Source organism: Sporosarcina sp. P12(2017), from assembly GCF_002743035.1.
GTDB classification, from domain to species: Bacteria; Bacillota; Bacilli; order Bacillales_A; family Planococcaceae; genus Sporosarcina; species Sporosarcina ureae.
Window position 1 is genome coordinate 1 of the sequence record NZ_PDYL01000010.1, and the last position, 57671, is coordinate 57671.

Annotated in this window: 55 protein-coding genes (1 of these 55 running past the window's edge); 41 read left to right on the top strand and 14 right to left on the bottom strand. The window is 40.9% G+C overall.

The window, feature by feature from the left end; genetic code table 11:
* Positions 1 to 485: 485 nt before the first annotated feature.
* The 7 genes from CSV80_RS09370 to dnaA form a co-directional block, all read right to left on the bottom strand.
* Positions 486 to 1598, bottom strand: coding sequence for an HD-GYP domain-containing protein (locus CSV80_RS09370; RefSeq protein ID WP_143560477.1), 1113 nt, complete (start codon positions 1596 to 1598; stop codon positions 486 to 488).
* Positions 1599 to 1740: 142 nt separating this feature from the next.
* A complete protein-coding gene (gyrA, locus tag CSV80_RS09375; RefSeq protein ID WP_099670628.1) occupies positions 1741 to 4275 on the bottom strand; it encodes a DNA gyrase subunit A in 2535 nt (844 codons plus the stop codon).
* A gap of 68 nt (positions 4276 to 4343) precedes the next feature.
* Positions 4344 to 6266 (bottom strand): DNA topoisomerase (ATP-hydrolyzing) subunit B, encoded by a 1923-nt coding sequence (gyrB, locus tag CSV80_RS09380; RefSeq protein WP_211225432.1) that lies wholly within the window; start codon positions 6264 to 6266, stop codon positions 4344 to 4346.
* Positions 6267 to 6314: 48 nt separating this feature from the next.
* Positions 6315 to 7433, bottom strand: coding sequence for a DNA replication/repair protein RecF (gene recF, locus CSV80_RS09385; protein ID WP_029054392.1), 1119 nt, complete (start codon positions 7431 to 7433; stop codon positions 6315 to 6317).
* Positions 7423 to 7662, bottom strand: a complete 240-nt coding sequence (gene yaaA, locus CSV80_RS09390) for a S4 domain-containing protein YaaA (RefSeq protein WP_099670629.1) — start codon at positions 7660 to 7662, stop codon at positions 7423 to 7425. Before yaaA ends, recF begins: the two co-directional genes overlap by 11 nt.
* 119 nt (positions 7663 to 7781) lie before the next feature.
* Positions 7782 to 8918, bottom strand: a complete 1137-nt coding sequence (gene dnaN / locus CSV80_RS09395) for a DNA polymerase III subunit beta (protein ID WP_029054390.1) — start codon at positions 8916 to 8918, stop codon at positions 7782 to 7784.
* 171 nt (positions 8919 to 9089) lie between these two features.
* Positions 9090 to 10439: a chromosomal replication initiator protein DnaA gene (gene dnaA, locus CSV80_RS09400; RefSeq protein ID WP_099670630.1), complete on the bottom strand. Its 1350-nt coding sequence runs from the start codon at positions 10437 to 10439 to the stop codon at positions 9090 to 9092.
* A 505-nt stretch (positions 10440 to 10944) separates the two neighbouring features.
* Between dnaA and rpmH the strand changes: the two genes are divergently transcribed.
* The 11 genes from rpmH (at position 10945) to CSV80_RS09455 (ending at position 21358) form a co-directional block, all read left to right on the top strand.
* Positions 10945 to 11079 carry a 50S ribosomal protein L34 gene (rpmH, locus tag CSV80_RS09405; RefSeq protein WP_029054388.1) on the top strand — a complete coding sequence of 45 codons (135 nt, stop codon included), beginning with the start codon at positions 10945 to 10947 and terminating at the stop codon, positions 11077 to 11079.
* A gap of 119 nt (positions 11080 to 11198) precedes the next feature.
* Complete coding sequence (rnpA, locus tag CSV80_RS09410) at positions 11199 to 11537, top strand: ribonuclease P protein component (RefSeq protein WP_029054387.1); 339 nt, start codon at positions 11199 to 11201, stop codon at positions 11535 to 11537.
* 92 nt (positions 11538 to 11629) lie between these two features.
* The gene (gene yidC / locus CSV80_RS09415) at positions 11630 to 12406 is read left to right on the top strand and encodes a membrane protein insertase YidC (RefSeq protein WP_199083959.1); all 777 of its coding nucleotides are present in this window, start codon (positions 11630 to 11632) and stop codon (positions 12404 to 12406) included.
* On the top strand, positions 12403 to 13227 hold the full coding sequence (gene jag, locus CSV80_RS09420; RefSeq protein ID WP_099670631.1) for an RNA-binding cell elongation regulator Jag/EloR: 825 nt from the start codon (positions 12403 to 12405) through the stop codon (positions 13225 to 13227). The genes yidC and jag overlap by 4 nt, the downstream gene beginning before the upstream one ends.
* Positions 13228 to 13771: 544 nt before the next feature.
* Complete coding sequence (gene mnmE / locus CSV80_RS09425; protein WP_099670632.1) at positions 13772 to 15157, top strand: tRNA uridine-5-carboxymethylaminomethyl(34) synthesis GTPase MnmE; 1386 nt, start codon at positions 13772 to 13774, stop codon at positions 15155 to 15157.
* A 30-nt stretch (positions 15158 to 15187) separates the two neighbouring features.
* On the top strand, positions 15188 to 17077 hold the full coding sequence (gene mnmG / locus CSV80_RS09430) for a tRNA uridine-5-carboxymethylaminomethyl(34) synthesis enzyme MnmG (protein ID WP_099670633.1): 1890 nt from the start codon (positions 15188 to 15190) through the stop codon (positions 17075 to 17077).
* Positions 17078 to 17128: 51 nt separating this feature from the next.
* Positions 17129 to 17851, top strand: coding sequence for a 16S rRNA (guanine(527)-N(7))-methyltransferase RsmG (rsmG, locus tag CSV80_RS09435; RefSeq protein ID WP_099670634.1), 723 nt, complete (start codon positions 17129 to 17131; stop codon positions 17849 to 17851).
* Between the two features lie 76 nt (positions 17852 to 17927).
* Complete coding sequence (gene noc, locus CSV80_RS09440) at positions 17928 to 18800, top strand: nucleoid occlusion protein (RefSeq protein WP_029054381.1); 873 nt, start codon at positions 17928 to 17930, stop codon at positions 18798 to 18800.
* A gap of 194 nt (positions 18801 to 18994) precedes the next feature.
* On the top strand, positions 18995 to 19756 hold the full coding sequence (locus CSV80_RS09445; RefSeq protein WP_029054380.1) for a ParA family protein: 762 nt from the start codon (positions 18995 to 18997) through the stop codon (positions 19754 to 19756).
* The gene (locus CSV80_RS09450) at positions 19749 to 20582 is read left to right on the top strand and encodes a ParB/RepB/Spo0J family partition protein (protein WP_099670635.1); all 834 of its coding nucleotides are present in this window, start codon (positions 19749 to 19751) and stop codon (positions 20580 to 20582) included. Before CSV80_RS09445 ends, CSV80_RS09450 begins: the two co-directional genes overlap by 8 nt.
* Before the next feature lie 71 nt (positions 20583 to 20653).
* Positions 20654 to 21358: a DUF554 domain-containing protein gene (locus tag CSV80_RS09455; RefSeq protein WP_099670636.1), complete on the top strand. Its 705-nt coding sequence runs from the start codon at positions 20654 to 20656 to the stop codon at positions 21356 to 21358.
* Here CSV80_RS09455 and yyaC read toward each other — a convergent pair.
* Positions 21269 to 21910, bottom strand: coding sequence for a spore protease YyaC (yyaC, locus tag CSV80_RS09460; protein WP_099670637.1), 642 nt, complete (start codon positions 21908 to 21910; stop codon positions 21269 to 21271). The two genes, CSV80_RS09455 and yyaC, sit on opposite strands and share 90 nt — an antisense overlap.
* Before the next feature lie 113 nt (positions 21911 to 22023).
* Between yyaC and CSV80_RS09465 the strand changes: the two genes are divergently transcribed.
* From CSV80_RS09465 to ychF, 3 genes are all read left to right on the top strand, one after another.
* Complete coding sequence (locus CSV80_RS09465) at positions 22024 to 22962, top strand: mechanosensitive ion channel family protein (protein WP_051210565.1); 939 nt, start codon at positions 22024 to 22026, stop codon at positions 22960 to 22962.
* Entirely contained in the window at positions 22943 to 23140 is a 198-nt protein-coding gene (locus CSV80_RS09470; RefSeq protein WP_029054375.1) for a DUF951 domain-containing protein, read from the top strand. The genes CSV80_RS09465 and CSV80_RS09470 overlap by 20 nt, the downstream gene beginning before the upstream one ends.
* Before the next feature lie 94 nt (positions 23141 to 23234).
* Positions 23235 to 24335 carry a redox-regulated ATPase YchF gene (ychF, locus tag CSV80_RS09475; RefSeq protein WP_029054374.1) on the top strand — a complete coding sequence of 367 codons (1101 nt, stop codon included), beginning with the start codon at positions 23235 to 23237 and terminating at the stop codon, positions 24333 to 24335.
* Between the two features lie 393 nt (positions 24336 to 24728).
* Here the strand turns inward: ychF and CSV80_RS09480 are convergent, their stop codons facing one another.
* Entirely contained in the window at positions 24729 to 25271 is a 543-nt protein-coding gene (locus CSV80_RS09480) for a DUF3267 domain-containing protein (protein ID WP_099670638.1), read from the bottom strand.
* Between the two features lie 155 nt (positions 25272 to 25426).
* Between CSV80_RS09480 and rpsF the strand changes: the two genes are divergently transcribed.
* The 16 genes from rpsF to CSV80_RS09560 all read left to right on the top strand — a co-directional run bounded on the left by rpsF (position 25427) and on the right by CSV80_RS09560 (position 41725).
* Entirely contained in the window at positions 25427 to 25714 is a 288-nt protein-coding gene (rpsF, locus tag CSV80_RS09485) for a 30S ribosomal protein S6 (protein WP_029054372.1), read from the top strand.
* A 48-nt stretch (positions 25715 to 25762) separates the two neighbouring features.
* Positions 25763 to 26284 (top strand): single-stranded DNA-binding protein, encoded by a 522-nt coding sequence (gene ssb / locus CSV80_RS09490; RefSeq protein WP_029054371.1) that lies wholly within the window; start codon positions 25763 to 25765, stop codon positions 26282 to 26284.
* A gap of 45 nt (positions 26285 to 26329) precedes the next feature.
* Positions 26330 to 26566, top strand: a complete 237-nt coding sequence (rpsR, locus tag CSV80_RS09495) for a 30S ribosomal protein S18 (RefSeq protein ID WP_029054370.1) — start codon at positions 26330 to 26332, stop codon at positions 26564 to 26566.
* Between the two features lie 252 nt (positions 26567 to 26818).
* On the top strand, positions 26819 to 27757 hold the full coding sequence (locus tag CSV80_RS09500; protein ID WP_099670639.1) for a DUF2232 domain-containing protein: 939 nt from the start codon (positions 26819 to 26821) through the stop codon (positions 27755 to 27757).
* 11 nt (positions 27758 to 27768) lie between these two features.
* The gene (locus CSV80_RS09505; protein WP_099670640.1) at positions 27769 to 29745 is read left to right on the top strand and encodes a DHH family phosphoesterase; all 1977 of its coding nucleotides are present in this window, start codon (positions 27769 to 27771) and stop codon (positions 29743 to 29745) included.
* Entirely contained in the window at positions 29742 to 30188 is a 447-nt protein-coding gene (gene rplI / locus CSV80_RS09510; RefSeq protein WP_029054367.1) for a 50S ribosomal protein L9, read from the top strand. Before CSV80_RS09505 ends, rplI begins: the two co-directional genes overlap by 4 nt.
* 24 nt (positions 30189 to 30212) lie before the next feature.
* Positions 30213 to 31562, top strand: coding sequence for a replicative DNA helicase (gene dnaB / locus CSV80_RS09515; RefSeq protein ID WP_369802822.1), 1350 nt, complete (start codon positions 30213 to 30215; stop codon positions 31560 to 31562).
* Between the two features lie 258 nt (positions 31563 to 31820).
* The gene (gene yycF / locus CSV80_RS09520; RefSeq protein WP_269466684.1) at positions 31821 to 32552 is read left to right on the top strand and encodes a response regulator YycF; all 732 of its coding nucleotides are present in this window, start codon (positions 31821 to 31823) and stop codon (positions 32550 to 32552) included.
* A 6-nt stretch (positions 32553 to 32558) separates the two neighbouring features.
* Positions 32559 to 34382: a cell wall metabolism sensor histidine kinase WalK gene (gene walK, locus CSV80_RS09525; protein WP_099670641.1), complete on the top strand. Its 1824-nt coding sequence runs from the start codon at positions 32559 to 32561 to the stop codon at positions 34380 to 34382.
* Entirely contained in the window at positions 34373 to 35701 is a 1329-nt protein-coding gene (locus tag CSV80_RS09530) for a YycH family regulatory protein (protein ID WP_099670642.1), read from the top strand. Before walK ends, CSV80_RS09530 begins: the two co-directional genes overlap by 10 nt.
* The gene (locus CSV80_RS09535; protein ID WP_029054362.1) at positions 35688 to 36500 is read left to right on the top strand and encodes a two-component system regulatory protein YycI; all 813 of its coding nucleotides are present in this window, start codon (positions 35688 to 35690) and stop codon (positions 36498 to 36500) included. Before CSV80_RS09530 ends, CSV80_RS09535 begins: the two co-directional genes overlap by 14 nt.
* A gap of 11 nt (positions 36501 to 36511) precedes the next feature.
* Positions 36512 to 37300 carry an MBL fold metallo-hydrolase gene (locus tag CSV80_RS09540; protein ID WP_029054361.1) on the top strand — a complete coding sequence of 263 codons (789 nt, stop codon included), beginning with the start codon at positions 36512 to 36514 and terminating at the stop codon, positions 37298 to 37300.
* Between the two features lie 106 nt (positions 37301 to 37406).
* Positions 37407 to 38651: a S1C family serine protease gene (locus CSV80_RS09545; RefSeq protein WP_099670643.1), complete on the top strand. Its 1245-nt coding sequence runs from the start codon at positions 37407 to 37409 to the stop codon at positions 38649 to 38651.
* Between the two features lie 411 nt (positions 38652 to 39062).
* Positions 39063 to 39542 carry a 23S rRNA (pseudouridine(1915)-N(3))-methyltransferase RlmH gene (gene rlmH, locus CSV80_RS09550; RefSeq protein WP_099670644.1) on the top strand — a complete coding sequence of 160 codons (480 nt, stop codon included), beginning with the start codon at positions 39063 to 39065 and terminating at the stop codon, positions 39540 to 39542.
* A 174-nt stretch (positions 39543 to 39716) separates the two neighbouring features.
* Positions 39717 to 40583 carry an ion transporter gene (locus tag CSV80_RS09555; RefSeq protein WP_233201558.1) on the top strand — a complete coding sequence of 289 codons (867 nt, stop codon included), beginning with the start codon at positions 39717 to 39719 and terminating at the stop codon, positions 40581 to 40583.
* A 347-nt stretch (positions 40584 to 40930) separates the two neighbouring features.
* Complete coding sequence (locus CSV80_RS09560; RefSeq protein WP_099670645.1) at positions 40931 to 41725, top strand: 3-ketoacyl-ACP reductase; 795 nt, start codon at positions 40931 to 40933, stop codon at positions 41723 to 41725.
* Between the two features lie 140 nt (positions 41726 to 41865).
* Here CSV80_RS09560 and gshAB read toward each other — a convergent pair whose 3' ends face one another.
* The 3 genes from gshAB to CSV80_RS09575 all read right to left on the bottom strand — a co-directional run bounded on the left by gshAB (position 41866) and on the right by CSV80_RS09575 (position 46347).
* Positions 41866 to 44127, bottom strand: a complete 2262-nt coding sequence (gene gshAB, locus CSV80_RS09565) for a bifunctional glutamate--cysteine ligase GshA/glutathione synthetase GshB (protein ID WP_099670646.1) — start codon at positions 44125 to 44127, stop codon at positions 41866 to 41868.
* A gap of 254 nt (positions 44128 to 44381) precedes the next feature.
* Positions 44382 to 45224, bottom strand: a complete 843-nt coding sequence (gene fghA / locus CSV80_RS09570; RefSeq protein ID WP_099670647.1) for an S-formylglutathione hydrolase — start codon at positions 45222 to 45224, stop codon at positions 44382 to 44384.
* Between the two features lie 4 nt (positions 45225 to 45228).
* The gene (locus CSV80_RS09575) at positions 45229 to 46347 is read right to left on the bottom strand and encodes an S-(hydroxymethyl)glutathione dehydrogenase/class III alcohol dehydrogenase (RefSeq protein ID WP_099670648.1); all 1119 of its coding nucleotides are present in this window, start codon (positions 46345 to 46347) and stop codon (positions 45229 to 45231) included.
* 125 nt (positions 46348 to 46472) lie between these two features.
* Between CSV80_RS09575 and CSV80_RS09580 the strand changes: the two genes are divergently transcribed.
* The 3 genes from CSV80_RS09580 (at position 46473) to CSV80_RS09590 (ending at position 48169) form a co-directional block, all read left to right on the top strand.
* Positions 46473 to 46835 carry a winged helix-turn-helix transcriptional regulator gene (locus tag CSV80_RS09580; RefSeq protein WP_029054354.1) on the top strand — a complete coding sequence of 121 codons (363 nt, stop codon included), beginning with the start codon at positions 46473 to 46475 and terminating at the stop codon, positions 46833 to 46835.
* Positions 46836 to 46909: 74 nt separating this feature from the next.
* Entirely contained in the window at positions 46910 to 47440 is a 531-nt protein-coding gene (locus CSV80_RS09585) for a YehS family protein (protein ID WP_099670649.1), read from the top strand.
* Positions 47441 to 47485: 45 nt separating this feature from the next.
* Entirely contained in the window at positions 47486 to 48169 is a 684-nt protein-coding gene (locus CSV80_RS09590) for a peptidylprolyl isomerase (protein WP_099670650.1), read from the top strand.
* 130 nt (positions 48170 to 48299) lie between these two features.
* Here the strand turns inward: CSV80_RS09590 and CSV80_RS09595 are convergent, their stop codons facing one another.
* Positions 48300 to 49088, bottom strand: a complete 789-nt coding sequence (locus tag CSV80_RS09595; RefSeq protein ID WP_369802818.1) for a DUF817 domain-containing protein — start codon at positions 49086 to 49088, stop codon at positions 48300 to 48302.
* Positions 49089 to 49209: 121 nt separating this feature from the next.
* On the opposite strand from CSV80_RS09595, the gene CSV80_RS09600 reads away from it, so the two are divergent.
* On the top strand, positions 49210 to 49986 hold the full coding sequence (locus CSV80_RS09600) for a TatD family hydrolase (RefSeq protein WP_233201559.1): 777 nt from the start codon (positions 49210 to 49212) through the stop codon (positions 49984 to 49986).
* Between the two features lie 51 nt (positions 49987 to 50037).
* On the opposite strand, the gene CSV80_RS09605 is transcribed toward CSV80_RS09600, so the two are convergent.
* Positions 50038 to 50526 (bottom strand): hypothetical protein, encoded by a 489-nt coding sequence (locus CSV80_RS09605; RefSeq protein WP_099670651.1) that lies wholly within the window; start codon positions 50524 to 50526, stop codon positions 50038 to 50040.
* A 338-nt stretch (positions 50527 to 50864) separates the two neighbouring features.
* On the opposite strand from CSV80_RS09605, the gene isdC reads away from it, so the two are divergent.
* The 7 genes from isdC to srtB all read left to right on the top strand — a co-directional run.
* Complete coding sequence (gene isdC / locus CSV80_RS09610) at positions 50865 to 51515, top strand: heme uptake protein IsdC (protein WP_233201560.1); 651 nt, start codon at positions 50865 to 50867, stop codon at positions 51513 to 51515.
* Between the two features lie 2 nt (positions 51516 to 51517).
* Positions 51518 to 52900, top strand: coding sequence for an NEAT domain-containing protein (locus CSV80_RS09615; protein WP_099670653.1), 1383 nt, complete (start codon positions 51518 to 51520; stop codon positions 52898 to 52900).
* A 90-nt stretch (positions 52901 to 52990) separates the two neighbouring features.
* Positions 52991 to 54202, top strand: a complete 1212-nt coding sequence (locus tag CSV80_RS09620) for an NEAT domain-containing protein (protein ID WP_099670654.1) — start codon at positions 52991 to 52993, stop codon at positions 54200 to 54202.
* A gap of 48 nt (positions 54203 to 54250) precedes the next feature.
* Positions 54251 to 55129 carry a heme ABC transporter substrate-binding protein IsdE gene (isdE, locus tag CSV80_RS09625; protein WP_143560479.1) on the top strand — a complete coding sequence of 293 codons (879 nt, stop codon included), beginning with the start codon at positions 54251 to 54253 and terminating at the stop codon, positions 55127 to 55129.
* A 33-nt stretch (positions 55130 to 55162) separates the two neighbouring features.
* A complete protein-coding gene (locus CSV80_RS09630) occupies positions 55163 to 56128 on the top strand; it encodes a FecCD family ABC transporter permease (protein WP_099670656.1) in 966 nt (321 codons plus the stop codon).
* Positions 56129 to 56134: 6 nt separating this feature from the next.
* Complete coding sequence (locus tag CSV80_RS09635; RefSeq protein ID WP_099670657.1) at positions 56135 to 56905, top strand: ABC transporter ATP-binding protein; 771 nt, start codon at positions 56135 to 56137, stop codon at positions 56903 to 56905.
* Between the two features lie 11 nt (positions 56906 to 56916).
* Positions 56917 to 57671, top strand: partial view of a class B sortase gene (gene srtB / locus CSV80_RS09640; protein ID WP_099670658.1) — the 5' portion only. The gene runs 19 nt beyond the window's last position; the window shows 755 of its 774 coding nt (coding positions 1-755); the start codon lies at positions 56917 to 56919; its stop codon lies off the right edge, out of view.

A 57671-nucleotide genomic window follows, 5' to 3' on the forward strand; every position in this document is an offset into this window, starting at 1 on the left:
CATGTATTAGGCATGCCGCCAGCGTTCGTCCTGAGCCAGGATCAAACTCTCCATAAGAGAAATTCGATTAGCTCGAGTTTCATTTGCTGGCATCAATTAAGATACTCATTTTGTTTATGTCATCGTTAGATGCACAAACTGTATTTCGTTAACGTTTTGCTGTTCAGTTTTCAAGGTTCATTTCGTTGGTCTCTCGTAAGAGGCAACTTTCTTATATTAACATCTCATCGTTTTGTTGTCAACACTTTTACTCAAAAAGTTTTTCTTGTTAAGTTTGATGTTTTCGTAACTGCTTGATGCGACGCTTATAAATATACCACCCTATTTATGAGAATGCAAGCACTTTTATAAATTATTTTAATTAAATCCTTGAAAACACCATACCTACAATGAAATACGGATATGATTCCACTATAAATTCCAATGTAGAAATGCACATCCGCATAAAATAGCTTACTTTCCTCATTGTTTACAAAGTTATTCTATTAAAAGATCTTAACTATAGAGATCCTTCTATTAGACGATAGATCAGTATGCGTGCCCGTATCTAGAACTTTCACGATTGGACGCAACGGGAAGTCACGGTGCAAGTAAATGACTTCTGCTATCTCGTCAGTCGTAAGTTTTACTTTTGTTCCAATCGACAGCTTATTGATCAGTTCGTGAAGTACTTCAATTACCTTCATATCAAACTTGCCGAATTCCTCTTCCCTCATTAACTCGATTACTTTAAAAGAACTTTCCTTCTGTCTGTACGGTCTTTCGGATGCCATAGCGTGGTACACGTCCGCCACTGAGAGTATTTGAGAGATTTCTGTAATCTCCTGCCCTTTCAGTCCTCTTGGATAACCGCTACCATCAAAGCGCTCATGATGCTGCAAAATCGCTACTTTCATTTCCTGACGTACTAATGAAGAATCGTTGACCATTTGGAAACTGTGAATGACATGCTTTTTCACTTCACTTAGCTCTTCACTCGTTAAAAATGCTACTTTATCGATAATCTTTTCATCAATTTTTGCCATACCACTGTCTGCCAGTACGCCAGCTATTCCAATTTGAAGTACTTGCCCTCTTGGATACCCCATTGCTTCACTTATTAAGGCTGCCAGAATGCCAACACTAATAGAATGGTGTGCGCGATAGTTTTGCAATGTAGAAAACTCATTTAGTCTTCTGACATAGTCCTTATTCTCCAAAAATGCTTGAATTACAGGTAAAATAATTGTGCGCACGGCTGCAACGTCCAATTTCTTGCCTGATCTATAACTAATGAATTCTTTTCTGTATGACTCTACTGCTTCATCGTATAGCGTTTCCAAAGACCTTGATTTTGGAGGAGCATTTTGAGTCATCTGCTTCTCTACTTCTGGAGTTAATTTTACCTCCGTTATTTTCTCCGTCGGTCCTTGTTCTATTTTACTAAGTGCCTTTGACTCGACCAGCACCCGGGTAATACCAAATGAATGAAGTACTTCAAAGTGCTCTAGCATTAACTTGGTGTCTTTAACCATAATGGGATTTCGTGTATTGGCATACAAATCCTCTTTAAGAAAACTACCTGGTATTAATTCATTTACCTCTTTGTAAATATCCAACGCTATCACCTAATTTCTTCTTTGCTCTACCTATTAGTATACAATATTCTCAATTATATGGATAGATACCTGAGTATTTTTTCCTAATAAAAGCAAAAAAAGTTATTGAAGAGACGTATTACGCCCCTTCAATAACTTTTCTTTATTCTTCTGAATCTGTTTCAGCTTCTAAGTCTGTATCTGGTTGTACCTGTTTAGTCACTTCCAGTTGGCCTTCTATTTCTTGTTCTAACTCTTCTTCAAGGTCATCATCTTTTTCTACCTTTGCGACCGTTGCTACACGTTCGTCATCAGCTAATCGAATGAGTCGTACACCTTGTGTTGATCGGCCAAATATAGAAATATCACCAATTGACATACGGATTAAGATCCCGTGAATCGTAATTAACATTAAATCTTCTTCGCCGTTAACCGACTTCATCGCGACAATACTACCATTTCGATCCGTCATATGCATTGTTTTTAATCCATAACCGCCACGTGATTGAGCTCGGTATTCACTTTCATGTGTGCGTTTGCCATATCCCTTTTCAGTAACTACCAGAATATCGTCACCTTCATCTACGATATCCATGCCAATTACTTCATCCTCTTGACGCAATCTAATACCACGTACACCCGCAGCAGTTCTGCCGAGCGGACGGATGCTTTCCTCGTCAAAGCGGATCATCATACCTTGTTTGGTACAGATTGCAATATCTGACTTTCCATCAGTTGATCTAACAGAGATCAGTTCATCGTCTTCACGCAATCCTAATGCAATTAAGCCGTTCGCACGAATATTGGCATAGTCCATAATCGACGTTCGTTTAATAACACCTTGTTTTGTCGAGAAGAATAAATAGTGATCTTCAGTAAACTCATCGATTGGGATCATTGCTGTAACCTTTTCGCCTTTTTGGAAGTCAAGTAGGTTAATTATCGGCAATCCTTTGGCAGTTCTGCTGTATTCAGGAACTTCATAGCCCTTTTTACGGAATACACGGCCTCTGCTCGTAAACAGTAAAATCGTGTCATGCGTTGAAGTATTTAGTAAGTGCTCTACAAAGTCATCTTCATTTGTGCCCATACCTTGGATTCCACGACCGCCACGTTTTTGACTGCGATACGTATTAGCTGGCAGTCGCTTAATATACCCTTGGTGAGTTAATGTCACAATGGAGTTTTCCACTGGAATTAAATCTTCATCTTCAAGCATTTCAGAACCGCCAAGCATAATCTCTGTTCGACGTTCGTCAGCAAAACGTTCTTTAATTTCGCTTAATTCTTCACGAATAATTTCAATTAATTTCAGTTCATCCGCTAAAATTGCACGTAATTCAGCAATAAGTGTCAGCAACTCCTGGTACTCCGACTCGATTTTGTCTCGTTCTAATCCAGTTAAACGCTGCAGACGCATGTCGAGAATAGCTTGAGACTGGCGATCAGATAACTCGAATGTCTCCATCAAGTTTGCTTTCGCTTCAGCCGTTGTCTTGGATGCACGGATTAGTGCAATGATTTGGTCAATATGATCAAGCGCTATACGTAATCCTTCCAAAATATGTGCACGATCTTCTGCTTTATTCAAATCAAATTGAGTACGTCTGCGAATGACTACCTTTTGGTGTTCTAAGTAATGGTATAGAATTTCTTTCAACGACAATACTTTTGGTTGCTTGTCTACCAGTGCCAGCATATTGATTCCAAAACTAGTCTGCAAGGCAGTTTGTTTATATAGATTGTTCAATAATACGTTGGCATTCGCATCTCTTCTTACTTCAATGACAATACGCATACCTGTACGGTCTGATTCGTCTGCTAAGTGTGTAATGCCGTCAATCTTCTTATCACGCACGAGCTCTGCAATTTTCTCGATTAACTTCGCCTTATTTACTTGGAATGGAATTTCATTAACGATAATCGTTTCCCGGCCATTTGCAGCTGTCTCAATTTCCGCTTTTCCACGAATGATCAATGAACCCCGACCCGTTTCATAAGCACGACGAATTCCACTACGCCCAAGTATCATACCGCCAGTTGGGAAATCAGGACCTGGAATGATTTCCATTAGTTCTTCGGTTGTAATTGCGCTATTCTCTGCCAAAGCAAGTACAGCGTCTATCGTTTCACCGAGGTGATGGGGTGGAATGTTTGTTGCCATTCCTACGGCAATTCCCGATGTACCGTTTACCAACAAGTTGGGATAACGACCTGGCAAGACGGCAGGCTCTTTTTCCTGCTCGTCATAGTTTGCTTGGAAGTCGATTGTATTTTTATTGATATCACGCAATAACTCCATTGCAATACGAGACATACGAGACTCCGTATACCGCATTGCAGCTGCTCCGTCACCATCAACAGAGCCGAAGTTACCGTGTCCATCTACTAGCATATAGCGATAACTGAAATCTTGAGCCATCCGTACCATCGTGTCATATACCGCACTATCGCCGTGCGGGTGGTACTTACCAATAACGTCCCCTACAATACGGGCTGACTTTTTATGCGGTTTCTCCGCAGTGATGCCCAAGTCATGCATAGCATACAAAATGCGGCGATGTACGGGCTTCAAACCATCTCGAACATCCGGAAGCGCACGAGAAACGATAACGCTCATCGCATAGTTCAGAAATGAAGTCTTCATTTCCGTATTAATATTTATTTCCTGCACTCCGCCTTTTGGCAAATCTGCCATGTTGTCAAGCTCCTTTCACCACTTACATCTATGAGTTCGGTCATTGCTAAATAATCTGTCACGATTAATCAAGTATCGATATTTTGTACGTAAACTGCATTATCTTCAATGAACTTTCTGCGTGGTTCTACTTCATCACCCATTAGTTCTTCAAACGTTTCATTAGCTTCTATTGCGTCATCCATACGGACTTGTAGGAATGTGCGCTTATCAGGATCCATTGTGGTTTCCCATAGTTGCTCAGGATTCATCTCACCCAAACCTTTGTATCGTGTAATATCCGGCTTTGGTGAGGCAGGCATACTGCTCAGGATTTCTTGCAACGTTTCTTCGTCATAACAATATTCTTCTCTTTTTCCTGAACGTACACGATAAAGTGGTGGCTGTGCAATATATACATAGCCTGCTTCAATTAGCGGACGCATGAAACGGAAGAAGAAGGTTAATAATAATGTACGGATATGGGCGCCATCAACGTCAGCATCTGTCATGATGACTAGCTTATGATAACGAGCTTTATCTAAGTTAAATTCAGGTCCGATCCCTGTACCGAGTGCCGTAATAATCATACGAATCTCTGCGTTCCCGAGAATACGGTCCAAACGTGCTTTTTCTACATTGAGGATTTTTCCTCGTAGCGGCAAAATTGCCTGGAAGTGACGATCGCGACCATTCTTCGCAGAACCTCCGGCAGAGTCACCCTCAACGATATACAATTCACTGATAGCTGGATCTCTTGAGGAACAATCTGATAGTTTTCCCGGTAAACTCGAAATTTCTAACGCCGATTTGCGACGTGTCAATTCACGAGCGTTTTTCGCAGCCATACGTGCTCTTGCAGCCATCGTACTCTTACCTACTACCTGACGCGCAACTACTGGATTTTCAATTAAGAAACGTTGCAGTGCTTCGGAAAACAAAGAGTTCGTAATCGTGCTAACTTCTGAGTTACCCAATTTCGTTTTGGTTTGACCTTCAAATTGAGGATCAGGGTGCTTGATGGAGACGATAGCCGTCAGACCTTCACGCACATCATCTCCGGTTAGATTGTCTTCTGACTCTTTCAATAAACCGTTTTTACGTGCATAGTCGTTAATCACGCGAGTTAATGCAGTTTTGAAACCTTGCTCGTGTGTTCCGCCTTCATACGTATGAATATTATTAGCAAATGACAATAAATTTTCACCGTAGCCGCTGTTGTATTGCATAGCGACCTCAACAGTAATACCATCGCGTTCGCCTTCAATGTAAATTGGATCTTCAAAGATCGGCTCTTTATTTGCATTCAAATGCTGAACGTATGATTTAATTCCGCCCTCATAGTGAAACATTTCGGATACGGGTTCCTCACCACGTTCATCGGTAATACTAATACGCAAACCACGGTTTAAGTAAGCAAGTTCACGCAAACGTGTGGCTAATATGCCATACTCGTATACCGTTGTTTCGGTAAAGATTTCAGAGTCCGCCTTAAAACGGATTGTAGTACCTGTTTCATCTGACTCACCAATGACTTCAAGCTCTTTTGAGACAGGGCCTCTAGAAAACTCAATTGCATATAACTTTTTATCCAGTTTAACATAGACTTCCGTCTTCTCTGACAAAGCATTGACGACTGAAGATCCTACGCCGTGCAAACCACCGGATACTTTATATCCACCGCCACCAAACTTACCACCTGCGTGAAGTACGGTCATAATGACTTCAACAGCTGGTCTACCTGTCGACTCCTGAATGCCGACTGGAATTCCACGGCCATTATCGGCTACTTTAATCCAGTTATCTTTCTCTATCGTTACTTCAATATGGTCACAATAACCTGCGAGAGCTTCATCGATACTATTGTCTACTATTTCCCACACAAGATGATGGAGCCCTTTTGCACTTGTTGTCCCAATGTACATACCAGGACGTTTACGGACAGCTTCAAGACCTTCCAACACTTGTATCTGACTTGCATCATAAGAAGTCTGCATATCCTTTTCTTCCATTGCCAAGGTGTTCACCTTTCCTTTCCAATACTATCAAACCGCAACAATCTAATCTCTAGGTAAAACAGATCCATCATGCACTTCAAAAATAGCTGCTTCCTGGATCGTGTTATGATCAATCCCTGCGATATTGGTTGTCGTCACAAATGTTTGAACTTGTCCTTGCATCGTACTCAACAAGTGTGACTGTCGGTAATCATCCAATTCGGATAACACGTCATCCAGCAATAAAATTGGAGTTTCGCCCACTTCTTGCTTTACTAGCTCAATTTCCGCCAGTTTCAAAGAAAGTGCGGTCGTCCGTTGCTGTCCTTGTGAACCGTACGTTTGAATATCGTACCCATTGACAAAAAACTGCAAATCATCACGATGTGGACCTACCAGTGTAAGCCCTCGTTCTAATTCGCGTCTTCGCACACTCTTTAACTGATCAGCAAAAATCGTCTCCATCTCTTCAGCAGTCTGCCCAGAATGTAGGTCTTTTAAAGTCCCATATGAAACTTCCAGTGTTTCAAGACCACGTGAAATTCCTTGATGAATCGGATTTGCCCATTTTTGTAGTAATTCCATAAAGTAAAAACGCTTTAGAATAATTTGAACTGCCACTTGAATATATTGTTCTGTGTAAATATCGAACATTACATCCTGGAGATCCAATTTACCGCGATTTGCTTTTAACAATGCGTTGCGTTGCTTTAATATTTTTTGGAAATTGACCAAGTCATGCAAATAGACTCTCGAGATTTGTCCAATTTCCATATCTAAAAAACGCCTGCGCAGCTGTGGACTGCCCTTTACGATATTCAAATCTTCAGGCGCAAACATGACTACATTCATTTGGCCGACATACATACTCAAACGGTTTTGTTCCAAATGATTGACTTTGGCTTTTTTCCCTTTTTTAGAAATCGTCAGCTCTATCGGCATATATCCAAATTTACGTTGGACGTCCCCTTCTATTTTACCACACTCTTGTTCCCAGCGTATCAGTTCTCGATCATTTGATGTGCGGTGGGATTTTGCCATTGCTAATACGTAAATAGCCTCCATGACATTGGTTTTCCCTTGTGCATTTTCACCGATCAATACATTCATCGTAGGAGAGAAATTTAATTCCAGAGCCTCATAATTTCGATAGTTCGTTAATTTAAGACGATCAATATGCATCCGACTGTCCAGATTCATCCGCTGACAGTTTGAATTTTCCTGCACCCGGGATATTTACTACATCTCCGTCATATAATTTCTTACCACGTCGTTGTTCTGGTTCGCCGTTCACGTAGACGATGTTTTCACCTAAAAACCATTTAGCCATTCCACCTGAGCTAATAACATTCGTCATTTTCAATAATTGACCTAGCGTAATATATTCTGAATTAAACTGTACGATTTCCATTTTTACTCAATCCCTCATAAAGTATTCTGTCTCTCTAGTTTACCTAACTTTTCTCAATAAGTAAAAAGGTAGCCAACATGTTGACTACCCGATTACAAGATATTTTCTTTAGTTACAAATTAAAACGTTCTAACCGGCAAAATTAATTGTAGAATTGCTTCGCTGTCAATTGACTTCAAGATGAATGGGCGCATGCTGCCGGTGAAATGAATCTTTAAATCTTGGCCGTCAATTGCTTTCAAGGCATCCATCATATATTTTGCACTGAATGAAATTTTCAAAGGTTCCCCTTCAATATCCACAGCTTCTACCAACTCTTCTACATTTCCGACATCCGGTGAGTTAGAAGAGATTTGCACATGTGGACTACCATCTGTTGAGAAGTGCACGATATTATTCCGATCTTCACGAGCTAATAAAGACGCGCGATCAATTGCTTGTAATAAATTTCGTCCATTAATCGTGATAGACGTTTTGTATTCAATTGGGATCAGACGAGATGTGTCAGGGTAATTACCTTCCAGTAGTCTTGAATAGAACAAAACGTTGTGAAGCTTAAATAATACTTGCTGATTCGCAATAAAAATTTCTACAGCTGTAGAGTCGTCAGGTAATATTTTGCTTAGTTCCTGAAGACTTTTACCTGGTATTACCGCATTGAATGGTGAGTTTGCTTGAATCTCAGGTGTCACAATTCGTCTAGCCAATCGGTGACTATCCGTTGCAATACAATACAGCTCATGCTCTTTCATAATCCATTGAACACCAGTAAGAACTGGGCGTGTCTCTTGTTGGGATACTGCAAATACAGTCTCTCTAATAAGTGATTTCATTAAGTCCGCAGGCATTTCAAAACGCTCTGCATCTTTTACATCCGGCAAAATGGGATATTCATCAGCACTTTGGGCAATGATATGAAATTCAGACTGTCCAGAACGAATATGCGTTTTCATTCCATCACGTAACTCAATCATGACTTCATTTGTTGGGAGCTTGCGAATAATCTCGTTGAAGACTTTTGCTTGTAACACCAATGTACCTGGTTGGATCGTTTGAATAATTTGAGTACCATCTTCTTCTACTGGAATGAAAGTGGATATCGTAATATCTGAATCACTTCCAGTCATCGTTAATCCCTTTTCAGTAATCTCTAATTTGATACCTGTCAAAATAGGCGTCGTTACTTTTGAACTGATCGCTTTCACAACATCGCTCAATCCATCCAATAATCTGTCTCTCATAATTTCAAACTGCATATAGATACCTCGCTTATATAATAATAATTAAGTAATTAAATATAGTAGTAATAGTAGTAGGGCCTGTGGATATGTGGAAAAGTCTTTTGAATGTATGAGAATCATAGTTTCCCACATGTGCATAATACGTGGACGACCCTGCACTACTTGTCCACAGTTATCCACAGTACATTATGCTCTTCCTAATACCTTTTTAATATCTTGAATATCTTGTAGCAATGCTTTGTCTTCATCGAGCTGTTTGGAAATCTTCTCATGCGCGTGAATGACAGTTGAATGATCTCGGCCGCCAAACTCCGAACCAATCTTCGGCAATGAGGAATCTGTCAGCTCTCTTGATAGATACATCGCAATTTGACGCGGAAATGCAATAGCGCGCGTCCGTTTTTTTGCTACAAAGTCTTCTAGTCTGATATTAAAGTGCTCACCGACTGCCTTTTGGATGTCCAGAATGGATATAATACGCGGGCGGGAATTTGGAATAATATCCTTTAATGCTTCAGCTGCCAGGTCAGTGGTGACATCAGCATTTACCAACGAGGAGTATGCAACGACGCGGATTAACGCGCCTTCAAGCTCTCTAATATTGGTATCAATCTGATTAGCAATATACAACATAACATCATTTGAAATGTCTACTAGACCGTCTGCTTTTGCCTTTTTTCGTAAAATCGCAATTCTCGTTTCCAAGTCAGGTGGAGCTATGTCTGTGATCAATCCCCATTCAAAGCGGGAACGTAAGCGGTCTTCCAGTGTGGGAATCTCTTTTGGAGGACGATCACTGGAAATAATAATTTGCTTTGATTCTTCATGCAACGTATTAAATGTATGGAAGAACTCTTCTTGTGTTTGTTCTTTTCCAGCTAGGAATTGAATATCATCAATTAGAAGAATATCTACATTGCGGTAACGATCTCTAAAATCGCCCGCTTTATTGTCCCGTATGGAGTTAATGAACTCATTCGTAAATTTTTCAGATGATAAATAGACTACCTTTAATGCAGGGTTTTGCTCCAGTACGTAATGGCCGATTGCATGCATCAAGTGTGTTTTTCCTAATCCAACACCACCATATATAAAAAGTGGATTGTAGGCTTTTGCAGGTGCTTCAGCAACTGCAAGGGAAGCAGCATGGGCAAAGCGATTTCCTGATCCAATGACGAATGTATCAAAGGTGTACTTTGGATTTAGCATACCCGCTGAGTTGATCATGGGTGCTTTTTCTACTGGTTTTGGCTGTGTCTTTGGTAATTTAATATCGTTCTCCGCCAGATCTTGCGGAACGATAAATTCAACGATTCGATCTTCACCTGTCAATTCGGATAAGATCCCCGTGATCAAATGAACGTAATGTGTCTCGAGCCAATCTTTGGCGAATGAATTTGGAACAGAAATAGTTGCATGTTCAGCTTCATACGTCAGTAATTTTGTCGATTTTAACCACGTTTCAAAACTGGGTTTCGAAACCCTAGCTTCAATATTCTTTAATACTTGCTCCCATAAACTCGATAGATTTTCCAATCGTGTGCCTCCTTTACAATAAAATATTAAAAAGCCCGGAATACGCTTATGCACAGTATCCAAGGCTGTGGATAAAAATTATCGAAACATGTTGAAAAAACTATCCACACTGTATTCACATATGTGGATAAGATTTTAGCTATAAATTATATACACAACAAAAGCTTTTTAATTGTAACAGGGAAACTGAATATTGACAAGGAGTCCAATGATTTATGCACAATCCCATTAACTGTGCATAAAGTAGTTATCCACAGGATTGAATATGTGAAAAACTTGTCGACAAATGCCAGATTAAAAAATCTACAAATTTAGGCATCAACATTCCATCCAGAGCATAACTTTCTTCCGCTGTGGATAAGTATTGCATGGTAATAAAAATTATTGTGAGTAGATCACCCGAGTAGGAATAGAAAAGCATTGACATTCTTTTACTGAATCGCTATACTATTCAAGACTGTCACAGTAGGAAAAGAGACAATCAAAGCAGGAGGTGTCTTACGAAATGAAACGTACATTCCAACCAAATAAACGTAAACGCGCTAAAGTCCACGGCTTCCGCCAAAGAATGAGTTCGAAAAACGGCCGTAGAATTTTAGCAGCTCGTCGTCGTAAAGGAAGAAAAGTTCTTTCAGCATAAGGCCACTGACATCAGTGGTCTTTTTTTTAGCTATTAGAGCGATTCCGAGTGACTATCAGATCTCCTCTATATAGTGGATCAGCAGATTAAGACGGTAGAAAATAAAAGCAGGTGCTATTATGAAGAAAAGCCAGCGAATTAAAAAGAATAAAGAATTTCAAACAGTATTTAAAAAAGGAAAGTCTTTTGCCAACCGACAGTTTATTGTCTATACCTATAAGAAGGAAGATCAGCAAGAATTTAGAATTGGCCTATCCGTCAGCAAAAAGGTCGGTAATGCCGTTACGCGTAACAGGATTAAACGTTATATCCGACAATCGTTCCTGGAAATGAAAGATGAAGTAAAATCTGATCTAGATTATGTTATTATCGCAAGAAATCAAGCTGCCACGCTCGATTTCCATACGGCCAAAAAAAATCTGCGACATGTTTTAAAAATTGCAAAAGTCTTTAAGTGAAATTATAGTTCCACTTGGATGTAGAACGATCAAAGCCATCGTGTTACACTGAAAAAAATTTAAATTGATCTTGCAACTGTTTGGAGGAAAAAATGTTGAAAAAGAAATTAGTGTTCCTTTCATTACTTGTTGTTGTCGCCGTATTCATGGCAGGTTGTTCGGAATTCCAAAAGCCGATCACAGCAGAAAGTACAGGAGTTTGGAACGAATATATTGTTTGGCCACTTGTTACATTAATTATGAAATTCAAATCATGGCTAGGTACATACGGATTAGCGATTATCGTCGTTACAGCGATCATTCGTACTGCATTGCTTCCATTGATTATTCAACAAACGAAAAGTTCAAAGCGTATGCAAGAGATTCAGCCAAGACTTAAAGCGTTGAAAGAGAAATATAAATCAAAAGACGCTGTCACACAGAAAAAGTATCAAGAAGAAATGCAACAGATTATGATCAACGAAAAGATTAATCCAGTTGCAGGATGTCTACCGGTTATCATCCAAATGCCAATATTTATTGGTTTCTACCACGCGATCAGCCGGATGAATGCCACACCAACCATTGAGTTAGGCAACTTCCTGGGTGTTGCACTTGGTTCACCAAGTATTATATTCGCGGTCATCGCTGGATTGTTCCAATTAACGGTTTTACGTACAGGACCCGCAATGGATAACCCACAGATGAAGATGATGATGTACATCATGCCATTTATGATCATGGTATTCGGTTCATTCTTACCAGCAGCACTCGCTTTATACTGGATTGTTGGGAATATCATTTCACTGCTCCAAAACATTTTCATCTATAAGCCGTTTGATAAGCCGAAAAACGTCGAAGTAGTGAAAACAGGAGGGAAAAAGAAATGAAACAACTTACACAAAGGGCAGCAACCGTTGAGCTAGCAATTGAATCAGCTTTACAGGACCTGGGTGTAACAAAAGAACAAGTAGAGATACAGGTAGTGGAAAATGGCAGGAAAGGTTTTCTTGGTTTTGGCGTAAAGCAAGCGGAAGTGCTTGTAACTGTCTTAGAGAAATCGAAACCAAACCCTAAACCTGCTATCGCTCGGGTAACTGAACCGACACAGACGATTACAGATGACAGTGAAGTATTATCTTCCGTTACAAAGGCACCGCAAGTTGTTCAACAGCCTCAAAATAAAGCAAAGCCATTAGAAAACGTTGTGGATATAAAGGAAAGTGAAAGAGTACCTGAAGCTAAAATCTATAATGAAAAAGATGCTATTGAAGAAACGAAACAGTACATTGAGGACATGGCAAAAGAAATGGGTATCGAAGATTTGGTTATTACGTATGAAACAAAAGGGAAGTACATCAATTTCCAGCTTGAAAGTGAAAAAGCAGCATTCTTAATAGGCAAAAGAGGACAAACACTCAATGCGATCCAGCAATTAGCGCAACTCGTAGCCAATAAGGTAACAAAGCAATTCAAAATTGTTCGAATAGATGTTGCAGATTACCGTGAGCGCCGCGAGCAATCGCTCGAGCAGCTGGCAGATCGCATGGCAGACCGTGCAGTACGTACAAAACGTCAAGTTGCGCTAGAGCCGATGCCTTCCTACGAGAGAAAGGTCATCCATAACGCGTTGTCACTCAGACTTGATATTGAGACATTTTCAGAAGGAAAAGACCCATATCGCCACATTGTCATCAAAGGAATTGAATAAAACTAAACCCCGCAGCATTTTCTGCGGGGTTTTTAATGCGCCTAAAATAATGATTTGAATACGAGGGGATTGCACATTCAGTTAGATACGCTTTGCATGTGACGTGAATTGAGCTGCTTTCTTCGCTAAGGGCATATCTATGCACCGGCGCTCACCGCGGATCCATAAGACACTCGACCGCCTAGAGCAAGATCCTTCATGGAGAATGGATTGTGAAGCATAAGCGAAGCGTTGAGAGTACATCCTGGCACTTCAAATCACCACCTCAAAACTACCTTCATTTTCGGGCATATTTTCTGCGTCCCACATATTTCTTCAAGAAACTTTCTACACTAGAAAGCTTGAAACGACAGTGTTCTTTGTCGACTGCTAGCACATGATAAATTACCGTGACGCTTGGTTCAAAATTCCTGAAATTATCCACATGTTTTAAATTCGCGTGCTAGGAGAATCCGACGCTTTATGATAATATAGGTTGTTAGAAAGTAGTATTCGCTATAAAAGATATGCACATGTGCACAACAAAGCCAGGAAGGTGAAAAACTTGCATTTTGATACGATAGCCGCCATTTCCACTCCCATGGGAGAAGGAGCGATTGCCATCGTTCGTCTGAGCGGCGATGACGCATGGAAGATTGCAGACCGTATATTTCAGTCACCAGCAGCCAAACCACTCTGCGAACAACCATCGCACACGATTCATTATGGACATTTACATGATCCCGTCACTGAAGAATTAGTGGAGGAAGTCATGGTATCGATCATGAAAGCGCCAAAGACTTTCACGCGCGAAGACATAGTGGAGATCAACTGTCACGGAGGTATTACTTCGGTCAATAGGGTACTTCAATTGGTATTGACAGAGGGGGCTAGATTAGCAGAACCCGGCGAGTTTACTAAACGAGCATTTCTTAATGGGCGGATTGATTTATCGCAGGCCGAAGCAGTTATGGATTTAATCAGAGCCAAAACAGATAAAGCCATGAACGTTGCACTTAACCAGATGGAGGGGAAACTATCCCACTTGATAGGTGAATTGCGACAAGCACTACTCGAAACACTTGCACAAGTGGAAGTTAATATAGATTATCCAGAGTATGATGATGTAGAAGAAGTGACGATTCCTTTGATGATTGAAAAAGGGACGTGGGTAATGGATGAGATTGATGAATTATTGCGTACATCATCACAAGGAAAGATCTTGCGTGAAGGATTGTCGACCGTAATTGTAGGACGTCCGAACGTTGGAAAATCATCGTTGCTTAATAGCTTAGTGCAGGAAAACAAAGCGATTGTTACGGATGTTGCGGGCACTACTCGTGATATTATTGAAGAGTATGTCAACGTTCGTGGAGTTCCATTGCGTCTTGTCGATACTGCAGGAATCCGGGAGACGGAAGATATTGTCGAGCGGATTGGTGTGGAACGTTCAAGGAAGGTACTGAAAGAAGCGGATCTCATACTATTGATGGTTAATAGCTCTGAACCGTTAACAGATGAAGATGAGCGATTATTCGAAGTGGTTGCCGGCATGGATATGCTCGTCATCGTCAATAAAACGGATTTACCAACAAAGATTGATCTGGAACGAGTCTACGAAGTGGCGGGAAGAGATCGCGTGATTACTACTTCCATTCTGCAAGAGCAAGGTATTACCGAGTTAGAAGAAGCGATTGCCGCACTGTTTTTCGAAGGTTCACTGGAATCCAATGACCTGACGTATGTATCCAATGCTCGCCATATCTCGTTACTAAAACAGGCACGCAATACGATTAACGATGCGGTACAAGCAGCACAAGCAGGAGTTCCTGTCGATATGATTCAAATAGATGTTACACGCACATGGGAAGTCCTCGGTGAAATAATCGGTGATACCGTTCAAGACAGTTTAATTAAAGAGTTGTTCTCAAAGTTCTGCCTCGGAAAATAATGATTTTATAAATGGGAAGGATGAACGAACATGCCACAATTTGAAGCAGGCAGGTTCGATTGTATCGTCATCGGAGCTGGACACGCAGGCGCAGAAGCAGCCTACGCATCAGCCAAGATGGGCGCATCGACATTAGTTTTAACAATGAATTTAGACATGATTGCTTTCATGCCGTGTAATCCTTCATTAGGAGGACCTGCAAAAGGTATTGTAGTGCGGGAAATAGACGCACTTGGCGGTGTGATGGCAAAGGTCATAGACAAAACGCATATTCAAATGCGTTTATTAAACACAGGGAAAGGTCCGGCAGTGCGTGCTTTGCGTGCACAAGCGGATAAAGTACTGTATCAGCAAGAAATGAAGCGGATACTGGAAGAAGAGCCAAATTTGACACTTCGCCAAGGGGTTGTCGAGCAGTTGATCGTAGAAGACGATGAAATAAAAGGCGTAGTGACACAGATTGGTGCAATTTTCCGTGCGAAGACTGTCATTATTACAACAGGTACATTTTTACGCGGAGAGGTTATTATTGGAGATCTGAAATACTCCAGTGGACCGAATAACCAAATGCCGTCCATCAAACTGGCGGAACATCTGCAGGAACTGGGTTTACAGACGGTTCGATTCAAAACTGGAACACCACCACGTATCAACAGCAATTCGATCGATTACAGCAAGACAGAGATTCAGCCAGGAGATGACGTACCGCGTTCATTCAGCTATGAAACAACGGAATTCATTGTGGACCAGTTGCCTTGTTGGTTAACGTATACAACTCCGGAAACGCATGAAATCATCAATGAAAATCTTCATTTATCTCCGATGTATTCGGGGATGATTAAAGGAAAAGGACCAAGCTATTGTCCATCTATTGAAGATAAAATTGTGCGTTTTGCGGACAAGTCACGTCATCAAATTTTCCTCGAGCCTGAAGGTCGTAATACAAAAGAAGTCTATGTGCAAGGGTTGTCAACAAGTCTTCCTGAACATATACAGCATCGCCTAATTGCGAGTGTACCAGGACTTGAGAAGGCTGAAATGATGCGTGCTGGCTATGCAATTGAGTACGATTCTATAATCGCGACTCAACTATGGCCAACGTTGGAAACGAAAAAAATCAAAAACTTGTATACAGCTGGCCAAATTAATGGAACATCAGGGTATGAGGAAGCCGCGGCACAAGGATTGATGGCGGGAATCAATGCAGCATGCAACGTACTTGGCAAGGAAGAGGTCGTTCTTGGACGCAGTGATGCGTATATCGGTGTACTCATCGATGACCTGGTCACTAAAGGTACGAGTGAGCCATATCGTCTATTGACGTCACGAGCGGAATATCGCCTCTTACTTCGTCATGATAATGCTGATATGCGCTTAACGGAAATTGGTTATCAAAACGGCATGATTAGTGAAGAGCGCCATACGAAGTTTTTGGCGAAGAAAGCACAAATTGATGCGGAGATTGATCATTTACGCAAGGTTACTGTGAAACCGACCGAAGAGATACAGGCGATTATTGCTGAAGTTGGTGGAACAGCACTTCGTGAGCCAATGAAGGCGGCTGATTTACTGAAGCGGCCGGAAATGAAGTATAGCGAGTTGCGTAAAGTAGTACCACCACTTGACGAAATTAACGAAGAAGTGGCGGAACAAGTAGAGATTTTCATTAAGTATGAAGGATACATCGAAAAGTCCATGCAGCAAGTAGCAAGAATGAAAAAGATGGAGAATAAGCGGATTCCGGAAAATATTGATTATGATGCGATTTCAGGTATTGCGAAAGAAGCAAAGGCAAACCTTAAAGAAGTACAACCATTGTCGATTGCGCAGGCATCGCGTATTTCCGGTGTCAATCCAGCAGATATCTCAATCTTGCTTGTCTATATTGAACAAGGAAAAATTGCGAAAGTATCCGGTTGAGTCTATGACTGGCGCTTAGGAGCGTCAGTCTTTTTGAAAAGGAATGAGAACATGACGGAAGAACAGTTTTACGAAGCTCTGCAAGAGAAAGGCTTTGAATTGTCCGATACACAGAAGCAACAGTTCAAACGCTATTTTGAAGTACTCGTCGAGTGGAATGAAAAGATGAACTTAACGGCAATTACGGATGCACCTTCCGTATACTTAAAGCATTTCTACGATTCCGTTACAAGTGCATTTTACGTAGACTTCAAAAAGTATGAATCTGTGTGCGACGTAGGGGCCGGGGCAGGTTTTCCAAGCATCCCGTTGAAGATCATCTATCCACACCTCCACGTGACGATTGTAGATTCATTGAATAAACGTATTACATTTTTAAATCATTTGGCGGGTGAATTAAAGCTTGAAAATGTGGCATTCGTCCATGCTAGAGCTGAAGAATTTGGTCGTAACCCGAAGTACCGTGAACAGTTTGATGTAGTGACTGCACGCGCGGTAGCAAGGTTATCGGTATTGTCGGAACTTTGCATTCCACTTGCCAAACAGGGAGGGCTTTTTGTTTCTATGAAAGGTGCAGCTGCATCTGAAGAAATGAAAGACGCCACTCGTGCTGTAAAACTACTAGGGGCAGTTTTGCAGAATGAACATGAATTCGTACTACCGCAAGAAAACAGTGAACGTCACATCTTTGTATTTGAAAAGAAAAAGCAGACACCTAAGAAATACCCGAGGAAACCAGGCGTACCTAATAAAACACCGATTACAGCAAACTGATTGTGGGAAATGTTTCACGTGAAACAATTGTATAGAAGAGAAAAAAGGGAATAGTTTCGAAAAGGTGGTGCAGAGGTTGAAAAGTACTTTTTCGCGTTTTTTTGGTGGGGGAGAAAAGATGACTACAATAGAAGAAGTAGAAGTTCATCATCTGGAGAAGGTAGCACAAATTGCAATTGATTCGATTACACCGAATCAATATCAGCCACGGACAATTTTTCATGAAGAAAAAATTGAAGAACTAGCTCGAACCATTCATACACACGGTGTTATTCAACCCATTGTCATTCGAACAAAAGATGACGGATCATACGAAATTATCGCAGGGGAACGAAGATTTCGAGCGATGCGTAAGCTTGGTTGGACAGAAGTACCGGCAATTGTGCGGAACTTGGATGATAAAGAGACAGCCTCAATTGCTTTAATCGAGAACTTGCAGCGTGAAGAACTGACGGCGATTGAAGAAGCGCATGCTTATGAACGTTTACTAGAACTACATGAATTAACGCAGGAAGCATTGGCGCAACGGCTCGGTAAAGGCCAGTCCACAATTGCGAATAAGATGCGATTGTTGAAGTTACCTGAACCCGTTCAAACAGCAATTTTGCAAAAGAAGATATCTGAACGTCATGCACGTGCATTATTACCATTAAAAGAATCCTCTCTTCAGCTGAAAGTGCTAGAAGAAATTAAGATGAATCAATATAACGTCAAAGACCTGGAAGCTAGAATTAAAGAAATCATGTATCCAACGGAATCAGTTGAGAAAGTGCAGCCTGCAAGAAGACGCGGATCTCGACAGAAAGCTGTTAGTAAGGATGTTCGTATTGCAGTGAACACGTTGCGAGAATCTCTTGCACTGATTGCAAAGAGTGGGATTGAAGTAGCATCCGAGGAAGTGGATTCTGAAGAATTCTACACGGTTACGGTAAAAATATGTAAAAAGTGACGAATGGAAACTCTTGCTGATTTACTAGCAAGAGTTTTCTTATATATCAATAGAGTTCGTACAGTGAAGATGATAAACTGAAATAGACCACATAGAACATATTCTTTGTCAGGCATTTCAAACATATGAAGCAACAAGTAAAACTTTGGTATACTAGTAAGATAAACGAAATAGGAAAGAAAGCAGGTGCAAGAGTGGGTAAGATTATTGCTATAGCTAATCAAAAAGGCGGAGTCGGTAAAACGACGACTTCTGTAAACTTAAGTGCATGCCTTGCCCATTTAGGCAAAAAAGTGCTCTTAATTGATTCTGATCCGCAAGGAAATGCGACGAGTGGGGTCGGTGTTAACAAAGGTGATGTACAGGACTGTATTTATAATATGCTAATTGATGATGTGCCAGTACGTGACGTTATTCTACCAACGGAGATTGAAAACCTTGAAATTGTTCCTGCCACCATTTCACTTGCGGGTGCTGAAATTGAACTCGTCTCTACGATATCACGTGAGGTTCGCATGAAACACGCAATTCAAGACATAAAAGATGACTATGACTATGTCATTATCGACTGTCCTCCATCTCTTGGCCTTTTAACGTTGAACGCATTGACGGCTTCAGATTCAATTATTATTCCGGTACAGTGTGAATACTATGCGCTTGAAGGACTAAGTCAATTGCTCAGTACGATTCGTCTAGTCCAAAAACATTTGAATGAAGCACTTTATATTGATGGCGTATTATTGACGATGTTTGACGCCAGGACCAATCTAGGCATTCAAGTTATTGAAGAAGTAAAGAAATACTTCCAAGACAAAGTGTATAAGACAATCATTCCACGTAACGTTCGCTTAAGTGAAGCACCAAGTCATGGTAAGCCGATTATATTATATGATCCACGATCCAAAGGTGCGGAAGTGTATTCAGAGCTGGCAAAGGAAGTGGTGGAGAATGAGTAAAGGTCTAGGTAAAGGTCTTAATGCATTATTTCCTCGTGAGACATTGGAAAAGGTAGAGCTTTTACGTCTGAAAAGCATTAAAGTCAATCCATATCAGCCACGTAAAGAATTCGATGAAGTGTCGTTAAATGAATTAAGCGAATCAATTAAAGAACACGGAGTTCTGCAACCAATTATCGTACGAAGTGTAGGTACACAGTATGAAATCGTTGTAGGGGAAAGAAGATTCCGTGCTTCTGAACTGGCAGGCAAAAAGGAAATACCAGCAGTTGTACGTGATCTAACAGATGAACAATCAATGGAAATGGCTATTCTTGAAAACTTGCAGCGTGAAGACTTATCTCCCATTGAAGTAGCAGAGGCGTACCAGAACTTAATGGAAAGTCTGAAGCTAACACAAGAGCAACTTGCCTTTAGGTTAGGTAAAAGTAGACCACACATCGCCAACCATATTCGTTTACTCACGTTGCCGGAGAAAGTGTTGAAAGACATTTCCCACGGAATACTTTCAATGGGACATGGGCGTACACTTCTCGGGTTGCGTAAAAAAGAACAAATTTTATCTATTGCTGAAAAGACCAAGACAGAAGGGTTAAATGTTCGTCAATTAGAGAAACTAGTTCAACATTTGAATGAAGATGTTCCACGTGAAACAAAGAAGGAAAAGAAAAAAGATATATTCATTGAAGCACAGGAAAACACACTACGTGAACAATTCGGTACAAATGTAACGATCAAGAAAACGAAGAGAAAAGGTAAAATCGAAATCGAGTTTCACTCGGATGAAGACTTTGAACGTATTCTTGAATTATTGAACGCTGAGTGATGATACACAAACCTATTTTGCTTTCATTGCAGAATAGGTTTTATTCTTGAAAAGAACTTGGACGTGACTACATGATATTGTTTGGTTCACTGTTTAATGTATTAACGATTATAATAGGTACGTTAATCGGAAGGTTTTTATACGGGATACCGGAACGAATGAAAGAAACCATCATGTATGGAATTGGAATGGCCGTAGTAGCAATCGGTTTACAAATGACATTTGAAACAACACAAATTGTCATTGTGATTCTTAGTATTGTGATAGGCGCAATCCTCGGCGAATGGATTGACCTCGATCAAAAGGTTAATCAATTGGGACGATGGATTGAAAGAAAGTTACCGGCTAAAAAGGAAGGACCGGGAATTGCGCAAGGATTCGTTACAGCTACGTTGTTTTTTTGCGTAGGATCCATGGCAATCATCGGTGCTATTGATAGTGGTCTCCGCAACGACCACAACGTTTTAATAATGAAAGGGATATTAGATGGTTTCACTTCAATTATCTTTAGTTCTACATTAGGCATTGGTGTAGCGTTTGCAGCTATCCCTCTACTGATTTACCAAGGAAGTATAACCTTTCTTGCCACCATCCTCAGCCGGTTTGTCCCAGATGAATTAATGAAGTTATTCATTTCTGAAATGACAGCTACAGGCGGCTTGATGATTGCGGCGATCGGATTAAATCTAATCGGCTTGACGAAAATCAGGGTAGCCAATTTTATCCCAGGTATTGCGGTAGTTGCGATCATCGTAACGATTGTATATGCTTTTTGAAGGCTGACGATGATGTGCTAATTGTAAGGCACGGCCAATCATACGACTCATTTCGAACGGTAGATGAAGACGAGTACTTTGTAAAACGGCTTGCTCCATGAAACCGCCGACATTGACGATTCCTTTGACAGATACATCACCAACGAGAGGAAGTTCTTTTCCTACAGCTTTCCCAGGTGCAATGGGACCGCTATGAAACAGTAGATCACCAACTGCATCCTTCTTACTCAGGCAGGCATCGATTGCCACTACAAATGCATCGGGATATAATGATTTCGTGAGTTCAATCCGTTGTTGTAGATTAAGAGCGTGCAGCGGCTCTTGTAACGTGCCGACTACTGTATAAGGGAATAGACTTAGCTCTGACAAGTAGGAGCCTGTCAAAGGACCGAGTGAGTCGCCAGTAGAACGATCGGTCCCGATGCAATAAAAAATGATTGGTTGTTGCTTAAACGGAATATGTTGCATGAAATAAGAACTTAATTTCCACACGACACCGGTTTCTTTACTAGAAATACGGTAATGATAAGAAGAGGGTTCGGCTGTATACATAGGGAGACACCAGTCCTTTGTGATATATTTACGCTGAAATTTATACTGCGCACGTATTGCTGTGCAGTATATCCTGAGGGGTAAGGGTTTATACGAAAGGAGGATTTCTTTCAATGGCATCAACTTCTGCTACAAAAGAAGAAGTGAAAGAAAACCTAGAAGTTCTAGACGAAGCAGTTCAACAGGTAAAAGAAACTCTATTTGACGCGGAATTTTGGCTAGGTACCGGATTCTTTGCAATCCGCATTATTTTAATAATTGTCGTGGCAGGTATCGTCGTAAAAGCCGGACAAGTATTGATTCGCCGATTTTTTGCCATTAAGCTAAAAAGTCCGATGCGTAAAACAGAACGACGTGAGAAGACTATGATTAAGCTTTTGGAAAATGCATTGAAATACATCGTCTATTTTTCCGCTATACTAGCAGTTTTGACAGAGTTTGAAATAGATGTAAAAGGCCTTCTTGCAGGTGCGGGTGTGCTAGGTCTAGCTGTCGGTTTTGGAGCCCAGAGTTTAGTGAAGGACGTCATTTCTGGGTTTTTCATCATTTTTGAAGATCAGTTTGGAGTCGGGGATTATGTGCGTATTAATTCGGGTGAAGGAACGGTTATGGAAATCGGGCTTCGCACAACGAAAATCGCATTGTACGGCGGCGAGTTGTATACAGTACCTAACGGTCAAATAGGTGAAGTCATCAATTACTCTGTCACGAATTCCATGGTTTTGCTTGATTTAGCTCTATCTTACGAAACGGATATTGACCACGCAGAGGAATTAATCAAGGGATTCCTTGGGAAGTTACCGAGAGAACGCTATTCAGAAGTTATTGGAGTACCGGAAGTGTTGGGCGTACAAAGTATCGAACCTTCAAGAATCTTGCTACGCATTGCCGCAGAAACTGAACCGGTTGCTAACTTTAGTGTAGGACGAAAATTACGACAGGACTTAAAGAAATTTATGGATGTGAATGGAATTGAAATGCCTTATCCACGAATGGTGATACGTGAAGAACATAAGGAAGGGGATTCAGATGATGGCGGACAAAGAGTTTAATTTGCATGACGTAGTGGAGATGAAAAAACAGCACCCTTGTGGCACAAATGCTTGGAAAATCATCCGAATGGGCGCTGATATTCGAATTAAATGTGAAGGCTGTGGACACAGTGTCATGATTCCTCGTAATGAATTTTCTAAGAAGATGAAAAAGATTCTAGTGAAGAACGAGTCTTGAGAACACATGGACAATCTACCGTATTGTCCTTATAATGAAGTGGTTGACTAACGAATAATGTAAGCTTTGGATAGATAAGAAAGGTGTGGGAATAATGGCGTTAACAGCTGGGATTGTAGGTCTTCCGAACGTGGGGAAATCAACATTATTTAATGCAATAACAAAAGCAGGAGCAGAGGCGGCGAACTATCCGTTCTGTACGATTGACCCGAACGTAGGAATAGTTGAGGTACCAGATGAGCGTTTAGACAAATTGACTGAGCTCGTCACACCGAAAAAGACCGTGCCAACTGCATTTGAATTCACTGATATTGCAGGGATTGTAGAAGGTGCAAGTAAAGGCGAAGGTCTAGGCAACAAGTTCCTTTCACATATTCGTGAAGTAGACGCAATTTGTCAGGTAGTTCGTTGTTTCGTGGATGAAAACATTACACACGTGTCAGGGAAAGTAAATCCAATCGATGATATTGAAGTCATTAATTTGGAATTGATTTTAGCGGATATGGAAAGTGTAGATAAGCGTTTGGCTCGCGTTTCCAAAATGGCGAAGCAAAAAGATAAGGAAGCAATGGCAGAAGAGCCCATTCTACTGAAATTACGTGATGCATTTGAAAATGCCATGGCAGCGCGTTCTGTTGAATTGACAGATGATGAGCTACAAGTCGTCAAAGGCATGCACTTACTGACGATCAAACCAATGTTATATGTAGCAAACGTTTCAGAAGATGAAATTGCAGACGCAGATAATAACCCCTATGTACAACAAGTTCGTGACTTTGCAGAGAAGGACAATGCAGAAGTAATCGTAGTTTGTGCAAAGATTGAAGAAGAGATGGCTGAGCTTGAAGATGAAGAGAAAGAAATGTTCCTTGAAGAGCTTGGCATTAAAGAATCCGGTCTTGATCAGTTGATTAAAGCGACGTACAACCTACTTGGATTTGCTACATACTTCACGGCAGGCGTACAAGAAGTTCGTGCATGGACGTTCCGTAAGGGCATGAAAGCACCACAATGTGCTGGAGTAATCCATACCGACTTCGAACGCGGATTCATCCGTGCAGAGACGGTAGCATACGATGATTTGGTCGAGCACGGTTCCATGACAGCAGCAAAAGAAGCCGGCAAAGTCCGTTTGGAAGGTAAAGAATACGTCGTTAAAGACGGCGACGTCATGCTATTCCGTTTCAACGTATAATACAAAAAGCTGATCCTCCAAGTGAGAATCAGCTTTTTTATGTTTTAAATGGTTTTAGTTTAAGACCTGCAAAGGGTATGTAAGAGTATGTAATATAGTGGACGAATATAGATTATTTATGGTCATTGTGTCTAAGTGAGCGTTGGCCTTGAATGAATTCAAATTCAAATGTGGAACCGGAATACAAGCCTAAATATAATGCACAATAGTAAGTGATGCCTACCTACTATGCAAGGGATTGGAGCGTAGGAGGGGCGACTCCGGAAGGATCAGCCCGATCAGGTGAGACCACTAAAGGAGCACAGCGACTAGGGGGCTCACCGCGGGCCCTTCGGAAAGCGTCCCCTCCGAAGCGCAAATCCCGATACCTATCCCATTGCAACCCTAACCAATTCATTCAGCAGGATAAATATACAACTTAGGCAACTCGGGATCATCCTTCACCATTGCACCATCCGGAAACTTCTTTAACTCCTTATACATAGCAAAATCTCCAGCAGCACCGCCAATCAGCATCGCACCTAACAGTAACAACACACCATCATTGAAATACAACGCAAGAACGGCAGGCAACACACCCGTCATCCAAAAGGGCAGCAACAACGCTTTGCGAATACCCTTATTGTTCATCAACTGATCGGCGGTAGCGTACGCAACACCCATCTTCAAATTGACACCATACGCCATGTTCTTCCACGGCACATGACAAAACATACGAAAACCCAGCAAATGAAAAAACTCATGTATAACAATTAATAAAATATATCCAACCAAAGCATAAACAACATACCACACTGAAAATGACATAAAGAGTCCACCTTGTAACAGACCACGAATTATTAAAAGTGCTATAAGCGGTAAGAAAGTGAGCCATAGACTTTGCTTCGCTATTTTCTGTAAATTGAGCTCTACAATTACAGGCTGTTGTTTTTCCATGTGAAATCACTCCTTAATTCATTCAGTATAGTATATTGAAGGTTGATATTCCAATCGTGATGTGATAGTATGTACTGATGTGAGTAATATTAAATTTACTTACTCCTTGCCCACTTGTAAAAGTAGGGCCCAAGTCCATAAGGAGGTGACTATTGATGAGAAAGTACGAAATTATGTACATTATGCGCCCAACTCTTGAAGATGACGCGAAAAAAGCGTTGATTGAACGCTTTGATACTGTCCTAACTTCAAACGGAGCGGAAATCATCGAGTCGAAAGAGTGGGGCAAGCGTCGTCTTGCTTACGAAATCGACGACTTACGTGAAGGTTACTACCAATTAGTAACTGCTAACGCTGGTGCTGAAGCAATCGATGAATTTACACGTCTAGCGAACATCAACGAAGGTATCATTCGTCATATGACAATTCGTGTAGATGCGTAATCTGATATAAAATTTATTAAATTTATGATGAGGGAGGTTTGATTCTGAATGATAAACCGTGTCGTTTTAGTTGGCCGATTAACAAAAGATCCTGAGCTGAAATATACACAAACTGGAATTGCTGTAACACGTTTTACACTGGCAGTGAACCGTGCGTTCGCTAATGCCCAGGGAGAACGGGAAGCGGATTTCATCACGTGTGTAGCTTGGCGTAAACAGGCTGAGAATATCGCGAATTATTTACGAAAAGGAAGTCTAGCCGGAGTGGATGGTCGTATACAGACGGGCAGCTTCGAAGGCCAAGACGGTAAGCGTGTTTACACGACAGAAGTTGTTGCGGATAGTACTCAATTCCTGGAACCAAGAAATGCTAATACAGAACGTCAGCAAACACCATCTTATGGTGGTGGAGCGCCTTCTTATAATGCACCTTCTCAAAACCAGGGACAAGGATACAATAACCAGCAATCCTACCAACCGAATCAGCAAAATATGACACGTGTCGATAATGATCCATTCCAGCCAGGCGGCGGTCCGATTGAAGTAACAGATGACGACTTGCCATTCTGATCGAACGGTTCACTTGATATGTAAATAGGAAGGAGGACAACAATTATGGCACCACGTCGTGGAGGTCGCAAACGCCGTAAGGTTTGCTATTTCACTTCTAACCACATTACTCACATCGACTATAAAGATGTGGATTTGTTGAAGAAGTTTATCTCTGAGCGCGGAAAGATGTTGCCTCGTCGAGTTACGGGTACAAGCGCTAAATACCAACGTAAATTGACGGTCGCAATCAAACGTGCACGCATTATGGCACTTCTTCCGTTCGTATCTGAAGAGCGGTAATATATAAACCGCCACTGACTGAATTAATCAGTCAGTGGCGGTTTTTTATTTGTATTGAAAACCTGATATTTGTGGGCACGTTGCGCATCCACTTTACTGGGAACTGTAACTGCCTGTATTTTTGATTTCACGTCGAATCGTGATACAATTAGAAGGATGATTGTAGCTTTATATGAATTAAGGTATACAACACTTTGTCTCCTTATTAACGATAGGCGGCAAAAGAAGCAGTGAATGAATTGAGGCGTAGATATGCAAGATCAAGCAAGTAGAATTACGTACGGTGCCATGATGGTCGCACTCTTCGCCATATTACTGGCAATGACTTTATACGTACCATTACTCGGCTTATTGACATTGTTGCTCGTTCCATTGCCCATTACGATTTATCGTTTACGTTATGACCGGATCTCTACACTGATGGTCGCGATGTGTACATGGCTAATCACTTTATTGATTGGCGGTCTGCTATCCATCCCAGCAGCGGTTGTATTGAGTGCAGTGGGATTCGTTATCGGTGATACTGTACGAACTGGCAAGACGAAACTTTATGTATATATGGCAACAGGTGTCACATTGCTCATTTCATTGAGTCTATTGTATCTTGGTACTGTGTGGTTCATGAAAATTAATCCGATTGAACAGTTGATGCAACAATTTTCAGCTATACAGCAAGAAGCACTTGTAATTCTTACAGGAATGGGAAATTCAACAAGAGATATAGAACGAACCGTGGCAGAGGCATTTACGTATTATCAAACCATTGTGCCTTCCCTGTTCATCTTATCTGTTTTTGTAACAGCCTACCTGTTCGTTATGCCCATTTTGGCGGTCGCAACACGTTTGCGATTTGAAGTTCCCAAGTTTGCTTCCTTTCTTACTATGCGTCTTCCGTTTGCAACGGTATTAGCCTATCTGGCATTGCTGTTGATTTCTATTTTATCGCAGCCGGAACAGGGCACAACGTTTTATCTAATGGAGGCAAATGCCATTCTCATCTTTAGATTCTTATTCTTCTTACAAGGTTTGGCGTTAATTTATTATGCATTGCGCAAGATGAAGCTTCCAATGATCGTCAACGTGCTAGCTACATTATTCGCCATGTTCCTCAGTCCCTTCACCGTAATGCTGGGTGTTTTGGATATCGCCATTAACATTCGTACATGGATAGATAAAGACAAGAGAGTGTAGGAGATGAGACATTGAATTTATTTTATAAAAAACGAAAGATACGAATTCCATTAGCAGTCTTGTCTCTACTTGGAGCGGTAGGTTCCGTACTACTAATGCTATTGAACTTTTGGGTTGGACTGTTTTTTGCCGTCGCTTATGCGCTTGCACTAGGCATCGCTTGGAAAGTAGAGAATGATAACTACTTGGAAACAGAGAAATATATTGAAACCTTATCCTATCGAATGAAAAGGGTTGGAGAAGAAGCGCTACTGGAATTACCAATTGGGATTATCTTGCTGAATGATAAGCAGTTAATTGAATGGATCAATCCATTCGTAAGCACGATTTATCCTGACAAGACTTGGATTGGGTCACAGCTCTACGAAATGAGTGAAGCATTTCGTCAAGTAATTAGAGAAGACAGTGAGCAAGATGTCATTGTATTGAATGATCGCTCGTATCGTGTGTACTACAAACCAGAAGAGAAGTTGATCTATCTATTTGACGTAACAGAACGTATAAAGATGCAATCCCTTTACTACGCTGATCGAACGACGATTGGGATTTTATTGGTCGATAACTATGACGAACTATCCCAGACAATGGACGATCAGACACGAAGCCAGATGAACTCACTTGTTACCTCATTGGTCAATCAATGGGCAGATGAATATGGGATCTTTGTAAAACGAATTTCTTCTGAGCGTTTCTTGGCCGTATTCAATGAAGGTACACTGGCATTATTGGAGAAGACTAAGTTTGCATTGCTCGATACGATTCGCGAGAACACGTCTAAACACAGCGTATCACTTACATTGAGTATTGGGGTAGGGACAGGTACTACGTCGCTTACAGAGCTTGGTGAGCTAGCACAGTCGAGCTTGGATTTAGTTCTCGGACGTGGCGGTGATCAAGTAGCGATCAAACACCATGATGGGAAGCTGAAATTCTACGGTGGTAAGACAAATCCTGTTGAAAAACGTACACGGGTGCGTGCACGAGTCATTTCACACGCGTTGCGTGATTTAATCCAAGATAGTGACCGCGTGTTCGTCATGGGTCACAAAATGCCTGACATGGATGCGATTGGTGCATCGATTGGTGTACGTAAAATGGCAAGAATGAACGGTGTTGAAGGCTATGTCGTCGTTAATTTTGATCAGCTCGATGCTAGTGTCAGCCGTTTGATGGATGAAGTGCAGCAAGATGAAGAATTATATGATCACATGCTGATGCCTGAAGAAGCGTTGGAATTGATGACGGAGCGTTCATTGGTCGTGATTGTTGATACGCATAAGCCGAGTATGGTTATAGATGAGCGCGTGTTGGACAAAGCACAGAAGGTTGTATTAATCGACCACCATAGACGGGGAGAAGAGTTCATTAATAATACTGTGCTTGTATACATGGAACCATATGCATCTTCGACGGCGGAACTGGTAACGGAATTACTGGAGTATCAGCCAAAGAACGAGAAGCTGACAATGCTGGAATCGACGGCGATGCTAGCAGGTATTGTAGTGGATACGAAAAGCTTTACACTCAGGACAGGTTCTCGTACATTCGAAGCGGCTTCCTATTTGCGAACGAATGGCGCCGATACCGTGCTAGTGCAGCGTTTGTTGAAAGAAGATATTACGACATATATTGAACGATCAAAACTAATTGAGACCGTAGAATTTGTGGGCAATGGCGATATTGCGATTGCAAGAGGGCAGGATGACGTCGTGCACAGCTCTGTGCTGATCGCGCAGACAGCTGATATCCTGTTGACGATGCAAGGTATTTCCGCTTCATTTGTCGTCGCAAAGCGTGATGATGGAAAAATGGGTATTAGCGCCCGCTCATTGGGCGAATTGAATGTTCAAGTCGTTATGGAAGAGTTGGGTGGTGGCGGTCATTTAACGAATTCTGCTTGCCAGTTAAGTGTAGATACGATGGATGAAGCAATCACGATGCTAAAGGATGTACTAGATCAATATGTAGAGAGGGGAAATGAAGGATGAAAGTTATTTTTTTAAAGGACGTCAAAGGAAAAGGCAAAAAAGGTGAAGTAAAAGAGGTATCAACTGGATATGCACAAAACTATTTATTGAAAAATAATGTAGCAGTTGAAGCAACTCCAGGTAATTTAAGTAAGTTGCAAGGTCAGAAGGAACGTCAGAAGAAAGATGCGGCTGCAGAATTGGCAGAAGCGAAAGAATTAAAAGAGCAAGTTGAAAAGTTGACGGTAGAGCTCCAAGCGAAAACTGGCGAAGACGGCCGTCTCTTTGGTTCTATCACGTCCAAGCAAATCGGGCAAGCGCTAGAAAAGCAAAATAAAATTAAAGTAGATCGCCGCAAGATGGAATTACCTGAGCCAATTCGTGCACTTGGTTTTACAAATGTTCCGATCAAATTACACCCTGATGTAACAGCTACACTTAAAGTACATGTTACAGAAGAATGATAAGGAGATAATAGCTTGAACCAGATGATCGAGCGCACACCTCCGCATAACAACGAAGCAGAGCAGTCGGTACTTGGTGCGATATTTTTAGAACCACAGGCACTAATTACCGCATCTGAAATATTGTTGCCGGAAGATTTCTATCGGATCGCACATAAAAAGATTTTCGAAACCATGCTTGTACTAAATGACAGAGGTCAGCCAGTCGATTTGGTAACCATTGCCGAAGAGCTCAAAGTGAAAAATGAGCTTGAAGACGTCGGGGGTATTTCGTATATCACAGAGCTTGCCAACGCGGTTCCAACTGCTGCAAACATTGTTTATTACGCAAATATCGTAGAAGAAAAAGCTTTATTACGCAGACTGATCCGCGTTGCAACTGACATTGTGGAAGACGGCTATACACGGGAGGATGAAGTAGAAGCCTTACTTGGTGAAGCCGAAAAGAAAATGATGGAAGTATCCAACCGAAAAAATGCTGGCGACTTCCGTCATATTAAAGATGTATTAGTGGAGACGTATGACAATATTGAATTATTGCATACACGTAAAGGCGATGTAACAGGTATACCTACCGGGTTCCGTGACTTGGATCAGATCACAGCAGGCTTCCAACGTAATGATTTGATTATTGTGGCGGCTCGTCCTTCTGTCGGTAAGACCGCGTTTGCTTTGAACGTAGCGCAAAACGTAGCAACGAAGACAGATGAAAATGTTGCGATTTTTAGTCTCGAGATGGGCGCGGAACAGCTCGTTATGCGTATGCTCTGTGCGGAAGGAAACATTGATGCGCAAGTGCTACGTACAGGGAATCTTGAAGCGGACGATTGGCGCAAGCTGACGATGGCGATGGGCTCGTTATCAAATGCGGGAATCTTCATCGATGACAGCCCAGGTATTCGTATCAATGAAATACGTTCAAAATGCAGACGACTTCAACAAGAACATGGTCTTGGAATGATCATGATTGACTATTTGCAGCTAATCATGGGAAGCGGACGCGGCAGTGATAACCGTCAGCAAGAAGTATCTGAGATCTCTCGATCACTGAAAGCCTTGGCGCGTGAATTAAAAATACCAGTCATTGCACTATCCCAGCTTTCACGTGGTGTAGAGCAACGACAAGATAAGCGCCCAATGATGTCCGATCTTCGGGAGTCAGGGAGTATTGAGCAAGACGCCGATATCGTTTCCTTCCTCTATCGAGAAGATTACTATGACAAAGAAACTGAAATGCAAAACATGATTGAGATCATTATTGCCAAGCAACGTAACGGCCCAACCGGTACCGTAACCTTGGCATTTGCAAAGGAATACAACAAATTCCTCAATATCGACTGGAGCCAGCACGAATCCCCTCCGTCTTACGAATAAAACAGTGCGCCTTTCTTCTGTGATTGTAGAAGAGGATGCGCTGTTTTTTCATTGTTCCACGCAAGTGATCCCCGCCTGAAAAAGTGCGATTTTACACAAATCGTGATAGAGTTAGAAGATATGGAATAATATATTTCAGCTTTAGAATCAGGCTGTGACCATAGAAAAGTTAGATTAGCGTTTTATGTACCACACAAGTTTACATTGTCAATTTTAGTCGTGGAACAAGAACATAGCTTAAAAATTTGATCGCCAATTATGGTGAGAAAGGAACAAAACATGCAAAATAAAACTGTATTTATTGTAGACGATGAGAAACCCATCGCAGACATCATAGAATTTAATTTGAAAAAGGAGGGCTTCAACGTCTTTTGCGCATACGACGGTGAAGATGCAATCAACCGTGTAGAAGAAATTCAGCCGGACATCATGCTTCTTGATATCATGCTTCCTAAACGCGACGGTATGGAAGTCTGTAGAGAAGTACGAAAAAAGTACGATTTCCCCATTATTATGCTGACAGCGAAAGATTCGGAAATTGATAAGGTCTTAGGGCTTGAACTTGGCGCAGATGATTATGTTACGAAGCCATTTGGAACAAGAGAATTAATTGCCCGGGTCAAAGCCAATCTGCGTCGTCACGCGAGAACTATAGCGGAAGATCAGGAAGAAGAAACGAATGATATTACGGTCGGACAACTAGTTATTCAACCCGATGCTTACTATGTTCAAAAGCGTGGAGTTACAATTGAACTGACGCATCGTGAATTCGAACTACTGTATTACCTAGCAAAACATATCGGTCAGGTGATGACACGTGAGCATTTACTGCAAACTGTATGGGGCTATGATTATTTTGGAGATGTACGAACAGTCGATGTAACGATTCGACGTCTTCGTGAAAAGATTGAAGACACGCCGAGTCATCCGAGCTGGATCGTCACAAGACGTGGCGTAGGTTATTACTTGCGGGATCCGGAACAGGAGTAGGCCACTATGCATAAGGTAGGTTTTTTCCGGTCGATTCAAGTCAAGTTTGTCTTGATCTATGTCTTGCTTATACTTGTGTCCATGCAGATTATTGGGCTGTATTTTGCTCGTGAACTGGAACAAACATTAAAAGATAACTTTACGAGTTCGATTGTAGACCGAATGAATTTAGTCGAGTTCAGTGTACGGGAAGAAGTATTAAAAAAACGTAAAGACAGTGATCCCACGCTGGAACAAAGCTTAAAAAATGTCTTGTTCGAGTTCACTTCAGACGACATTATTGAAATACGGGTTATAAATTCTAAATATCGTATTTTGGCGACATCTTCATTTGATAATCAGATGAGGGTAGGTCAACATTCGACCAATGATAATGTGCGAAAGTCTATTACATCAGAAGCGATGAAAGATGTCGTGACGATTGATCCGCAATCTCATAATCGAGTGCTTTCCTTAGCCAAACCGATTTTTAACGGCAATGAAATTATAGGATCGCTCTATGTAGAAGCCAATATTGAATCCGTTTTCCAGCAAATCGAAGAAATTAATCGAATATTGGCAGGGGCGGCTGCTGTCTCCCTAACCATTACAATAATAGTTGGAATTTTCATTGCCAGGGCATTTACCCGGCCAATTTCAGACATGCGGCGACAAGCACAGGCGATGGCAAAAGGGAACTTCACCCGAAAGGTTAAAGTGTACGGAACAGATGAGATGGGTCAGCTGGCTATCGCATTCAATCACTTAACCAACCAGCTGCAAGAATCTCAGTCCACTACTGAGAGTGAAAGGCGAAAGTTGGCCTCAGTTCTAGAAAATATGACGGACGGTGTCATTTCGACTGACCGAAAAGGACGAGTTAGCTTAATTAACGACTCTGCCCTACAAATGCTCGGTGTAACAAACGACCTCGTCATTAATCGACCTATCGCCAGTATTCTGGGTATAGACGATGAATATACGTTTGAAGAACTAATCCAAATGAAAGAATCGATACCACTGGACTTCAGTACAGAAGATCAAGCATATATTTTACGTGCTACAATTTCCGTTACCCAGCGTGAAACAGGCTTCGTAAACGGCTTGATCGTTGTATTACATGATAATACGGAGCAAGAAAAGATTGATATGGAACGTCGAGAGTTCGTATCGAATGTTTCACATGAATTGCGTACACCGCTCACTACGATGCGCAGTTATCTCGATGCATTGGCAGAAGGGGCGTGGCGCAATGAAGAAATTGCTCCAAATTTCTTACATGTTACGCAAAATGAAACCGAGCGAATGATTCGTCTCGTGAATGACTTACTGAAACTTTCACGTATGGACAGTAAAGAATATGAATTAAATAAGGAATGGGTAGAATTTAACCGGTTCTTCAATGCGGTTATTGAGCGCTTTGAATTTTCAAAGTCGCAAAATGTACGCTTTACACGAAATTTGTATTCAAGCAGTCTATTCGTGGAGATCGATACCGACAAACTCACGCAAGTACTAGACAATATCATTTCCAACGCCTTAAAGTATTCGCCGGATGGTGGAGAAATCCGCTTCGGTGTAACAGTTTCTGGTGATTATATTAAAGTGATGATTTCCGACGATGGAATGGGTATTCCAAAATCCAATGTCAATCGAATATTCGATCGTTTCTATCGTGCAGACAGAGCCCGTTCTCGTGCCCTCGGTGGTACCGGCCTCGGCCTCGCAATCGCTAAAGAAATGATTGTAGCGCATAAAGGAGAGATATGGGCACAGAGTGAAGAAGGAACAGGAACGACAATCTTCTTCAAGCTACCATTTGAACAACAAGAGGACGGTGAGTGGGATTGAAATATATTGAAACAATTAAATCCATCGTATTGTTGTTGCTCGTCTCGCTGAGTGTGCTATTCACATTAGCGGTTTGGAACTATTCGCCGAATTACGAACCAATGGAACAACTACAGACTGTCGATATTTCTATTTCTGAAAAGAAAGCAATCGATGAAATCATTAAGCCGTATAAAATTATTACTAATTTAAAAGATCAGGTACTGGGTTCTACGGATACTGAAAAGGTCGATAGGATTCTGACAGAAATGAATACTTGGGATTTATCTGATCTACATTTGGTAAGTCAAGACATGAATAAGTTTGATATTGCAAAAATCTTACGGCAACCAAGCCAAATGACATTCTACTTTACTGGGGAAGTACCTATGCTCGTTTATGACAATGTATTACTAGTCGACGACGTGAATATTCCGGAAGCAACTTTTAATCGTCTAGTCATTGACTGGGGGCAATCCACACAAGCGCCAGTCATTCATTTATTGAGCGAAATGAGCGGCCTACATTACCAGATGCAAGTGACACTACCGAATAAAACAAGTTTTCTGCGCAACGTAGTAGATGTCGGTCAATCATTCGACGAGTATGCGGAAATCGATCGTGGCAATGCACCATTTCTTGCCGTACCAAAAGATCCTATAACTGTTATGCGTAATACGTATTATCAGGAAGAAATCAATCCATTACGCTTCCGTGATGCGTTGTTCAGTGATCCGAATGCCGTACGACGTAATCTAGTGGATTCAACGCATGAAGAATATGGAGACGACCATGCTTTCATGAATGTCGATACCGAGATTAAAAGGTTGAATTATGTCATGCCTGCAGTGGAAAGTCAGGAGATAGCAATACCTTCAGAATTATTGTTAAATACTATTGATTTTATCAATGAGCATGGCGGCTGGACGGATGAGTACCGCTACGCTTATATGAATCCGATATCCCGTTATGTTAGGTTCCAACTATATGTCGATGGCTTGCCCGTCTTTAGTGATCAATCAGGTACTAGTGAAATAACGGAGACGTGGGGAAATCAACGCGTATTCAAATATATACGTCCGTATTACACATTGGATGTGAACATTGAACCAGTACAAGAAACGTTGCCTTCAGGAGTGGAAGTGGCGGAGGCTTTACGTGAATCAGAAGAGTTAGACTTCGATTTGATAGAGGAAATCACTCCGGGATATTATATGATCCGTGATGTGGAACGCAAATTAATTATTTTGCAACCTTGCTGGTATTACCTTATTAAAGGTAACTGGTTACGCTTCGCTCCAGAAGAATTGCAAGGAGGTGACAAGATTGGATTGGAATAGAACCAAAACGATCTTCATCATCGTCTTTTCCATTCTAAATGTCTTCTTGTATTGGCTCTATTTAGATAGGCAAATGGGTGTCGGAAATATGCAGATTCTCGGGAAAGCATCCGTGGAAGAAACATTGGCGCTAGAGAATATTACGTATGAGCCCATTCCTTTCAATAAAAAAGATGTTTCATATTTGTCAGCTCATATTGCCACCTTTTCCAATGAAAAGTTGGATGAGTTAAGTGACCAATCGTTTGTTTTGATCGAACAATCACGATTACTGTCCCATATGAAAAAGGCTGTAAAAGTAATTGATGGAAAAGACGAATATAATTTTGACGAGTTCTTAAAGAAGTATGTGCTAAATGGTGAAGATTACGTGCTTTGGGATGTGGACGAAGATGAGCAGAGCGCTGTATTCTTCCAAAGAGTAAAAAATGAAACCATCTTCTATAGTTCCAACGCCATGCTGATCTTGCACTGGAACGAGGATGGAGAAGTTACGCATTACGAACAAAGTATGCTCGATGAGTTCTTAAGCTTTAATCATAAGAAAGACTTACTTTCGCAAGACGACGCAGTCTCTTCACTTGTTACACGAGGTTATTTGAAATCGGGTTCTACTGTCATGCAGGTGAAATCAGGTTATTCAACACTCGTTCAGCTGACAGAAACTCAAGTATTTGCACCGACGTGGAATGTTCAGGTAAAATTGAAGGATGGAACGATAGAACATTACTTCATCAATGCGATTGAAGGAAAAATCATCGAGTTCCAATCGGATATATTAGAAGAACCAATAGAATAGGAGTTTTCCACATGCGATTTAGCATTTTGGCGAGTGGCAGTACAGGCAACTCGCTATATATAGAGACAGATGAGCATGCTTTTCTCGTAGATGCCGGCATGAGCGGTAAGAAAATTGAAGGTTTGCTCGGATCGATCAATCGCTCGATGAAACAAATTGACGGCATTTTCGTCACACATGAACACAGTGATCATATTAAAGGGATCGGCGTACTGGCCCGGAAGTATAAAACACCCATTTATGCCAACGCCAAAACGTGGCAGGCGATGGACGGACTTGTAGGAGAGATTCCCGTTGATCAGCGTTTCCACTTCGACATGGAAACGGTGAAAACATTTGGCTCACTGGATATCCAGTCATTTGCTGTATCCCATGACGCAGCAGACCCCATGTTCTATACATTCAATGAAGGTGACCGTAAACTGGCGATTATTACGGACACAGGCTACGTCAGTGACCGTATGAAGGGTCATATCCACGGAGCTGACAGCTTTGTATTTGAAAGCAATCACGACGTTAGCATGCTACAAATGGGACGTTATCCATGGTCCATCAAACGCCGTATACTAAGTGACGTGGGCCACGTATCGAACGAAGATGCAGCCGTCGCAATGAGTGAGGTAGTAGCTCAAAAAGAAGCGCATATTTATTTAGCCCATCTTAGCTTAGATAATAATATGAAAGACTTGGCGCGCATGAGCGTAGCACAAACCCTCGAAGATTGCGGCATTCGTGCAGGAGAATTTGTTCATTTGCATGATACGGATGCATCAGAATCTACAGAGCTTGTGCTAGTCTGAAGTACTTGCGAAAAGCCTTGCTAAATTAGTGAGGCTTTTTGCATTTTCAAAGAGTTATTGGGGTACAGTACATGTAGGATTACTTTCTAATAAGGAGGAAATGCGAATGGATGATGAAAGAAGAGAAGAAAGAAAAGAAGAAACGGAATGGCAACAACCAATTCCGCCGGTAGAACCAAAACGAAATACAAAACGTAGAGGTAGTTTTTGGCCCGGCTTACTTGGCGCATTGTTGGGTGGTTTAATCGTATTTTTAGTCATGATGTACGCAACTGGTTCATCAAGTAATGACGATGTTGCAACATCTAAACAACCAGAAGACAAAACCAACTCGGAACATGCCCAAGTATCAATGGATATCTCAAGCGAAATTACCGATGTTGTAGGTGACGTCGCAAATGCCGTTGTTGGTATTACAAATATCCAGACAGTCCAAGACTTCTGGTCTTCCACAACATCTACTCAAGAAGCCGGATCAGGTTCTGGTGTCCTATATAAAAAAGAAGGCGACAAAGCATATATCGTCACCAATCACCACGTCGTAGAAAATTCCGAACAACTTGAAATTAGTTTTGATGATGGTACTAAAGTTGAAGGGAAATTAATCGGCAGTGACCTATGGACAGACTTGGCTGTAGTCGAAATTGATGCAGAACACGTTGATACAGTGGTAGAATTCGGTGATTCAGATGCGTTAAAACGTGGAGAATCAGTTATTGCAATCGGTAATCCATTAGGACTTGGCTTTGCAGGGTCCGTCACAGTGGGTGTAATTTCAGGTAAAGATCGCTCCATTCCAATGGACTTAAACAAAGATGGGAACATCGATTGGCAAGCAGACGTCTTGCAGACAGATGCGGCAATCAATCCCGGGAACTCCGGTGGTGCATTAATCAACATGGCAGGTCAATTGATCGGGATCAACTCCATGAAGATCTCTGAAGCAACAGTAGAAGGAATCGGATTGGCTATTCCAATCAATATTGCATTACCAATTATTGAACACTTAGAAGAAACAGGACAAGTAAATCGTCCGACAATGGGCGTATCGTTACTTGATCTTCAACAGATTCCCATTCAGCAACAGCAACAGACGTTGAACTTGCCTGAAGAAGTAACGGAAGGCGTCGTCGTTACGGATGTCATATCAAATTCATCCGCATTAGAAGCAGGCGTGAAGAAGTATGATATAATCGTCCAGTTGGATGAAGAGAAAGTGACAGATATGGTCAGTCTACGTAAGTATTTGTATAATAAAAAAGAAATTGGCGATCCATTGAAAATTACAGTCTATCGGGATGGAAAGAAAGTAGACTTGGAAATGGTATTGAAAGACGGAAACACATTCTAAGAAAAAGTATATTGTCCACATAGTGAACAACTTTCCGCCCACATCAGGCATCTAGCGAAAATGCGCTATGATGCCTGATTTTTTTATGAAGTTATCCAATTGTGGATAAAATCGAAATAATGTGTATAATATTGTGTAAAAGAAAATACTCGAAAAAAACTAAATAAAACTAAAGTGACAAGTGTTAATCCCTTACAGGTCAATAGGTTGGAGTATTTTCATTTTTTTTGGGAGTAAGATCATTCTATTCAAATTATAAAACGGATAAAAAGTTATCCACATTCGTATGATACAATAATCAGAGAAATTTACATGTAGTACAGAACAAATAATCGGACACAATATGTAGATAGAGTTGTGGATATGTGCATAAGTATTGTGTATAACATTTAGAGGGCGAGTGGATAAACTGTGAATATATCAATTGTGACCGTGGGTAAGTTAAAAGAGAAGTATTTGAAACAAGGAATAGAAGAGTATACAAAACGTCTGAACAGCTATGCAAAAATGCAATTAATTGAAGTGGCGGACGAAAAAGCACCCGAAACACTAAGCGAAGCCGACATGGAAATCGTTAAAAAGAAAGAAGCCGATCGAATTCTAGCGAAAATTGCACCAGACTCGCATGTCATTGCACTAGCAATCGACGGGAAAATGAAAACTTCTGAGGAATTTGCAGCTAGTATTGATTCGTTGATGACGTATGGTAAAAGCAAGATTGTGTTTGTTATTGGCGGATCACTGGGTTTACATAGTAGTGTATTGCAACGTTCGAATGAGAAGTTATCGTTTTCTAAGATGACATTTCCGCATCAGTTGATGAAGTTGGTGTTGGTGGAGCAGATTTATCGTGGATTTCGGATTATTAAGGGAGAGCCTTATCATAAGTAGGTGAGGTTTTTATAAGCGGAATCTAGTTTGCCGTTTCCATCGTGCCTCATTTTGTGTCCTCTTTATCAGCTTGTCATCAAAATTATTGAATAAATTATCTTCCAGAGTAAATTAATTACGCAAGAACCTGTTATACTAGTAACGATTTAATTAATTAATGAAAGGAAATTTAGATTGCCGCAAACAAAATTTAAAAACAATAAAGAGTGGAATGGTAGAGGGTCTTTAAGAGACTTGATTACTAAGTTGGTAATGCACAAATACTTTCAGCCAGTTATTATTAGTCTTATACTGATAAATGGACTAATTATCGTTAGTGAGACTTACTTTGCTGGAAACTCCGTATTACTAACTCTTGATCTAATCATTGTGTGGATCTTTGCCTTAGAGGTAATATTAAAATTAGTCGGCTACGGACTTAAAGGGTATTTTTCAGATCGATGGAACATATTTGATTTTATCATTGTTGTCGCGAGTTTGATATTTTACGCAACACCATTTGTCAGTATACTAAGGTTAATTAGAGTGTTGCGCTTAATTAGATTAATACCGGCCATTCCAGCATTGCGAAAAATTATTGACTCATTAATGAAATCCCTACCTGCATTAACAGGAATTTTAGGATTATCGTTTTTAATTTTTTCTATTTATGCGATTATTGGAACGACATTTTTTAGTGAAGTGCTTCCCTATGAATTTTTCGGTAGTTTTCATACAGCATTGTTCACACTATTGCAGGTTGTAACGTTTGAATCATGGGCGAGTCAAGTTGCCCGACCGATTATTAATGAGGTTCCGTGGGCTTGGGCTTATTTTGTATCTTTTATCATTATAGGTGCTTTAGTCATCTTAAATCTTGTCGTTGCTGTCATTCTAAGCTATTTGGGCCAGGATGATGAACATGAGCGAGAGAAAAAAATGGAACGTCTACTTAGAGAAAATCAAGAAGTAAAAAGAGATATACAAGAAATTAAACAAATTCTTCTTGATAGTCATCATAAAACAAATGACCTTGAACAAGAGAATAATCTAAAACAATGACCCTTGGTCGTTTGTAATAATGGAATCCCGTTTGACCCTGAACCGTACAGGATCATACGGGATTCTTTGTATGTAAAAAGAGTAAAGGATACGGATAAAGGAATTGAGCTGTCAAATAAACACTTTAACAATTTTGCAGTTCGGATAGGTGCATATATAAGAGAGATGATTAAAAATAATATTAATCAGAACTTCTTCCGATATGAGTTTGATTCTATTTACGTTTACCCTTCCGCACTTAACAAAATCCATAGAAGTGAGCCTTCTTTGTTTCGTTAAAAATGACTAAAGGAACTATGAGTAGAATAGTAGTTAACTTTACAAAATAGCTATACAAGCGTCCATTCATGCTAAGGATCTTTTCAACGGGTATACTAAAAATAAAACATACAACGCTTGAAAGGGGTCCTTTAAAAAGGGCACAATCATTAACTGGAAAAGTAGCATTTGTTACTGGCGCAGCACGAGGAATAGGGAAAGCAACGGCACTTCATTTAGCAAAAGAGGGAGTCCATATTGCATTACTAGCAAGAACTGAATCTGCTTTAAAAGAAGTAGCAGCTGATATTGAAAGTCATGGTGTGAAAGTCGCTTACGCAACAGCTGATGTTTCATCTAAAGAGCAAGTTGAAGAAGCCATTGCATCATTAACCAATGAGTTAGGTACTGCTGATATATTAATTAATAACGCGGGTATTGCAACATTTGGTACTGTCTTGGAGATGGACCCGGAGGAATGGAAGAACATAGTAGATGTGAACTTGATGGGTACATATTATGTGACACGTGCTGTATTACCGCAGTTAATTGAAAAAAATGCGGGTGACATCATTAATATTTCATCGACAAATGGTCTAAATGGAGCGGCTACTTCAAGTGCATACAGTGCATCCAAATTTGCGGTAATTGGCTTTACAGAATCATTGGCACAAGACGTACGTCGAAATAATATACGTGTTTCCGCACTAACTCCAAGTACGGTAGCAACAGATTTAGCATTAGATTTAAATTTGATTAAAGAAAACGATGACTCTAAATTGATTCAATCAGAAGACATTGCTGAAGTGATTGTAAATCAATTGAAATTAAATCGACGTGTTTATGTGAAAACAGCAAGTTTCATTGCGACTAATCCATTTTAATTTATTTACTAACTTGATCAAGCATAAACAAGCCTATCCAGATATAAACTGGGTAGGCTTGTTTTAGTGGTGCAACATAGATTTTTATTATTTATGCGTAGTTACCATGCAAACACTTTGATTTATTGCGTAAAATAACTTTATAGAAGTTCAGGGAATAAGTAATGTAAAATATCCGTCGTCACTCGACGTGATTCACCTTTATAAGGGTAAATATGCATATACATCGACGGGTTGAAGTTCGCTTCAATGATGCCATAGGCGCCTGGATTTGCTGCTGGCACATCAAGGTCCTCAATAATCAAATCGATACCGCTAATTTTTGCGCCTAGAGCGGCTACTGCATCTACTGCAATCTTTTTATAATCGTCGGTAAACTGATCGGTGACATCAATCGAGTCTCCACCAGTACTGACGTTGGAATTCTCACGCAAGTAGACGATTTCGCCGTCTTTGGGAATCGAATCTAGTTGATAACCTTGACCTTTTAGCATAAGAACCTCTAGTTCGCCCAGTTGAATAAGTTCTAATGGCGTGCGGTGGTCTGTACCTCTTAGTGGATTTCGGTTCTTTTCTTCAACGAGTTCCTTAATCGTGTGTGTGCCGTCTCCTGTGACGTTTGCAGGCACGCGTAGCATGATCGCAAGTACTTTATCGTGTAACACGAAGAAACGGTACTCTGTGCCGTCTAGGAACTCTTCTACCAAGACAGACGAGTCTTCGTCGAATGCGAGCGTGATCGCTTTCTCGTAGTCCTCATAACTGGCACCATCTTTAAAGATGGATATGCCTATTCCATAGTTCGTTGTTTTTGGCTTCACAACGAAAGGTGTCTTAGCAAACATATCAAAGGCACGCAATGCATCTTCGATATTACTGAACTCGTCACCGCCTGGTACACGATAGCCTTCTTGGTGAAGAATTTTCTTCGTTACCGTTTTATTTTCCATAATTAAAGTAGAGACATACGTATCTTTACTCGTCATATTACCGTTCTTGACAAACTCTACATGGTCTCGTAATTTCAGCTTTAAGAACTGATCTTGACGGTCTAAAATTTCTACTTTGATACCTTGCTGAAATGCATCAAACATGAGAATCTGCGTAGACAATTCCATATCGGTAAAGCCCGTTAACTCATACGGTTTTTCCCATAGATTCGCGTGGGTTTCTTTTGCAATTTCTATAGCTACCTGGCTTTGACTACTTTTTTTGCTTTCCGTGTACAATCTGCCGGCTAATGTCTTCGAAGGATCTTCTAGCATAGCTCTCAAATTGCTAAATAATGAGTCAGAAACAGGGAAGTCCAATTCCTTAGACAACTTTTCCATACCTTCAACTAGCTCGTAAGCTTCTGCTTCAAACGCTGTATGTGACAATGGATGCTCAAGGGCAACTACATCATTACGTGCATCGCCGACTTTTCCATACTCATCACTTTCTGGATGTTCATCTTTCTGCAGAAGATACAGTGAGAAAATGTGCAGGAATTCCACTTGTTCATAACTGATTCCATTCGTCTCAAAAGGATTTAAATCAATATTTCGTAATTCTACATAACGGACGCCCTCGGTCAAGAATTTCTCTACGCGCTCGCTTCCACGTAAGCGCATCGCGGTATAGAATTCTTTTTCTTCCACAAGCAAACCTCTATTTACAACACAAGATAAATCTTCAATATAGCTCTCTATCGAGCTGAATGAAACTTTCACATCATCGTGATTCACATAGCCAAATCTGCTGCTTCTAATACTTCTAACCGGTTCATTAGGCTGATCATCACATCCGTAGAAGTTCTCATTACTGGTAGGGGAGGCACCATAAAAGTACGTCACGAGCCAGCGGTAGTATAAATAATTTCTTGTAAGTTTCAAGTAAATATTTGTTTTGAAGTATTGATAATTGTCGATTTCGGACTGTAAATTAAATAGTTTCTCGAGCAGTTCATCACTGAATTCAAAGTTAAAATGAATGCCACAAATCATTTGTTTCCGGCGACCGTATGAATTAGCCAAAGAGCGTCGATAGAGAACATTTTCAAAGTTATCCAGTTTCGCAATTATGATGTCTTCCTCTTTTTCAGGAAGTGCAGGTGGCATGCTTAAAGGCCATAGCATTTCACCTTTGCCCATGGAGCGGTGTGCCACATCATGGATAGCCGATAAATAATCAAATAATTCGTCCCGTGTGTTCAGGACAGGCGTGATCAATTCCATTTGCGTTTCCGAGAAGTCGCGCTGAATATACGGATGTTCATCTGCCATTCCAATGCTTGTAGGGTGATCCGTCGTCGCTAAATTTCCCGCAAGATCCACGCGTTGGCCTTCTTTTTCAATACCATACCGAGCTTTTAGAACATACGGCTTCACACGTTCATCGGCTAACATTTTCTTTAGATCCATCGTAACTGTCCCTCCTATGTAAAAGATTTTAATACGTTCCTTCTATCTTAATTCATATACTCTAAAAAACAAAAACATCCACATTATAAACAATGTGGACATTCGGAATGTAGGTAAATAAAATAGTGACAGGCACTGTTGATAGATGCTGCAAGGAGACGCATTCCCATAAGCATGGCTCAAACCACGCCCTCCGGAAAGCGTCCTCCCTCGAATGGAAATTCCATGCAGTATCCTACTTCAACTATCTACATTTATTCAAGTGATCTCAAGTTCTGCATATGGAAATTAAAGTGTTCCTCTAAGAAGGAAGAGATGAAGAAATAGCTATGATCATAGCCCTCTACTTTGTTATATTCCACTGCTTGATTATGCTGCTTCGCATTTTCAAGGAACGGTTTCTCATTCAACTGCTCCGGGTAAAAGCCATCTGCAGTTCCTTGCGTGATCAGGATTGGCGGAATACCTGCTTCCTTCACTAGCTCAGCAGTGTCCCACTCTTTCCAGGTCGTTTTGTCTTCACCTAGGTACGCCGTAAACGCTTTGATCCCCCAAGGAACATCACTCGGACTTGAAATCGGAGAGAACGCGGAAATCGCTTTGAAACGATCTCCATTCTTCATTCCGATCATCAATGCACCATAACCACCCATCGAGTGACCCATGATACTTTCGTTACCCGAGAAGTTAGGCACTAGAGTAGCAGCAATTTCACTAAGCTCCTGCGTTATATATGAATACATTTGATAATGCTTTGCCCATGGCTCTTCAGTTGCGTTTAGATAAAAGCTCGCACCTTGTCCAAGGTCAAATGCTTCATCGTTCGCTACGTCTTCTCCGCGCGGTGATGTATCTGGAATAATCACTGCCGCTTGATTTTTTTCAGCCAAGCTTTGGAAACCACTTTTTTGACTGAAGTTATCATCGGTACATGTTAATCCCGATAAAAACCAAATGAGCGGTAGTTCTTTTTGTTCTTTATTTGACGGTAAGAAGATACTAAATGTCATATCACACTTGAGGACTTCTGAATAATGGTTGTACTTGTTTTGTTCCCCACCAAAAGATCGTCTTTGCTCAACGCGTTCTACATTCATGATCTCACTCTCCATATGTTAGTATTGATCGAATTGATTCACCTTTATGCAGTAAATTAAATGCTTCATTGATATCCGTGAAGTTTAGTTGGTGTGTAATGAATGAATCTAAATCAATTTCACCGTCCATGTAGTCATCAATCATCCCTGGCAATTCGGTTCTGCCTTTTACTCCGCCAAATGCAGAACCGCGCCATACGCGACCTGTAACTAGTTGGAATGGACGAGTATGAATTTCTTTACCAGCACCTGCAACGCCAATGATGACACTCTCGCCCCAACCTTTATGGCAGCATTCAAGAGCAGCTTTCATGACTTCAACATTACCAATACACTCGAAACTGTAGTCTACGCCGCCATCCGTCATGTCTACAATGACTTCTTGGATGGGCTTATCGAATGTAGAAGGGTTGATGAAATCTGTTGCGCCCATCTTCTTCGCTAGTTCAAATTTATCTTCATTGAGATCGATTGCAATGATACGGCTTGCTTTTGCTTGCTTTAGTCCTTGGATAACGGCCAAACCAATAGCTCCGAGACCGAAAACTGCTGTAACTGCACCTTCTTCTACTTTCGCAGTCTTATGAACAGCCCCGATACCCGTAGTGACGCCACATCCAAATAGACAAACTTTATCAAGTGGTACGTTGTGGTCTTCCACTTTAACTAAGGAGATCTCAGACACGACAGTATACTCACTAAATGTGCTCGTTCCCATGTAGTGATAAATAGGTTCTCCATTGTAAGAGAAGCGAGTCGTACCGTCAGGCATTAATCCTTTACCTTGTGTTTCGCGAATTGCACCGCATAGGTTAGTTTTACCGGATAGACAGAATTTACATTTCCCGCATTCAGGTGTGTAAAGTGGAATTACGTGATCGCCAGGTTTAACGGAAGTGACTCCTTCACCAACTGAAACTACGACACCAGCGCCTTCATGACCTAACACGGCAGGGAATACTCCTTCTGCGTCATCGCCAGATAATGTATATGCGTCTGTATGACAGACAGAAGTGTAAAGAATTTTGACTAATACCTCATTAGCTTTTGGTTCTTCTACATCGATTTCTACAATTTTAAGTGGTTCTCCAGGTTTAAATGCTACAGCTGCTCTACTTTTCAAATGAAACCCTTCTTTCTTTTGCTTTATAGTGTTTACATTTCTATCTTTACATATTATAATTCACCATGCAATACTGACTCTTTTGTCACTATGAACATGAATAGTATAGAAAGAAGTGAAGCAATATGATCATCCATTATAAAGATAAGCAGTACTTCACAAGCAAGGATTTAGCATTGTCCGTTATTGGAGGACGTTGGAAAATTGCGATCATCTGGTGCTTACTGCACGAAACGCCATTGAGACTAAGCGAAATACAGAAAAAACTTCCTGATGCCAATCAACGTATGTTGATCAGACAGTTACGTGAATTAGAAGAAGATAAAATTATTACGCGCTACGTCTATCCCGTTGTGCCGCCAAAAGTGGAGTATAAATTAAGTGAAATTGGCTTATTATTGGAACCAGTCGTTACATCGATTTGTGATTTTGGCGATCAGTTTATGCAAACAATTGAAAAGGAACCAGATCCAACGTCAGTCGACTGAATGAAGACAAATTATAACGAATCAGGCTATACTAAGAATTACAGCTATAGACTAGAGAGGGTACAGGTGATGATATGAATAATAATGATATTTTAAGCAGATTACGCTATGCACTGGATCTAAAAGATTCGGCAGTGGTAGAAATGTTTACGTTAGGCGGACTGAAGACAAACAGAGCGGAAGTCAAAGAAATGCTGACGAAAACGAATGAGGATAGCACGGATGAAATGCAGATGAATGAATATGCAAAAGAAATTGACAACATGATGTTAGAGTCATTCTTAAACGGTTTGATTAGCTCGAAAAGAGGAGTACCGGAGAATACCAGTAATGCTCCACAGCCATTTCTTATGTCAGAGGAAGGCCATCGGAATGTCAATAATATTTTGCTAAAGAAAGTTAAAATCGCGTTATCTCTTACAAGTGAGGATATGCTCGACATTTTAGAAAATGCAGGGGTAACGATTTCTAAAAACGAATTGAGTGCTGTTCTTCGTAAAGAAGGCCATCGAAATTATAAACCGTGTGGCGACCGATATGCGCGTAACTTCTTAAAAGGATTGGCTTATCGTTATCGCGATCAAGATCAAGACAACGAAGATTAATAGTTTATAATGATGAATATAATGAGTTAGGAGTGTTAGAAAGATATGTTCAAGCGTAATACAGCATGGTATTTCCTAATAAGTGTAATGGCGTTGGCCGTACTTTTAGTAGGGTGTGGGAAAGCGACTGAAGAACAACAAGTCGAGACACCGAATGAAGAATCTACAGAGCAACCTAAAGAAGCAGCGGTTGATTACTCGGCAGATGTAAAAGAGAACCCCATTGTGACAATCACGATGGAAAACGATGAACAGATCGTCTTAGAGTTAGAGCCGACTGTTGCACCGAATACAGTAGCGAACTTCATTTCTTTAATTGAAGATGGCTATTACGATGGCTTGATTTTCCACCGTGTGATTCCAGGCTTTATGATTCAAGGTGGAGATTCATCCGGTGACGGCTCAGGTGGTCCAGGATACGCTATTGATGGAGAATTCTCTTCAAATGGTTTTGAAAATAATATGAAACATGAGCGCGGTGTGATTTCGACTGCACGGACGCAAGATCCGAACTCCGCAGGGTCCCAATTCTTTATTATGACAGACGATAACACTTCACTTGACGGCGAGTATGCGGCTTTCGGTAAAGTAACGGAAGGCATGGAGACAGTGGATGCTATCGTAGCTAATGAAACAGATGCTATGGACAAGCCTATTGAAGAGCAGAAAATGAAGACAGTTGAAGTAGATACAAAAGGTTTTGACTACCCTAAACCAACTACACATTAATCAGAAAAAAACGCAGTAGGCAATTGAGCCTGCTGCGTTTTTTATATAGCATGTTCATTTATTTCCCGTAAAATACACTCATCTAAGAGAATGTGCATAGTAAAGAATTTGCCTGTTACTATATACATATCTATTCCTTTTTTACTTGTTTTAACACAGCTACGATGAGGAAGCTGACGATGACTAATAATAACCAAGAACTTAATTTACCTATGCCAACGAGATGCCATGTCTCGCTTTGATTGGGATAAGTCCAAGCACCGAAGAAAGTAGCAATATTTTCTGCTACCCAAACGAAAAAGCCGATTAATATGAATGAGAGAGATAATGGCATACGGTACTGGGTTTCGTTTATCCAATAGCTCACCGAGGCACGCCAAAAAATAAGTAGTACTAATGCGGACAACCACCATCTTATATCGATCCAATAATGATGTGTGAAGAAGTTTCCATATATTGCGATGGCAAGCGGAACAACTGCCCAGAGCGGGGGCCATTGAATTAGGCTGACGTGTAATCTTCTCCAAGCTTGGCATAAATAGCTTGCCACACTCGCATACATGAAGCCGCTGTATAAAGGAACACCGAGTACTTTGAAAAAACCTTCTTCGGGATAAGACCAGGAACCCATATGTACTTTAAATATCTCTAAAGTTAGGCCTATGATATGAAATAACGTAATCACTTTAAGTTCGTCACGTGTTTCAAGTCCAGATCGTACCATCCACCACTGAGTTCCGATAAAAATAATGAGTAGCCAGTCGTATCGTGGAAGGATAGGTAAAGGTATGATTTGTGTAAGTGCAAGTGAACTGAAGATGATAACAGGGAAGATGCAAGCTAAAGCTTGTTGCCATCCAAAATTAAAGAGTTGTCGTGTAGAATTCATTGTCTTATTACGTAATACATGAATATTCATATGCCACCGCCTATTTATTCATAATGGAGATTAGTATGACGCTCATATAATAGTGTAGGTTCATTTACGAATAGAAGTTTCACGTGAAACATTGCAGATTAGTGGAAGCGGGTGATCGGTTTTGAGTAGACAGATAATTGATGCGCATATTCATTTGGATATGTATGAAGAGGAAGATCGGCTTCAAATCTTGAGCGAATTGGAAGAGAATGATGTAACTTCGATAGTGGCGGTATCAAATGACTTTGCATCTTCCGTTAAGCAATTAGAGCTTTCGAAAATAGATAGACGAATAAAACCCGCTGTAGGTTATCATCCCGAACAAGCTCTACCGAGTGAATGTGAGCTTTCAGCTATTTTGCAATTAATCGATGAGCGTGCAGATTGTCTCGCAGCAATAGGAGAAGTAGGGTTACCTTATTATTCACGACGAGAGCAACCTGACTTAGACGTAGTACTATATAAAGAAGTGTTGGAATGCTTTGTTCGGAAGGCGGACGAATATAACTTGCCAATTGTTTTACATACCGTATATGAAGATGCGGAAATGGTGTGTGAAATGTTGGAACAGTATTCCATCTCGAAAGCACACTTTCACTGGTTTAAAGGGGACGATATAATAGTGCAACGAATTCTTTCGAATGGTTATATGATTTCTGTGACGCCAGAAGTTACGTATCGGAAAAAGATTCAGCATATCGTTAAACAAGTTCCGTTAACTCAATTAATGGTAGAGACAGATGGACCATGGCCTTTTGAATATACTTTCAAAGGAAAATTAACACATCCCTCCATGATGCATGAAAGTATGAACAGTATCGCCAGAGTTAAAGGTGTAACTGTTGATGAAGCGTATAAAGAAATCTATGAGACTACACAACGGTTCTTTTGCATATAAAACGGAGACACGCATCAAGCCGCGTGTCTCCGTTTTATCTAAGTACAAAATTCATGAGCAAATCACAATGATTTTATGTGGAGTAGTTTGCGGAGGGATACTCTTTGTAGTTGCACCATATAAAACTATCAAATTCCGCTCTGCTATATTTCCTGTGAAATACTGACCATTTGTCGAAAGTATTTCAGTTTGCGGAGACAGATTAAGTTGAAGCGTTCCATCACTACTTTGCAAGCGACGATTAAAGTAGTCGACTTTTACGTTTTCACGCCTGGAATCTTTGGACATAACTACCGCTCTAAACTGAGGGGGATAAATCATAGGCGTGGCAGCGTCGGCATCATAAAATCCTGTAACGCGATCCCCTACATGAACTTTCACATGATTAACGAAATAAGTAGTCGGCTCTACTACAAAGTTGACGACATTTCCTCGACCATTGTCGACCGTCATTAATACGTAGCAACCTGCGTCCTTATTTTGCCCTGTATAAAAATCATTTATTACCATTACCACACCACTGAAAGACTGAAGATTCATCGTAATACCCCTTTCATTCCTAAATCGTATCTATCTAGACTATGCGAAGCGTCCAATTTAGTGACTAGTTGAAAATTCTACTGCATAAATTGAAATAATTTTCCAAAAACCAATTGACATTACTAGCAAAACATTATATATTAAATGATAATTGTTCTCATTTGCGCGCTTTGAAAGTCACATACTTGTCATAGTCTACTAGGTGATTGAGTTGCAATGATTTGTGTATGGGGCGATTTATGAGATAATTTAGAAGTGGAAATATATCCAGTGACTGGAAGCCGGTTGGTGGATTTATGTAGCATAAATATAAACAAGTGAGAGGAGATTATGTCCAAGTGAGAAAAGCATTTTTATACTTTTTAGTTGTAAGTTTTTTCGTGCTGACAATAGGGCTGCCGCAAGCATCCGCTAAAATAGCAAACGGTACCCAGCAATTAAATTATCAAGTTAATCAGCCGGACAGCACTAATGCATCTATTGCGAATGATTACTTCCAAAAACCGGCACTTGTAACGGTAACGAATGGTTCTGCCATCGTACAGCTTACGCTTAAGAACAGTTCTTGGATTACAAAGTTCGAGCCAGCAGGCGGAGCAGAAGTGGTCAATGAAGACCTGAAGGCAGATACGCGTGTTGTAGAGTTTAGCGTAAGTGATATTTCAAAGCCAGTGAAGATCCCGATGAAAGTGGACGTAGAGCACATCAATTACCACCACGAGTATACAGTTGATTTGGTGTTCGAGGATAAGAGTGCCGTGACACCACCGGCAGTAAAACCACCTGCAACTACTACTACCCCACCACCTAGTACTAACACAAATACCAACACCAGTACCAGTACAGTCACAAAAAAACCAACTACTCAAGTACCAGTTAAGAATCCACAAACCAGTGATTCAACGCCGTACCTATTAATCTTTGTATTGGCAGGTTCTGCATTTTTATTGTATAAAACTAGATTCCAAAGAAAACAGGGGGAACAATAATTATGACAAAAAAAACATCATCTCGCGCGACGAAAGTAGTACTTGCTTCATTACTAGCAGCTTCCATTGCTATTCCAACAGCAGCGTCCGCTAACCCAATCAGCACAAGTGACCGAGCAGCATCAGCTTTGACGCAGGCGGTAGCAGTGGATCAAGCAGTCGATTTGAAGGTGTATAAATCGGGTACAACTGAACCGCAACCTGCAATTAGCAATCATGTTTTGCCCCAAGTAACAATTGTAGAAAATGAGGGTAAGACATTTGCAAATCTGACAGTCATCGCTAAGTCAGCACCTATGATTTCAGAAGTACAAACAAAGCAAGGCAATGAATTTGTTACTACACCAGGAGTGGAAAACTCAGATGGATCTGTATTGTACAGTTTTCCAGTAGAGTTAAACAAGATCAACTCTGGAAAGATGCACGTTCAAGTTCCAGGACATGACATGTGGTATGAATTTGATTATGAAGCAGAAGTCATTGAGGAAATAAGCATCAAGGTTTATAAAGATGGAACGAATGAAGAGTCCATTATGAATAATTATATGTCGCCAGTTGCATCTGTAAAGAAAGTTACGGACGGTAACGAAGTAACGGTAACTTTCCCTAAAGGCGGCTATATCCACGGATTTAAAATCTCTGGGAAGGATGTACCTGTAGCAACAGATGATAAATCAACAGGCGAACGCACATATACATTCAAGGTAGCGGATCTAACGAAGTTAGTGAATGCTGATCTACACGTTATTGTAAATGAAGGGCCTATCAAATATGATTCAAACCATAAAGTACAAATTAGTCTTGATGGTGCAAAACCAACTGTGAACCCGTTTAAAGATATCGACAAAGACAGTAACAAAGAAGCGATTCTTGCGTTGTATGATAAAGGAATTGTAAAAGGCGCGGACAACTTCAATCCACGCAATAACATTACACGTTCACAGTTCGCCTTGATGGTTGCACGTGCATTAAACTTGGAATCCACTAAGGACGCAGGTTTTAAAGATGTAGACAAAATTACGGATAAAGAACGTCTAAGCGCAATCAATGCCCTTGCAGAAGCAGGCATTGTCCAATCGAATGAAAAGTTCAATCCGAACAATACATTGACTCGTCAGCAAGGTGCATTGATGTTATACCGTGCAATTCAATTTGCAGAAGGTAAAGAAATCAAAAAAGGGGATACAACTCTCCCATTCTATGCAGATGGAAAAGCAATTACAGATCCTGAAGCGAAGCAAGCATTTGCATTGTTGTACGCAGAAAAAATCATGACAGGTGCCCCTCAGCCAAACGGTAAAGTTTTGATCAACTCAGGCAGTTCATTACAACGTACACAAATGGCTAAAATTTTATTTGGTTCATTAGAATTTATGAATAAATAAGAACGAATACAGATACTTCCTTTCGCTTTCTCAAAAGCGGAAGGAAGTTCCTGTTGTTTTACATAATGTGTAAAGGAGTGTACGTCTGAAATGAAAAGAACGGTTTTGTTACCACTACTTTTGCTACTCATCTCTGCGTGGCTTCCTTTTCATTTTGTAAACGCAAACGAAAGGAAAGAAATTGCAAATGACGTGTATCAAGTTGAACTAAGTTTTCTATCACATGAAGCCGAGGGCACAAATGTTGTATTTACTAAGCAGGCTACGTTAACTGTTAAGGAAGGTCGCTATACATTATCCATTGCGGCGAAGAATGATCACATCCTAATGCACATCACTGCCGTACAGCAAGGGAACAAAACGAGCACGCGACTGAATCGAACAGAAAACTTAGTTCAGTTTGATATAGAGAATGTACAACAAAAGATTGAACTCACGGGCACATATCGTTTGCCGAAAGAACATGCACAGCAATCTTTTTCATATGAAGTGTTGATCCAGGAGCAGTCATTACCGGCGTTTGATCAGGTTCAACCAGCACAGTCTATTCAGCCAAGTGACAATACCATACACTACCGATTGCTTTCAGATGGTAAACCGTCGGCAATGAACGACTATGTCAATCAAGTACTGCACATCATTAAACGTGACAATCGATACTTTGCGCAGTTAGAGTTTCTTCAACCGAGTAAGGTTAAAGGCTTCACAGTAGAGCAGCAAGGGAATTTAGTGGAACCAAAAGTGGTATCACAAAACAAGACACGTATTGTGCAGTTTGAAGTAGAAGATTTCCAGAAGGGGACTCGTATTTGGATGAAAGTGAAGGAATCCGAGAACTCGCATGTACAGGAAGAGTTTTTGCAAATTGCTTTCAATCAGCAACAGATAGCGAAGTTTTTGAACAAAGTACCTTCAAACAACAAAGCAGTATCTTCATTGACTAAGCGAACTGAGCAACCTAAAAACCCCACTACTCCAATTAAACAAAAAACGAATGAAAAAGAAAAAAAGATAGAAAAGTCATCTGAAGAAAAAGAACAAAAACAGGACGAGTTACCGCCTCTTCTTCCTGAAGTGCAATTGGAATTCGATCGTACGGTGGATGATGTGAAGGAAGAACCAGCCGAGGTCGTTACGCAAGTAGCAAGCGAACCGGAAGGACTGGCAACTCATGAACAAGATGAACAAACGATTCCCTTTGATATAATAAAAATGGGAATACTATTTACATTATGTATGTTGTCTGGTGTCTTATTGATACGTCGACTACTAAAGAGAAATCACGTGATGAGTAATGAATAACGAGTGGAGGATTACATCGTGAAAAAAAAGTGGAGATATGTATGGCTGATGTTGGCAGTCATGACAGCAGCTATTATCGCAGGGTGCGGCAATGATAAAGAAGAGAAGGCTGTTTCAGCAGATACCGCCGAGAAAAGTGAAACCGCTGAAACAAGTGATCAGCGAATTATTGCGGGCACTGTAGTCATCGCGGATATTCTGGATAAGTTAAATATAGATGCCATCGCTATTCCTGAAACAGAAAAAGAATTGCCAGGCCGGTTTGATGGGCTTCCAACTATTGGCAATGCCATGACGCCGGATATGGAAATTTTGAAATCAATGAATCCAACAGACTTTTTATCCGTTTCTACATTGGAATATGACCTCGAAGACGGCTTTGAACAATTGAAAATCCCGGCAACATTTTTAAATTTCCAAAGTGTGGACTCGATGATACAAGAAATCCAAGGTCTTGGAGAGCGCTATGATCGTAAAACACAAGCAGATAAATTAGTAGGGGACTTACAGAAAAAGATTAAAGCTGCCGAAGTAGTGGCAGCGAACCGCAAAGGTCCAAGAGTATTAATATTATTAGGTATCCCAGGTAGTTACTTAGTCGCGACAGAAAATTCCTACGCGGGTGATCTCGTAAAACGTGCTGGCGGAACGAATGTCATGGAAGGTCAGGATCCTGAATACTTATCGTCCAATACTGAGTATCTTCATAATAGTAATCCAGATATTATCTTGCGTTTATCACATGGTATGCCAGATGAAGTCGTGGAAATGTTCAACGAAGAGTTCCAAACGAATGATGTATGGAAGCATTTTGATGCGGTGAAAAACGGTAAAGTCTATGATTTGGAAGAAGAGTTATTCGGTACAACCGCTTCATTGCAAGTACCTGAAGCATTAAGTGAGCTAATGAAGATCTTCTATCGATAACTCGATGAATTTCGTCTGAAAAGGAAGGCCGTCATGAGAAAAAGAATTGCTAGTTATGTAATCGTATCCCTACTGCTCGTCGTAACCATCGTATATTCGGCTACGACAGGTAGTATTAAAATGGGGTTCTTTGAATTTTTCGGTGCGCTCTTTGAACAGGGCAACAGTCAGATGGAAGCGATTCGTGACTTGCGCTTTCCACGAATGATTGTGGCGTTATTTGCAGGAGCAGCATTGTCAGTTTCGGGTGTCTTGTTACAGTCTGTAATGCGTAACCCTCTTGCGGATGCAGGAATTATCGGGATATCTTCCGGCGCAGCATTCGTGCAGTTATTCATTATTTCGTTCTTTCCGGCGCTCTTTTTCATGACGCCTTTATTTGCATTTATGGGTGGGGCCTTCGCGTGTTTTCTGGTCTTTGCATTATCGTGGAGATCAGGTCTTAGCCCGTTGAAATTAATTCTTGTGGGAATTGCAATCAATGCAATGTTCACTGGTCTCACCGAAGCGTTCATTAGCTTTGGTGGTTCGTTGAACGTCTCAGCCTCAAGTGTGATCGGTTCGAATTTAACGATGCGTACGTGGAGCGATGTATCGACCATTGCGACATATGGAACTATCGGGTTGGTTCTGGCGTTTGCATTGTACAGCTGGTGTAATTTATTAGTGTTACAGGATAAGACCGCAAAGAGTATCGGCTTCCATGTTGCACGCGCACGTTTACTCATTGCGGCAGTAGCTGTTTTACTAGCAGCGATTTCGGTGGTAGTGGCGGGTGTGATTTCATTCGTCGGTTTACTTGTACCGCATATTGCCCGCAGATTAGTAGGCTATGACCATAAGGTGCTTATACCGTTCACAGCGCTTTTAGGAGCATTGATAATTTTGTTGGCTGACACGCTCGGTAGAACGATCGTGGCGCCGCTTGAAATACCTGCTTCGACGTTGATGGCGATCATCGGCGGACCGTTCTTAATATTCTTACTGCGAAAAGAGTGACCTGTTATGGAAATGAAGCGCATTATTGTATCGCATGATAATATAAACAATCACTTGGATGATGTCTCGACATCTATTTCTAAAGGGAAAGTGACAACGATCATCGGACCAAATGGTTGTGGGAAATCGACATTACTAAGTGTACTTTCACGAACTAATATACCAACCTCGGGAACGGCTTCACTGGAGAATCGTGATTTAGTAATGTTTAAGCCGAAAGAGTTTGCGAAGAAGTTAGCGATTGTTTATCAGCAGAATGAAGTGCCAAAAGATTTGACGATTGAAAAACTGGTCGGCTTTGGTCGGTTGCCACATAAAGCGTTATGGCAGCGAAACCAAGAAGAGGATCGCAAGGCTATAGACTGGGCATTGTCCGTGACGAATCTAACAGAAAAACGCCATAATGACTTAGAAGCTTTATCGGGTGGAGAGCGTCAGCGTGTATGGATTGCGATGGCACTAGCACAGCAGTCAGAAATTCTGTGCCTAGATGAGCCCACAACTTATTTGGATATTTATTATCAGATTGAATTATTGGAGCTCGTGAAATCATTAAATGAACACTATGGATTGACGATTGTCATGGTATTGCATGATATCAATCAGGCGATTCGGTACAGTGATGAGATTATTATGATGAAGAATGGTCGAATCATTGCAGAAGGTCCGCCACGTGAAATCATTACAAAGGATGTCATCAAAGAAGTATATGGAGTCAACGCTGTCTTCAAGGAAGATGACGAATTAGGTCTTTATATGATGTCTCTTGGTATTTAGGAGGTAAGCTGATGAAGAAACGCCTGTCGAAACTGATGCCTTTTGTTTATCTGGCAGTCTTTCTCTACTCAGGCTATTTACTCGTGCAGTATTTGTATACATACGTGGAATCAGCCAGCTCATTGAAGGAAACGCAACAGATGTACGAGGCGGCGTTAGAAAATACAGCTCAGGTTGCTGTAACGGAAGACGCTAAAGAAGATCTCTTGGAAGATGATTCGATGCGTCCGCAGTTTGAAGAATTAAATAAAGTGAATCAAGATATCGTAGGCTGGATTTCAGTAGAAGGTACCAATTTGCATAATCCCATTTTGCAAGCTGAAGACAACGACTTTTATTTAAATCGTAACTTCACACGAGAAGATAGTCGCGCAGGCAGTGTCTTCATGGACTATCGGAATGATATTACGGATATGAGCCACAACACGGTGCTTTATGGTCATGCGATGCGAAACGATACGATGTTCGGTAGCTTGAAGAAATTTGGTGATCAAGACTATGCAGATGAACATCCGGTTATTTACGTGGATACATTGTATGAAGGGTATGATATTGAAGTATTTGCAGCATACGAAACGACGATTGACTTTTATTATATCGAAACAGATTTTCAGACGGATGAGCAATTTTCGGAGTTTCTAGAGGAAGTAGAATCGCGTTCTCTAATCGATATGCCTGTTGAAGTAGGGGCGGATGATCGGATTGTGACACTGTCGACTTGCAATAACTCTGTGAATAGTAAAGATAAACGCTATGTAGTGCAGGG

Coding starts and splice junctions, on each gene's coding strand:
- gyrA (WP_099670628.1), bottom strand. CDS start 4,275: ATGGCAGATTTGCCAAAAGGCGGAGTGCAGGAAATAAATATTAATACG.
- gyrB (WP_211225432.1), bottom strand. CDS start 6,266: ATGGAAGAAAAGGATATGCAGACTTCTTATGATGCAAGTCAGATACAA.
- recF (WP_029054392.1), bottom strand. CDS start 7,433: ATGCATATTGATCGTCTTAAATTAACGAACTATCGAAATTATGAGGCT.
- yaaA (WP_099670629.1), bottom strand. CDS start 7,662: ATGGAAATCGTACAGTTTAATTCAGAATATATTACGCTAGGTCAATTA.
- dnaN (WP_029054390.1), bottom strand. CDS start 8,918: ATGCAGTTTGAAATTATGAGAGACAGATTATTGGATGGATTGAGCGAT.
- rpmH (WP_029054388.1), top strand. CDS start 10,945: ATGAAACGTACATTCCAACCAAATAAACGTAAACGCGCTAAAGTCCAC.
- rnpA (WP_029054387.1), top strand. CDS start 11,199: ATGAAGAAAAGCCAGCGAATTAAAAAGAATAAAGAATTTCAAACAGTA.
- yidC (WP_199083959.1), top strand. CDS start 11,630: ATGTTGAAAAAGAAATTAGTGTTCCTTTCATTACTTGTTGTTGTCGCC.
- jag (WP_099670631.1), top strand. CDS start 12,403: ATGAAACAACTTACACAAAGGGCAGCAACCGTTGAGCTAGCAATTGAA.
- mnmG (WP_099670633.1), top strand. CDS start 15,188: ATGCCACAATTTGAAGCAGGCAGGTTCGATTGTATCGTCATCGGAGCT.
- rsmG (WP_099670634.1), top strand. CDS start 17,129: ATGACGGAAGAACAGTTTTACGAAGCTCTGCAAGAGAAAGGCTTTGAA.
- CSV80_RS09450 (WP_099670635.1), top strand. CDS start 19,749: ATGAGTAAAGGTCTAGGTAAAGGTCTTAATGCATTATTTCCTCGTGAG.
- CSV80_RS09455 (WP_099670636.1), top strand. CDS start 20,654: ATGATATTGTTTGGTTCACTGTTTAATGTATTAACGATTATAATAGGT.
- yyaC (WP_099670637.1), bottom strand. CDS start 21,910: ATGTATACAGCCGAACCCTCTTCTTATCATTACCGTATTTCTAGTAAA.
- CSV80_RS09465 (WP_051210565.1), top strand. CDS start 22,024: ATGGCATCAACTTCTGCTACAAAAGAAGAAGTGAAAGAAAACCTAGAA.
- CSV80_RS09470 (WP_029054375.1), top strand. CDS start 22,943: ATGGCGGACAAAGAGTTTAATTTGCATGACGTAGTGGAGATGAAAAAA.
- ychF (WP_029054374.1), top strand. CDS start 23,235: ATGGCGTTAACAGCTGGGATTGTAGGTCTTCCGAACGTGGGGAAATCA.
- CSV80_RS09480 (WP_099670638.1), bottom strand. CDS start 25,271: ATGGAAAAACAACAGCCTGTAATTGTAGAGCTCAATTTACAGAAAATA.
- rpsF (WP_029054372.1), top strand. CDS start 25,427: ATGAGAAAGTACGAAATTATGTACATTATGCGCCCAACTCTTGAAGAT.
- ssb (WP_029054371.1), top strand. CDS start 25,763: ATGATAAACCGTGTCGTTTTAGTTGGCCGATTAACAAAAGATCCTGAG.
- rpsR (WP_029054370.1), top strand. CDS start 26,330: ATGGCACCACGTCGTGGAGGTCGCAAACGCCGTAAGGTTTGCTATTTC.
- CSV80_RS09500 (WP_099670639.1), top strand. CDS start 26,819: ATGCAAGATCAAGCAAGTAGAATTACGTACGGTGCCATGATGGTCGCA.
- rplI (WP_029054367.1), top strand. CDS start 29,742: ATGAAAGTTATTTTTTTAAAGGACGTCAAAGGAAAAGGCAAAAAAGGT.
- dnaB (WP_369802822.1), top strand. CDS start 30,213: ATGATCGAGCGCACACCTCCGCATAACAACGAAGCAGAGCAGTCGGTA.
- yycF (WP_269466684.1), top strand. CDS start 31,821: ATGGTGAGAAAGGAACAAAACATGCAAAATAAAACTGTATTTATTGTA.
- walK (WP_099670641.1), top strand. CDS start 32,559: ATGCATAAGGTAGGTTTTTTCCGGTCGATTCAAGTCAAGTTTGTCTTG.
- CSV80_RS09540 (WP_029054361.1), top strand. CDS start 36,512: ATGCGATTTAGCATTTTGGCGAGTGGCAGTACAGGCAACTCGCTATAT.
- CSV80_RS09545 (WP_099670643.1), top strand. CDS start 37,407: ATGGATGATGAAAGAAGAGAAGAAAGAAAAGAAGAAACGGAATGGCAA.
- CSV80_RS09560 (WP_099670645.1), top strand. CDS start 40,931: ATGCTAAGGATCTTTTCAACGGGTATACTAAAAATAAAACATACAACG.
- gshAB (WP_099670646.1), bottom strand. CDS start 44,127: ATGGATCTAAAGAAAATGTTAGCCGATGAACGTGTGAAGCCGTATGTT.
- fghA (WP_099670647.1), bottom strand. CDS start 45,224: ATGAATGTAGAACGCGTTGAGCAAAGACGATCTTTTGGTGGGGAACAA.
- CSV80_RS09580 (WP_029054354.1), top strand. CDS start 46,473: ATGATCATCCATTATAAAGATAAGCAGTACTTCACAAGCAAGGATTTA.
- CSV80_RS09585 (WP_099670649.1), top strand. CDS start 46,910: ATGAATAATAATGATATTTTAAGCAGATTACGCTATGCACTGGATCTA.
- CSV80_RS09590 (WP_099670650.1), top strand. CDS start 47,486: ATGTTCAAGCGTAATACAGCATGGTATTTCCTAATAAGTGTAATGGCG.
- CSV80_RS09595 (WP_369802818.1), bottom strand. CDS start 49,088: ATGAATATTCATGTATTACGTAATAAGACAATGAATTCTACACGACAA.
- CSV80_RS09605 (WP_099670651.1), bottom strand. CDS start 50,526: ATGAATCTTCAGTCTTTCAGTGGTGTGGTAATGGTAATAAATGATTTT.
- CSV80_RS09615 (WP_099670653.1), top strand. CDS start 51,518: ATGACAAAAAAAACATCATCTCGCGCGACGAAAGTAGTACTTGCTTCA.
- CSV80_RS09620 (WP_099670654.1), top strand. CDS start 52,991: ATGAAAAGAACGGTTTTGTTACCACTACTTTTGCTACTCATCTCTGCG.
- isdE (WP_143560479.1), top strand. CDS start 54,251: ATGTTGGCAGTCATGACAGCAGCTATTATCGCAGGGTGCGGCAATGAT.
- CSV80_RS09630 (WP_099670656.1), top strand. CDS start 55,163: ATGAGAAAAAGAATTGCTAGTTATGTAATCGTATCCCTACTGCTCGTC.
- CSV80_RS09635 (WP_099670657.1), top strand. CDS start 56,135: ATGGAAATGAAGCGCATTATTGTATCGCATGATAATATAAACAATCAC.